45 protein-coding genes, 2 tRNA genes and 1 riboswitch are annotated in these 49,976 nt (G+C 36.9%); of the genes, 41 read left to right on the forward strand and 6 right to left on the reverse strand.

All coding sequences use genetic code 11. The features are described 5' to 3' along the window. The first annotated feature begins 285 nt into the window (after positions 1-285). From B5E95_RS04895 to guaB, 19 genes are all read left to right on the forward strand, one after another. Positions 286-978: a 2,3-diphosphoglycerate-dependent phosphoglycerate mutase gene (locus tag B5E95_RS04895; protein WP_003630668.1), complete on the forward strand. Its 693-nt coding sequence runs from the start codon at positions 286-288 to the stop codon at positions 976-978. 221 nt (positions 979-1,199) lie between these two features. After that, positions 1,200-1,802 carry a pyroglutamyl-peptidase I gene (gene pcp, locus B5E95_RS04900; protein ID WP_087235715.1) on the forward strand — a complete coding sequence of 201 codons (603 nt, stop codon included), beginning with the start codon at positions 1,200-1,202 and terminating at the stop codon, positions 1,800-1,802. Positions 1,803-1,865: 63 nt separating this feature from the next. After that, positions 1,866-2,426: an aldose epimerase family protein gene (locus B5E95_RS04905; RefSeq protein ID WP_087176742.1), complete on the forward strand. Its 561-nt coding sequence runs from the start codon at positions 1,866-1,868 to the stop codon at positions 2,424-2,426. Positions 2,427-2,527: 101 nt separating this feature from the next. Beyond that, entirely contained in the window at positions 2,528-3,634 is a 1,107-nt protein-coding gene (locus B5E95_RS04910) for an LCP family glycopolymer transferase (protein WP_087235716.1), read from the forward strand. Beyond that, positions 3,634-4,251, forward strand: a complete 618-nt coding sequence (locus tag B5E95_RS04915) for a glycerol-3-phosphate acyltransferase (protein ID WP_087235717.1) — start codon at positions 3,634-3,636, stop codon at positions 4,249-4,251. The genes B5E95_RS04910 and B5E95_RS04915 overlap by 1 nt, the downstream gene beginning before the upstream one ends. 37 nt (positions 4,252-4,288) lie before the next feature. Next, positions 4,289-7,279, forward strand: a complete 2,991-nt coding sequence (locus tag B5E95_RS04920) for an LTA synthase family protein (protein ID WP_087235718.1) — start codon at positions 4,289-4,291, stop codon at positions 7,277-7,279. Between the two features lie 85 nt (positions 7,280-7,364). After that, positions 7,365-8,759: a fibronectin type III domain-containing protein gene (locus B5E95_RS04925; protein ID WP_087235719.1), complete on the forward strand. Its 1,395-nt coding sequence runs from the start codon at positions 7,365-7,367 to the stop codon at positions 8,757-8,759. Positions 8,760-9,011: 252 nt separating this feature from the next. Further along, positions 9,012-10,274 carry a tyrosine--tRNA ligase gene (tyrS, locus tag B5E95_RS04930; RefSeq protein ID WP_025005704.1) on the forward strand — a complete coding sequence of 421 codons (1,263 nt, stop codon included), beginning with the start codon at positions 9,012-9,014 and terminating at the stop codon, positions 10,272-10,274. 421 nt (positions 10,275-10,695) lie between these two features. Further along, positions 10,696-11,052 carry a hypothetical protein gene (locus tag B5E95_RS04935; RefSeq protein ID WP_087235720.1) on the forward strand — a complete coding sequence of 119 codons (357 nt, stop codon included), beginning with the start codon at positions 10,696-10,698 and terminating at the stop codon, positions 11,050-11,052. 124 nt (positions 11,053-11,176) lie between these two features. After that, positions 11,177-11,249, forward strand: a tRNA-Thr gene (locus tag B5E95_RS04940). A gap of 69 nt (positions 11,250-11,318) precedes the next feature. Beyond that, positions 11,319-12,632 (forward strand): C1 family peptidase, encoded by a 1,314-nt coding sequence (locus B5E95_RS04945; RefSeq protein ID WP_025005706.1) that lies wholly within the window; start codon positions 11,319-11,321, stop codon positions 12,630-12,632. Then, complete coding sequence (locus B5E95_RS04950; RefSeq protein ID WP_087176745.1) at positions 12,632-13,285, forward strand: HD domain-containing protein; 654 nt, start codon at positions 12,632-12,634, stop codon at positions 13,283-13,285. The genes B5E95_RS04945 and B5E95_RS04950 overlap by 1 nt, the downstream gene beginning before the upstream one ends. 158 nt (positions 13,286-13,443) lie before the next feature. Then, positions 13,444-15,063 (forward strand): peptide ABC transporter substrate-binding protein, encoded by a 1,620-nt coding sequence (locus B5E95_RS04955; RefSeq protein ID WP_087235721.1) that lies wholly within the window; start codon positions 13,444-13,446, stop codon positions 15,061-15,063. Positions 15,064-15,248: 185 nt separating this feature from the next. Further along, a complete protein-coding gene (locus B5E95_RS04960) occupies positions 15,249-16,877 on the forward strand; it encodes a peptide ABC transporter substrate-binding protein (RefSeq protein ID WP_087176736.1) in 1,629 nt (542 codons plus the stop codon). 142 nt (positions 16,878-17,019) lie between these two features. After that, positions 17,020-17,949, forward strand: a complete 930-nt coding sequence (gene opp3b, locus B5E95_RS04965; protein ID WP_087176546.1) for an oligopeptide ABC transporter permease — start codon at positions 17,020-17,022, stop codon at positions 17,947-17,949. A 4-nt stretch (positions 17,950-17,953) separates the two neighbouring features. Next, positions 17,954-18,985, forward strand: coding sequence for an ABC transporter permease (locus B5E95_RS04970; protein ID WP_087235722.1), 1,032 nt, complete (start codon positions 17,954-17,956; stop codon positions 18,983-18,985). 13 nt (positions 18,986-18,998) lie between these two features. Beyond that, complete coding sequence (locus B5E95_RS04975; protein WP_087235723.1) at positions 18,999-20,048, forward strand: ABC transporter ATP-binding protein; 1,050 nt, start codon at positions 18,999-19,001, stop codon at positions 20,046-20,048. Positions 20,049-20,069: 21 nt separating this feature from the next. Then, entirely contained in the window at positions 20,070-21,011 is a 942-nt protein-coding gene (locus B5E95_RS04980; RefSeq protein ID WP_087176549.1) for an ABC transporter ATP-binding protein, read from the forward strand. A 107-nt stretch (positions 21,012-21,118) separates the two neighbouring features. After that, positions 21,119-22,261 carry an IMP dehydrogenase gene (guaB, locus tag B5E95_RS04985; RefSeq protein ID WP_087235724.1) on the forward strand — a complete coding sequence of 381 codons (1,143 nt, stop codon included), beginning with the start codon at positions 21,119-21,121 and terminating at the stop codon, positions 22,259-22,261. 74 nt (positions 22,262-22,335) lie between these two features. On the opposite strand, the gene B5E95_RS04990 is transcribed toward guaB, so the two are convergent. After that, positions 22,336-23,652, reverse strand: coding sequence for a C1 family peptidase (locus B5E95_RS04990; RefSeq protein ID WP_087176551.1), 1,317 nt, complete (start codon positions 23,650-23,652; stop codon positions 22,336-22,338). A 138-nt stretch (positions 23,653-23,790) separates the two neighbouring features. Continuing rightward, a complete protein-coding gene (locus B5E95_RS04995; RefSeq protein WP_025005709.1) occupies positions 23,791-24,216 on the reverse strand; it encodes an Hsp20/alpha crystallin family protein in 426 nt (141 codons plus the stop codon). A gap of 233 nt (positions 24,217-24,449) precedes the next feature. On the opposite strand from B5E95_RS04995, the gene greA reads away from it, so the two are divergent. Beyond that, positions 24,450-24,911 carry a transcription elongation factor GreA gene (greA, locus tag B5E95_RS05000; RefSeq protein ID WP_087235725.1) on the forward strand — a complete coding sequence of 154 codons (462 nt, stop codon included), beginning with the start codon at positions 24,450-24,452 and terminating at the stop codon, positions 24,909-24,911. An 88-nt stretch (positions 24,912-24,999) separates the two neighbouring features. Then, on the forward strand, positions 25,000-25,662 hold the full coding sequence (locus B5E95_RS05005) for a CPBP family intramembrane glutamic endopeptidase (RefSeq protein WP_087176553.1): 663 nt from the start codon (positions 25,000-25,002) through the stop codon (positions 25,660-25,662). 48 nt (positions 25,663-25,710) lie between these two features. Here the strand turns inward: B5E95_RS05005 and B5E95_RS05010 are convergent. Continuing rightward, a tRNA-Gly gene (locus B5E95_RS05010) sits at positions 25,711-25,781 on the reverse strand. 41 nt (positions 25,782-25,822) lie between these two features. Continuing rightward, positions 25,823-26,422, reverse strand: coding sequence for an SOS response-associated peptidase family protein (locus B5E95_RS05015; RefSeq protein ID WP_087176554.1), 600 nt, complete (start codon positions 26,420-26,422; stop codon positions 25,823-25,825). Positions 26,423-26,548: 126 nt separating this feature from the next. On the opposite strand from B5E95_RS05015, the gene trpS reads away from it, so the two are divergent. From trpS to B5E95_RS05090, 15 genes are all read left to right on the forward strand, one after another. Continuing rightward, positions 26,549-27,571: a tryptophan--tRNA ligase gene (gene trpS, locus B5E95_RS05020; RefSeq protein ID WP_003625567.1), complete on the forward strand. Its 1,023-nt coding sequence runs from the start codon at positions 26,549-26,551 to the stop codon at positions 27,569-27,571. A 20-nt stretch (positions 27,572-27,591) separates the two neighbouring features. Beyond that, positions 27,592-28,071: a deoxycytidylate deaminase gene (locus tag B5E95_RS05025; RefSeq protein WP_087176555.1), complete on the forward strand. Its 480-nt coding sequence runs from the start codon at positions 27,592-27,594 to the stop codon at positions 28,069-28,071. Then, a complete protein-coding gene (locus tag B5E95_RS05030) occupies positions 28,061-28,669 on the forward strand; it encodes a TPM domain-containing protein (RefSeq protein ID WP_191335461.1) in 609 nt (202 codons plus the stop codon). Before B5E95_RS05025 ends, B5E95_RS05030 begins: the two co-directional genes overlap by 11 nt. Positions 28,670-28,718: 49 nt before the next feature. Further along, positions 28,719-28,882: riboswitch (M-box (ykoK) riboswitch) on the forward strand. A gap of 85 nt (positions 28,883-28,967) precedes the next feature. Continuing rightward, positions 28,968-31,631: a magnesium-translocating P-type ATPase gene (gene mgtA / locus B5E95_RS05035; protein ID WP_087235726.1), complete on the forward strand. Its 2,664-nt coding sequence runs from the start codon at positions 28,968-28,970 to the stop codon at positions 31,629-31,631. A 91-nt stretch (positions 31,632-31,722) separates the two neighbouring features. Continuing rightward, entirely contained in the window at positions 31,723-33,699 is a 1,977-nt protein-coding gene (gene metG, locus B5E95_RS05040; protein WP_087235727.1) for a methionine--tRNA ligase, read from the forward strand. After that, positions 33,699-34,466: a TatD family hydrolase gene (locus tag B5E95_RS05045; RefSeq protein WP_087235728.1), complete on the forward strand. Its 768-nt coding sequence runs from the start codon at positions 33,699-33,701 to the stop codon at positions 34,464-34,466. The genes metG and B5E95_RS05045 overlap by 1 nt, the downstream gene beginning before the upstream one ends. After that, complete coding sequence (rnmV, locus tag B5E95_RS05050) at positions 34,453-35,019, forward strand: ribonuclease M5 (protein ID WP_025005717.1); 567 nt, start codon at positions 34,453-34,455, stop codon at positions 35,017-35,019. The genes B5E95_RS05045 and rnmV overlap by 14 nt, the downstream gene beginning before the upstream one ends. Beyond that, a complete protein-coding gene (gene rsmA / locus B5E95_RS05055) occupies positions 35,009-35,893 on the forward strand; it encodes a 16S rRNA (adenine(1518)-N(6)/adenine(1519)-N(6))-dimethyltransferase RsmA (protein ID WP_025005718.1) in 885 nt (294 codons plus the stop codon). Before rnmV ends, rsmA begins: the two co-directional genes overlap by 11 nt. A gap of 61 nt (positions 35,894-35,954) precedes the next feature. Next, positions 35,955-36,212, forward strand: coding sequence for a Veg family protein (locus B5E95_RS05060; protein ID WP_087235729.1), 258 nt, complete (start codon positions 35,955-35,957; stop codon positions 36,210-36,212). Between the two features lie 103 nt (positions 36,213-36,315). Then, complete coding sequence (gene purR, locus B5E95_RS05065) at positions 36,316-37,146, forward strand: pur operon repressor (RefSeq protein ID WP_087235730.1); 831 nt, start codon at positions 36,316-36,318, stop codon at positions 37,144-37,146. A gap of 46 nt (positions 37,147-37,192) precedes the next feature. Next, the gene (glmU, locus tag B5E95_RS05070) at positions 37,193-38,578 is read left to right on the forward strand and encodes a bifunctional UDP-N-acetylglucosamine diphosphorylase/glucosamine-1-phosphate N-acetyltransferase GlmU (RefSeq protein ID WP_025005720.1); all 1,386 of its coding nucleotides are present in this window, start codon (positions 37,193-37,195) and stop codon (positions 38,576-38,578) included. A gap of 148 nt (positions 38,579-38,726) precedes the next feature. Further along, a complete protein-coding gene (locus B5E95_RS05075) occupies positions 38,727-39,506 on the forward strand; it encodes an SLAP domain-containing protein (RefSeq protein WP_087235731.1) in 780 nt (259 codons plus the stop codon). A gap of 134 nt (positions 39,507-39,640) precedes the next feature. Beyond that, on the forward strand, positions 39,641-41,326 hold the full coding sequence (locus B5E95_RS05080) for an SLAP domain-containing protein (protein WP_087235732.1): 1,686 nt from the start codon (positions 39,641-39,643) through the stop codon (positions 41,324-41,326). A gap of 241 nt (positions 41,327-41,567) precedes the next feature. After that, positions 41,568-42,542: a ribose-phosphate diphosphokinase gene (locus B5E95_RS05085; protein WP_087235733.1), complete on the forward strand. Its 975-nt coding sequence runs from the start codon at positions 41,568-41,570 to the stop codon at positions 42,540-42,542. Positions 42,543-42,604: 62 nt separating this feature from the next. Then, on the forward strand, positions 42,605-43,537 hold the full coding sequence (locus tag B5E95_RS05090; protein ID WP_087235734.1) for an ROK family protein: 933 nt from the start codon (positions 42,605-42,607) through the stop codon (positions 43,535-43,537). A 30-nt stretch (positions 43,538-43,567) separates the two neighbouring features. Here the strand turns inward: B5E95_RS05090 and B5E95_RS05095 are convergent, their stop codons facing one another. Together B5E95_RS05095 and B5E95_RS05100 are read right to left on the reverse strand one after the other, a co-directional pair. Next, a complete protein-coding gene (locus B5E95_RS05095; protein ID WP_025005723.1) occupies positions 43,568-43,843 on the reverse strand; it encodes a hypothetical protein in 276 nt (91 codons plus the stop codon). 31 nt (positions 43,844-43,874) lie between these two features. Further along, on the reverse strand, positions 43,875-45,239 hold the full coding sequence (locus B5E95_RS05100; protein WP_087235735.1) for an HD domain-containing protein: 1,365 nt from the start codon (positions 45,237-45,239) through the stop codon (positions 43,875-43,877). 114 nt (positions 45,240-45,353) lie between these two features. Here B5E95_RS05100 and B5E95_RS05105 point away from each other — a divergent pair, with 114 nt between their 5' ends. The 5 genes from B5E95_RS05105 (at position 45,354) to B5E95_RS05125 (ending at position 49,887) form a co-directional block, all read left to right on the forward strand. After that, on the forward strand, positions 45,354-45,755 hold the full coding sequence (locus B5E95_RS05105) for a YwiB family protein (protein ID WP_087176565.1): 402 nt from the start codon (positions 45,354-45,356) through the stop codon (positions 45,753-45,755). 46 nt (positions 45,756-45,801) lie between these two features. After that, on the forward strand, positions 45,802-46,356 hold the full coding sequence (rpoE, locus tag B5E95_RS05110) for a DNA-directed RNA polymerase subunit delta (RefSeq protein WP_056945557.1): 555 nt from the start codon (positions 45,802-45,804) through the stop codon (positions 46,354-46,356). A 117-nt stretch (positions 46,357-46,473) separates the two neighbouring features. Then, complete coding sequence (locus B5E95_RS05115) at positions 46,474-48,093, forward strand: CTP synthase (protein WP_087235736.1); 1,620 nt, start codon at positions 46,474-46,476, stop codon at positions 48,091-48,093. Positions 48,094-48,227: 134 nt separating this feature from the next. Next, positions 48,228-49,523, forward strand: coding sequence for a UDP-N-acetylglucosamine 1-carboxyvinyltransferase (locus B5E95_RS05120; RefSeq protein WP_056945558.1), 1,296 nt, complete (start codon positions 48,228-48,230; stop codon positions 49,521-49,523). Between the two features lie 91 nt (positions 49,524-49,614). Beyond that, positions 49,615-49,887 (forward strand): HAD hydrolase-like protein, encoded by a 273-nt coding sequence (locus B5E95_RS05125; RefSeq protein ID WP_241146319.1) that lies wholly within the window; start codon positions 49,615-49,617, stop codon positions 49,885-49,887. Positions 49,888-49,976: the final 89 nt, after the last annotated feature.

A 49,976-nucleotide genomic window follows, 5' to 3' on the forward strand; every position in this document is an offset into this window, starting at 1 on the left:
TTACCAAGAAAGATATTGGCATATCATACACCAGATGAAATCTTTGAAAGAGAATTAGATCTAATCTATCAAGCAGCTTGATTAAAAGTGTTCAATTTATTATTGCAATTTACGAATTTCATTTTTTACACTTCTTTTTGAATATTTTACTTAAAAGTACCACAAAAAAGAAGATAATAGAAAGTGAACATCAAAAAAAGATGTTTTTTACTCATTTCTCTATGAAAAAAACTGTGAAATGTGTAAAATATGGATGAAACATTGAATTTTAAAAGGAGATATTTCATGTCAAAATTAGTTTTAATCCGTCACGGACAAAGTGAATGGAACCTTTCAAACCAATTTACTGGTTGGGTTGATGTTAACCTTTCAGAAAAAGGTGTTGAAGAAGCTAAGAAGGCTGGTCGTTTAATCAAGGAACACGGTCTTGAATTTGATCAAGCTTACACTTCATTATTAACTCGTGCCATCAAGACTTTGCACTTTGCATTGGAAGAAAGTGGCCAACTCTGGATTCCAGAAATGAAGACTTGGAGACTTAACGAACGTCACTACGGTGCTCTTCAAGGTTTGAACAAGAAGAAGACTGCTGAAAAGTACGGCGATGAACAAGTTCACATTTGGCGTCGTTCATACGATGTTTTGCCACCAGCTATTGATGATGACAATGAATTCAGTCAAGCACATGACCGTCGTTACGCAAACTTGGACCCACACATCGTTCCTAAGGCAGAAAACTTACACGTATGTCTTGACCGTGTAATGCCATTCTGGGAAGATCACATTGCTCCAGACTTACTTGACGGCAAGAACGTAATTATCGCAGCTCACGGTAACTCACTTCGTGCTTTAACTAAGTACATCGAAAACATTTCTGATGACGACATCATGAACCTTGAAATGAAGACTGGTGAACCAGTTGTTTACACATTCGACGAAAACTTGGATGTTGTTAACAAGGAAAAGTTGGACGACTAATTTAATTAATGGTTATTCACACAAAAAAGGAACTTTGCAAGAAGCTCCTTTTTATTTTGTACTTTTTTAGGAAAAAAAAGCACCCCAAGAGGGATGCTCTATTTTATCAACTTGCCCCAAAAACTATTTTTTAAACATTTAGTTTCATAATTTTTTGGAACAAGTATATTATATTATAAATAAAAAAATTTACCATTTTTTTCTAAGGAAAGAGGAACGATATGAAAATATTAGTAACCGGTTTTGATCCTTTTGGCGGAGAGAAAATTAATCCTGCAATTGAAGCTGTAAAAAGATTACCTAATGAAATAGCTGGTAACAAAATAATTAAGTTAGAAGTTCCTACTATTTTTTATCAAAGTGCTGATGTCGTAAAGAAAGCGATTGAAAAAGAAAATCCTGAGATGGTGATTAATGTAGGACAGGCAGGTGGTCGCGGTGCTATTACGCCCGAAAGAATAGCAATTAATTTTCAATCGGGTTCAACTCCTGACAATTCTGGTAAAGGTCCTAAAGAAGGCAAAATTCAAGTAGACGGATTAGATGGCTATTTTACACAATTGCCAATTAAAAAGATGGTAACTGACATTCGTCATGCCGGAATCCCTGCACAAATTTCAAATTCTGCGGGGACATATGTCTGCAATCATCTTTTTTATGAAATTCAATATTTAATTCATCACGATTATCCTGATTTAAAGGGCGGCTTTATTCATATTCCATATTTGCCAAGTCAGACTAAGAATGGACGTTATCCTTCAATGAGTTTAGAGAATATGGTAGTCGGGCTGACAGCGGCCATAAAAGCGGCTGTAATGTGTTAAAAATTGACAGTTACCCCTTTTAAGTGCTATTTTTGTCAATGGAATTAAAGTGGGGAGAAAAATATGCAAACAATTGATAATTCTCTCTTACAAGTCTCTGTCGATGAGAATGGGGCCAAAATGGTCCATCTTGTATCTATTAATGATAATTATGATTATCTCGGCGAAAATGGGACTGAAGAGGGTATGGCAATTGCTTTTCCAGTGCTTGATCAAGGCAATAACTGGGCTAGCAAACTGCCCTGGACTGTCGTAGATAAAGGTGATACTCGAGTCAGTTTGACTTTAATTGATACACCGGAAAGCTATAAAAGTTTTCCATATCATTTTGAAGTGATGATAACATATGCTTTGGAGGGCAATCAATTAAAGATATCATTTTATCTAAAGAATTCATCACATAAGGAATTACCATTTTCATTAGGTTTTGTATTGCCAAGTACTTGGCAAAGTCAGAGCAGCGTTAACAAAATTAGTTTAATTAATGAAGAACATGGAATAGATATTGCTTCAACTGATTTTAAGTTAGCCGCAGAAGATGGTAAAGTTACTGCTTTTACTGATAAAATTGAATTAGAGGCTGAAAGTAGCCGCAATTTTGAGATTACATTGACACTAAAGTAAAAATAAGTAACGATTTTAATAAGATGTAGGAAGCAAGTCAGCGATGATTTGCTTTTTTTGTTATAATACACTCAATGTGAATTTACATATAGGTATGATTTATGAAGAAAAGTAGAAAAGAGTATAGAAATCACCCGACAGAGACTCGAGTGCAAAATCATAAATATAAAAAGCGCCATGTTTGGGCGTGGGTCACGGGGATAATAGTCTTAGTAGCAGTAGTTGCGACCGCGGCTTATTTTGCTTCTGTATATTTCCGAACAAAGAACGCTGTTGATAAAACCTATGATCCGCAAACTGCAGTGAAAACTACAGGTGAATTTAATGGAAAAAAACGTTTTGCTGTTTTATTGATGGGAACCGATACTGGTGCTCTTCATAGAAAAGAAAAGCGTGGACGAACTGATACCATGATTTTAGCTGTAGTTAACCCTGCTAAGAAGCACTATACGTTGGTTTCTATTCCACGTGATACGATGGCGCAAATGGTTGGTACAGATGAGTTTGGGGTAGAAAAAATTAATGCTGCCTATGAGATAGGCGGAGCAAGAATGGCAATGGACACTGTCTCTGAATTAATTAATGTGCCTGTTAAATATTATGCTGTAGTTAATATGGGCGGGATCATGAAAATGATTCGTTATGTTGGCGGCATTAATATTCGACCAACGCTTAGCTTTGAATATGGCGGTTATGTCTTTAAGAAAGGTAAATTAACCCATATGGGTGGTGCCGGAGCACTTGCTTACTCGAGAATGCGTTACGATGATCCTAGAGGAGATTATGGTAGGCAGGAGAGACAGCGACAAGTCATCACGACACTAATTAGAAAGGCTGTTTCGATTAGTTCACTATCAAATTTAGATTCAATTCTAACCTCTGTTTCAAACAATGTACGAACCAACTTGCCATTTAGTGCTTTACAACAAATTGCAATGAATTATCGTGATTGTGCTAAAAGCTCATCAAGTGATTATCTTCATGGCTATAATGCTGAGGTTGAGGATGCCGCATATCAAATTCAACCAACTAGTGAATTGCAACGAATTTCTGATTTAGTGCGCACAGAGTTGGAATTAGAAAAGGAAGTTGTTCAGAATAACGAGACCTTCCAGAATGAACAAAATAAAGCTAATGGCTTTAGTTTTAAGAGTGGCAAGATTCAGCATTATCATATCTATGATTACACCGGAGAAGGGGATAATTAATGGAGCGAGTTTGGGCCACGCTGATTGGCTATATTTTTGGTAATTTTCTGACAGCGATGGTTGTTGGTAAAATCTTTTTGAAAATAAACCCTACAGAATATGGTTCACATAATCCAGGAACAGCTAACATGGGGGCTGTTTTTGGTAAAAAATGGGGTATTTTAACTTGTTTGGGCGATTTGCTAAAAAGTTTGATTGCTCTGTTTATTGTGTATTTTGTTTTCCCAGCACATATCAATATTGCATATACTGGTCTGGGATTGATTTTAGGACACTGTTTTCCAATTTGGGATCATTTTAAAGGCGGTAAAGGTGTTGCAGTTGCCGCTCAGGTAGCGGTCTTTTATGATTGGAAGGCAGGATTTGCAACTTTGCTAATTGCTCTGGTATTAACTGCAATTATGCAAAATTTGACGATTCCACCAATTGTGTTTATGCTTTTATTCAGTGTTTATGAATTTTGGCGCAATCAAGAAGCAGGAATTGTCTTTTTGGTGATTACTTTAATTATGATTTTCAAGTTCTGGCATGATATTATTGATTTCTTTACCGGTCATGGTAAAAAAGTTGATATTTTATATTCAATTAAAAAGAAGTTGGGAATTAAGAGTAAGTAATAACAAAAAAATTTTAGTAAGGACATAGACTAGGAAAATGAGTGAGATTAATAAAAAGAAATCACTGAATGTTGGTCAAATTGTTTGTATAATCTTGGCTGCATTTTTAATGCTAGTGCAGATGTTTTCATGGGGGAAGACCTTTGGTAGATTGCCATTGAGTACCTTAATGAGATTTATTCCAGGAATGCTAGGTAGTGCAACATTAGTGCTTGTACCGATGGCTTTTGGTGCTGTATACAGCAAAAAGAAAATCCGTCCAACTGAAGCATTCAGATTCTGGATTATTGCAGTTGTAACGCTGATACTTCTGTATTTGGCTAACTTCATTAAGCGACCAGGTAGTTTTGTCATGTGGAAGCTGTGGGGTGTGTTCTTCCCAGTTTTGACAAGTACTTCAGTTTTACTAGCTGGATTGATTTTCAGTATTTTGGCTCAACCATATCTGTATGAGTTGCAACGCCGAATTACAACTAAGCAAAATGTGTTGCTGCTTAGTGCATTGACATTAGTAGGCTTTGCTACTAGTGCAGGTACAATGTACTTTAACTACTCCATTTACGGTGTTTACCTCGTCTTATACTTTGCTTGGGGGATGTTCTTGGCCAATGTTAAGATCCCTAAGAAAGTCTTTGGCTGGTCAATTGCTGCAGGAGTATTTTCATTCTTTGTAATGTTTATTGGGGTTCCGGGATTTAACGGTGTCTACTGGTATCAGCGTTTATCCGGACGTAGTGGAGTTTATTCTTGGACTCCTAAGTTTTTAAGTAATCCTACCTCGCCATTTCTATTTTTAATGGTCTTGGCAGTATTCTTAATCTTTAGAAAAGTAATCGTTAGCTATAGCGCTAAGGATATGCGTTTCTTTATTTCAATAATTATTTTTATGGACGCACCAATTATTGGTGGGTTTGTAAGATCATTCCGCTTTACTAATAGTGCTGGTTTTAACAAGTTCTTGATGATCGTCATTATGATGATCGCAGCTCTTGCGCTGAACTATTTGTATAACCGCTTTTTATTTAGAATAAAGCCGATTAAGAAGACAGTTGAGTTCTTCAATAGTCATGATAATTTAGCTGAAGTTGTGGAATATGGTTGGAAGAACTTCACAGCATGGGTAGTTGAAAACCGAGTAAGACTTCTTACTTGGGGCTGGTTCTATATCTTGAGTTTTGCCTCATTCTTGATCGAATCAGACAATTTACGTATTCAAATTACGACTGCTACTGATATCAACGCAGTTATCTTCTTGCTCGGGACTAGATTCTTTGCAATCATTTTGACAGCCATTTTCTTGGATGCCATGTTTGCAATTTTCTACTTCATCACAACGCGTTACTGGACTTCAACCATTTTGGTTAGTGTAATTACCATTGGTTGGGCCATTGCCAACAAGATCAAGCTTAACCTTCGTGGTGAACCTATTTATCCAACTGAACTTGATGAAATTGTTAACTGGAAGACCTTGCTTCCAATGGTTGGTCAACAAAAGGTAATTATGATTGCCGTTGCTTTAGTGATTGTAATTGCTTTGACTGTTTTCCTTGAAATCAAGTTTCCAATTAAGAAAAAGGGTTCATGGAAGCGCCGTGGTATCTGGGCATTGCTCAGCTTGCTTTTGTTTATGACACCAGCTCGCTTCAACCACGATGGCGGAATCATTTATCACATCAACCGTGGTTTTGATAACAAGCAATCATTCAGAAACCCTGAACGTGATATTCAAATTAACGGTCCATTATTGAACTTCTTGAACTACTTCGATTTACAGATTATGAATAAGCCATCTAATTACTCCAAGGCTACGATTAATCACTTGAATGAAAAGTATGGCAAGATTGCTGATGAAATTAACAAGACTAGAAAGAATACTTTAAAGGATCAAACTATTGTCTACAACTTGAGTGAAAGTTTTGTTGATCCATATACTTTCCCAACAATTAAGATTGATCCAAAAACTCCAAACCCAGTTAAGTTTATTCAATCAATGAAGGACAGATCTACTTACGGTAGCATGCTTAGTGCAGGTTATGGTGGTGGTACTGCCAACATGGAATGGGAAACTTTGACAGGATTTAACATGGGTATGTTCAAGTCAACCTTGACTCCATATGTACAAATCGTACCAAACTACGACTTCTACCCAACCATTGGTATGGACTTCAACTACAAGTCAGCTGTTCACCCATTCATTGGTACTTACTACTCAAGAGTAGAAGACTACAAGAGATTTAAGTTTAACAAGTTCGTTTACCTTGGTTCTAAATACAAGATCATTGATCAAAAGAAACTTGGTAAGAGTACTTACAACTCCGACTTCACTACTTATGCAAATGGTTTGAAGCAAATCAACAGCATGAAGGGTGGTCAATTTATTAACTTGATCTCAATTCAAAACCACATGCCTTACAACAACTGGTATCCAAACAACGAATACATGGGTAAGGTATCTGGTGAACTCTTCAACACTGCTGCCGTTCGTGAACAAATGGCAACTTACATCAAGGGTACGCAATACACCGACAAGGCAGTTAAGAAGTTTATTGGTCAAATTGATAAGATCAAGAAGCCAATTACCATTGTCTTCTACGGTGACCACTACCCAAGTATCTTGTCACAAAACTACACTGCTAAGTATCCTGTTCAAATGCACGCTACTCGTTACTTCATTTACTCTAACAAGTACGCTAGAGAACATGGTGCTAAGGAGAAGTTGACTCACAACACTAATTACGTCAACACTAGCGACTTCACTGCAATGATGCTTGAACAAACTAATTCTAAGGTAACTCCTTACCAAGCATTACTTACTGAAGTTCACAAGAAGCTTCCTGCAATCACCATTAACTTTAACGGTGATAAAGGCTTCCAATTAGTTGATCAAAAGGGACACTTCGTTGATCCTAAGAAATTGACTTCAGAACAACAAGCAATTTTGAATGACTACGAAATGGTTCAATACGATATGACTGCTGGTCAAGCTTATGGCTTGAAGGCTAAGGGCTTCTACAAGTTGAATAACTAAACAAAAGACCGAACACGAAGTTCGGTCTTTTTTGTGTCTAATGGTAAAATAGTAGCTAAGAAAAAACGTGTTAAAGGTGATTAAAATGAAAAAGATAATGACAATGGCACTAACAAGTGCTGCACTTCTTGGACTTTCTGCTACAACTGTTCAAGCTGGTACATATAATCCAAAGAATACTACTAGTTTTAATATTAATAAACGTAACCATGTAACTAAAGGCAAAATTTACAAATTACATTTACCTGCAGCTGGTAGATTAGTTACAAATAGTAATGTTACCTTGAAAAATAGTATGGAATGGACATGTATTCCTTATGGCAAAAAGAAGAATACATATTATTTGCGTAAGGGTACATACTATTTAACCAGTTCAAAGAATGCCAACATAAAGACTGCATATACTCGTTTGACTAAGATTCGTAAGAATTTAGAAACTTACGTTGAAACTAAGAAGGATAATGATAACAGCAGCCTTAAGGCAAGAAAGATTAAAATTGGTCAAAAAATCAAAGCAATGGGTGAAATGTACAATTATGATAGTATCGACTACTACAGCTTTACTATTGATTCACCTCAAATGGTTACGATGAAGATGACTAATAATCCAATTTATCAACTTGGAAAAGGCAACATCTTCAGCAAGATGAACGTAATCATGTTTGATAAAGATAATTCTGTTGGCGGTAGCACTATGCTTTACCCAGAGGATTTCAAAGTTAATGGCAATAAGACTGCCAGCCAAAGTTGGTACTTGGCTAAAGGAACCTATGTGTTTAGTGTAAATACTCGCGGGCTTTATGATTTCCAATTAACAGCCGTTCCTGATACACGCATGGTGCCAACAGATACTGAAATTGAATCTTTGAAGGATACTAAGGATGGTGTGGTTGCTACATTGAGGGATGCACTTCATGCTAAGACTTACGAACTTGCATGGCGTGAGAAGGGCTCAAAGGCTGCCTCATTTACTTCTAGTAGCAACACTGCAGAAGTAAGTACTGCTCCAGCTACGCGCTATCTAGAAAGAAACGGTCATAAAATTCCAGTTCAAATTGGTAAAAAGTTAGTTAATGGTCAAACTTATGATTTTGTAGCTCGCGGAGTAAGCAACCCTGACTACATTCGTTACGGTAATCCAGAAACTGATAATTATTTTGGTGCTTGGAGTAAAGTTGTTGAGCATACCTACTATGCTCCTTCAGATGCCACACCAGGAGCTGTCGATTTAACCATTGCTAAAGCTGACAATACTTACCACAACATTCATGTAGCTTGGAAGAAAATTGATAGTGCACAAAGTTACCGCATTGCTTACCGCCAAAAAGGTACAAGCAAGTGGTATTACGAAGTAACCGATCAAGCTTCTAACGCTATTACAGGTATTACCAGAAATAGAAGTTATGAAGTGAAATTACAAGCTTTAAATGGCAGAGAAGAAGGTCCATGGTCCGCAATTAAAACGGTTTTCTTAAAATAGCGGTTGACTAAAACTATTTTTCTCGTTAATATCATAACTAACGAATGAGTAGCGAGTCGGCTCAGCGTTCAGAGAACTAGCGGTTGGTGTGAGCTAGACAGGCCGATTTTAGCGAAGTACTTAATAGGGTTGCTCCTTTACCGGCTTTAATAAGGCGCAGTAGCGCAAACGTGGGTGGTACCACGGCTAATAATGTAATTTAGTCGTCCCTTGATCGGAAGATCAGGGGACGTTTTTTATTGGAGGAAAATTATGGCAAAGTTTGATATCTTAGAAGACTTGAAGTGGCGTGGAGCCATTAATCAAGAAACTGATGAAGAAGGTTTACGTAAGTACTTAGCAGAACATGATGATCTTGCTCTTTACTGTGGTACTGACCCAACTGGTGACTCACTTCACATCGGTCACTTAATTCCATTCATGATCTTGAAGAGATTCCAAATGGCAGGTTACCACCCAGTAATTTTGATCGGTGGTGGTACTGGTGCAATCGGTGACCCATCAGGTCGTAAGACTGAACGTACTTTGCAAACTGCCGACCAAGTTAAGCACAATGAAGAATGCTTGACTAACCAAATGAAGAAGTTGTTTGGTACTGAAAACTTTGAAATTAGAAACAATGCTGAATGGCTTGGCAAGCTTAACTTAATCGATTTCTTGCGTGATTACGGTAAGTTCTTCCAAGTTAACAACATGATTAACAAGGACGTTGTTGCTAGTCGTCTTGAAAACGGTATTTCATTCACTGAATTTACTTACCAAATTTTGCAAGCCATCGACTTCTACCACTTGAACAAAGATGATGGTGTTCAACTTCAAATCGGTGGTAGTGATCAATGGGGTAACATCACTGCAGGTATCGACCTTATTCACAAGCTTGAAGGTGCAGATCGTCCTGCATTTGGTTTGACTATTCCATTGATGCTTAAGGCTGATGGTACTAAGTTTGGTAAGTCAGCTGGTGGTGCTGTGTGGCTTGATCCTGAAAAGACTAGTCCTTATGAATTTTACCAATTCTGGATTAACCAAGATGACCGTGACGTTGTTAAGTACCTTAAGTACTTTACTTTCCTTAGCCGTGAAGAAATCGAAGACTTGGCTGAAAAGACTGAAAAGGAACCTTGGAAGAGAGCTGCTCAAAAGCGTTTAGCTGAAGAAGTAACTAAGTTCGTTCATGGTGAAGCCGGTCTTAAAGAAGCTCAAATGATTACTGATGCATTGTTCTCAGGTGATATTAAGAACTTATCAGTAACTCAAATTGAACAAGGTTTGAAGAACGCTCCAAGTGCAGAAGCAGGCAGCGAAAAGAAGAACTTGGTTGACTTTTTAGTTGATACCAAGATTGAACCTTCAAAGCGTCAAGCACGTGAAGACATTAAGAATGGTGCGATCTATGTTAATGGTGATCGTGAACAAAGCGTTGACTTTGAAGTTGATCCATCAAGCGCCTTCGATGGTAAGTATGTAATTATCCGTAAGGGTAAGAGAAAGTACACTTTGGTTACAATTAAGTAATTAATCAGAGAAAATGGGATGATAATTCATCTCATTTTTTTGTTTTCAGAAATACTATATGAAATTTAACTAATATAGTAACTGATTTTATGCAGTTTTGAATACTGAAAAAGCGTGAATTAAATAAAATAATATTTTACTAGATAAACTGTTATTTTATTTTTGCCACAAAAAGCAAAATAATCAATATAAGTTATTTTACAAATTCACATGATGACTATACGATGTAGAATACTGCAACAATATATGCATATAATTATACCGATATACAATTTAAGAATGCTGACACAGAGCGCAATTGTAAAATATAGCCTTTTGAATATTTATTGTGAAATATTTAACCATCTTGTTTACTTTTGGCTAAATAGTGTTATAGTAAAAGCGTAAAGAGAAAGCAAGTAAATAGAAAGAGGTTATTAAAATGTTAGAATCAAGAAAAGTTTTAAAAGTTGTTTCAAGTTTAGTAATCGGCTTAAGTCTTGTCGGTATCGGTAGTAATGCCGCTCAAGCTACTTCATTTACTGCTCCAAAGTTAGGTGTTGCTGAAGACGTACCAACTAACCCATCAATTAAGAAGGGTGACAAGATCTTCGTCATTGTTAAAGACACCAAGAACCAAAGGGTTGCTGTTTACACTAAGAATGCTAAGAAGACTAAGAAGACAGTTAAAATGGGTTCAACTTTCACAGCAAAGGCTGTTAAGAAGGTTAACCACAAGAAGATTGTTAGAATTAACAAGAAGCAATGGCTGAACAGCAAGGATGTTGTTAAGAACTAGTCATTGATTAAAGTTTAATAACCTCATATATATTTGTAGGCTTTTTCTACTCTTGGATTAGGAATTTTTAAAGGGCAAAGATATTCAGAATGAATATCTTCGCCTTTTTTGATACAATAGAAACGCCGCTTTAGCTCAATAGGTAGAGCACCGCCGTGGTAAGGAGGAGGTCCCCAGTTCAAACCTGGGAAGCGGCTTTTTTTAGTAGGCAAAATAATGCTAAAATGATGACAACTAAATGATTTCTAACGAGAAAGGAAAGTTATATGAAACACGAACTTACAATGGCAGAAATTGCCAAGTTTCAAAAAGAATATAAAAAAGAACCACAAAACCGAGTAGCAGAACTAGCAGTCGTAAATAATGGTGTCCAAAAGGCAAGTTTCAATACCGAAGGAATTAGAAAGCTTAACCGTAATTTTTCAATTGAAATTCCTACTGATAATGTAACTGATCAAAAGCAATCTGGACGTTGCTGGTTATTTGCGGCATTAAATACTTTGCGTCATGGTTTTGCTAAAAAATACAATGCCAAGAATTTTACTTTTTCTCAAAATTATCTCTTCTTCTGGGATAGAGTAGAAAGAGCCAATATCTTTTTTGACAATATTTTAAATACAGCTGATAGACCACTTGATGATCGAACTGTTCACACTTATATGCAAGGTCCTGATACCGATGGTGGTCAATGGGCTATGGCTGTATCATTGATTCGCAAGTATGGTTTGGTGCCAACTTATGCTCAAGAAGAGAGCTTTACTGCAAACAATACCGCCGCTTTTAACCGTGCATTGAATATGAAGCTGCGCGAAGATGGTCTAGTTTTGCGTAAATTAGCTAAGGAAAACAAGACCGATGAAATCGAAGCAAAGCGTCAAGAATTCTTAAGTGAAGTTTACCGTATGGCTGTCATTGCATTTGGTGAACCTGTCCAACACTTTGATCTTGAATTCAAAGATGACGATGGCAAGTACCATTTTGATGGTGATTTAACTCCACTCGATTTCTTCCATAATTACTTTACTGATGATCTTGATGATTACATTGTTTTGTTCAATGCTCCAGATCATGAATTTGATAAACTTTATGCATTACCATTTGAAGACAATGTTGAAGGTGGTACGCCAGTTCAATTTTTAAATACTGAAATTAACAACTTAAAAGAAGCTGCTATTAAGCAACTTAAAGCTGGTGAAACTATCTGGTTTGGCTGTGATGTTGGTAAAGATAGTGATCGTCAAAAAGGTATCTTATCTAAGGGCCTTTACCAAACCGATACTATTTTTAATATTGAAACTAAATTATCTAAGAAGGAACGTTTGCAAACTGGTGCTTCCGGTTCAACTCATGCCATGACTTTAGTGGGTGTTGATGTGGTTGATGGTAAGCCACGTCAATGGAAGATTGAAAATTCTTGGGGCACAAAAGTCGGTGAAAAAGGCTACTTTGTCATGGATGATGATTGGTTCAACGAATACTTATTTAAGGTAGTCGTAAAGAAGCAATACGTCCCAGAAAAATTAGTTAAGATCTGGGAAGGCGAAGCAACTCCAGTAGAAGCATGGGATTCAATGGCATAATGAATATTGATGCAGTAATTGATTTTACTAAAAAGCATTTAGAGGGCGAAAAGACAGGACATGATTTTTATCATGGTGAGCGTGTGGCTAAATTAGCTAGCAAGATGTACCTTGCTGATCATGAACATGCGCATAGGGATAGCCGCGAAGTAGCAATTATTAAATCTGCAGGTTATCTTCATGATACGATTGATGAAAAGATTTGTGCTGATCCCGCAAAGGTGGTTAAAGAGATCGAAGAATTATTGCCTCAATTAGGTTTTAATGATCTAGAAGCTTGGGACATTCTTTATACTATTCAGCACATGTCTTTCTCCGCCAATATTGAGCATCATTATCATTTGCCGCTTTCTGGCCAATATGTTCAAGATGCAGATCGATTAGAAAGTTTGGGCGCAATTGGAATTGCACGTGCCTTTACATATGGTGGCAAGCACGGCAACAAGATTTATGATCCTAAAATTAAACCAGAGAAGTTAGTGAGTCATGATCAATATCGCAATCATGAGGAAACAACGATCAATCATTTTTATGAAAAATTATTTTCGTTAGCTGATTTGATGAATACACCGGCAGCTAAAAAAGAGGCTGAACGACGTACAGCTTACATGCGCAATTTTGTGCGTGAGTTCATGCAAGAGTGGAATATATAAGTTAAAAAGGTTACTAGAACTATATCTAGTAACCTTTTTGTGTGCTGTATAAAAATAAAATTAAAAAATAATATTGCATTTTAATAAAAACATGAGTATACTCTTAATCAAGTTAAAAAGAATTATTAAAAATCTCATAATTGAGAGGGGTTAATTGTATGAAATTTGCAAAATTATTTGCGGCAGGAGCTACAGTTTTAGTTTCAGCTGCAACTTTAGCAGCTTGTGGTTCAAAGAGTAACTCATCTTCTTCAGCTAAGAAGACTCTTAACTGGGAAGAAAGTGCAGAAATTCCTACCATGGACTTGTCAAAAGCAACTGATGTTACTAGTTTTAACCAATTGAACAATGTTTTGGAAGGTATTTATCGTTTAGGTGAAAACTCTAAGGTTGAAAATGGTTTGGCATCAAAGACTCAAGTAAGTAAAGATGGTAAGACTTGGACTTTCACTTTACGTAACTCTAAGTGGTCAGATGGTACTCCATTAACTGCTAAGGACTTCGTTTATTCATGGCGTAGAACTGTTAACCCTAAGACTGCTTCACAATATGCATACTTGTTCGAAGGTATTCACAATGCCGACAAGATTTCTAAAGGTAAGGCAGCAGTTAACACTTTAGGTATTAAGGCAGAAGGTAACAACAAGTTAGTTGTTAGCCTTGATAAGCGTATTCCATACTTCAAGCTTTTGATGGGATTCCCATTATTCTTCCCACAACAAGAAAAGGCTGTTGAAAAGTATGGTTCTAAGTACGGTACTGCTTCTAAGTACATGGTTTACAACGGTCCATTCAAGCAAACTGGCTGGACAGGTTCTAACCTTTCATGGAACTTGAAGAAGAACAACAACTACTGGGATAAGAATGCTGTTAAGTTAGACACAATTCACTACAGCGTGCAAAAGACACCATCAACTGCTTACAACTTATACCAATCAAATAAGATTGATGCAGTAAGTCTTGATGCGCAACAAACTAAGAATTTAAAGCATCAAAATGGCTTCACTCTTCGTCCAGGTTCAAGTACTTTCTACTTACAATACAATCAAAAGAATAAGTTCTTAAAGAATGCTAACTTGCGTCGTGCAATTTCACTTGCAATTAACCGTAAAGCTTTAACTAATGCTTTAGGTGGTGCTAACAAGCCTGCAAGTTCATTAACTGCAGCTGGTTTGACTAAGGTTGAAGGTCAAGACTTTGCTGATAAGACCAAGGATACTGATTACAGTCAATACAACCCAGCTAAAGCTAAGAAGTTATTTGCTCAAGCCCTTAAGGAATTAGGCACTAAGAGCGTTTCATTCACTATCTTGTCAGATGATACTGATGCTGCTCAAAAGACCACTGAAACTCTTCAAAGTCAAATTGAAGAAAATTTAAAGGGTGCCAAAGTTAGTGTTCAAAACTTACCATTCAAGACTCGTTTGAGTCGTTCAACTGCTGGTAACTTTGATATTGTTGTTACTGGTTGGGGCGCTGACTTCGCAGATCCAATTTCATTTGATGATTTGTTCACTTCAAAGAATGCACAAAACACTGGTAAGTGGGCTAACGGTGAATACGACAAGTTAATTGCCAGCTCTAAGACTGCAACTAACGATGAAAGCCGCTTCAGCGATTTAGTTAAGGCAGAAAAGATCTTGCTTAAGGATCAAGGTATCACGCCACTTTACTACCAAACTACTGCTTGGTTAGTACGTCCATCAGTTAAGGGCATTGTGTACAATGCAGCTGGTGCTAACTACAACTTTAAGGGAGCTTATGTTTCCGGTAATTAGTAATTAAATTAAGGAGAAAATTCATGTTATCAATTTCAATTGTTATTTTAACCTTACAACTCAATACTTAACTTCAGTTGCAGTGCTTGGAATAATTTTGTAGGCGATAAATGGATTTTAATTAAAAGGAGCAACTGCAAGTAGGCGGTTGCTCCTTTTGTGTATGAAAATAATGAGGAATAAAAATGAAAAAATGGAAAAAGTATTTAAGTGCAAGTATGTTAACAGTAGTATCTGCTGCAACTCTAGCAGCGTGTTCTAATAAGGACTCTTCAACTGGAACTAAACAAACTTTAAATTGGATGACTAAATCAGAACTACAAACTTTAGATTTATCAAAGGTAACCGATGCTACTAGCATGGATCAAATTAGCAATTCCATGGAAGGATTATACCGTTTAGGTAAAAATTCTAAGGTAGAAAACGCTTTAGCAACTAAGACTGAAGTTTCAAAAGACGGTAAGACCTGGCATTTTACTTTAAGAAAAAATACTAAATGGTCCAATGGAGATCCCGTGACTGCTAAAGATTTTGTTTATTCTTGGCGCAGGACCGTTGATCCAAAAACAGCATCACAATATGCATATCTTTTTTCAGGTGTAAAGAATGCAGATGCCGTAGTAGCGGGTAAGAAAAAGGCTGATACACTTGGTGTTAAAGCTGATGATGATCAACATTTAACTGTTACTTTAGATAGAAGAATCCCGTATTTTAAGCTGTTAATGGGATTTGGTGTTTTCTTCCCACAAAATAAGCATGCTGTTGAAAAGTATGGTAAGAACTATGGTACTTCCTCAAAAACTATGGTTTACAATGGTCCATTTGTTTCAAAGGGTTGGACAGGCTCTAATTTATCTTGGAAGTTAGTTAAGAATAATAATTATTGGGATAAGAATAAGGTTAAGCTAAGTACTATTAATTACAGCGTTCAAAAAACGCCATCAACTGACTATAACCTGTATCAATCAGGTAAGTTGGATGCCGCTTTGTTGGCACCACAGGCTACAAAGCAATTGAAACATCAATCAGGCTATACTATTAGACCAGCTTCATCTACTCAATATTTGCAATTAAATGAGAAAAATAGACTTTTTAAGAATGCAGATTTCCGTAGAGCACTTTCGTTATCAATCAATCGTAAAGCTTTAGCTTCCTCAGTAGGTGGGGCCAATAAGCCAGTAACTACTTTTTCACCAGCTAACATGACTGAATTTAATGGTAAAGATTATACGGCTTTAGTTAAAACAGCTGAAACAGATAAGGTAATGACATATAATCCTGCGTTAGCTAAAAATTATTGGAAGAAGGCACAAAAGGCTTTAGGTCAAAGTAAAGTTAACTTTACTTTGCTAACTTATGACGATGATGATGCTAAAAAGGCTGGGGAATATTTGCAAAGTACTATTGAATCTAATTTGAAGGGAGTCAGTGTTAAAGTTAACAGCTTACCTAAGAAGACTGCATTAGTACGTGGCCAAAGTGGTAATTTTGATGCTTTGCTCATGGGTTGGCAAGCGGACTTTACTGATCCAATTTCTTTCCTTGATTTGAATACTACAAATGCATCATATAATTGGAGTAAGTGGGCTAATAAAGATTACGATAAGTATGTTGCCGCTTCAAAGACTACTGGTAATATGGATGATCGTTTTGAAGATTTAGCTAAGGCTGAACGTGTATTGTTAACAGAACAGGGAGTAGTACCTTTGTATCAACCTGCCGAAGCTTGGATGGTTCGACCAACGGTTAAAAATGTTGTTTACAACGGTGCAGGTGCTAATTATAACTTTAAGTATGCATATGTTGAAAAATAAATATTAATTAAAAAAATAAGAGAAAATGCGATTTTCTCTTATTTTTTTAATTATGACTAGATATTTTTTTGTGTTTTGCTATAATAGAAACTAACATTAAAAAATAATGTGAAGATTAAATAAAAAGTAAGGAGCTGCAAATATGGCTAGATACTTAATAAAGCGTATTTTATATATGATCCTCACTTTGTTTATTGTAGCAACGGTAACCTTTTTCTTAATGAAATTGATGCCAGGATCACCGTATGCCAATGAAGCAAAGATGACGATGACGCAAAGACATATCATGGACCAACAATATGGTTTGAATAAACCAGTATGGCAACAATACTTGATTTATATTGTCGGTATGCTGCACGGTGATTTTGGAACAAGTTTCCAATACAGTAATCAACCTGTCTCATCATTAATTGGTGCTCGTCTCGGTGCTTCAGTTCAATTAGGTCTTCAAGCATTGATTCTTGGTGTTGTGCTCGGCGTTATCGTTGGTGCGATTGCAGCCATGAAACAAGGTACTTGGGCTGATTCTACTGCAACTGTTTTTTCAATTATTGGTAAATCTGTTCCTAACTTTGTTTTAGCAGTTCTTCTTCAATATTACATTGGTTTAAAACTGGGATGGTTCCCGATCGCTGGTTGGGGTCAATTTTCTCAAACCATCTTGCCAACTATTGCTTTAGCTGTAGGTCCGCTTGCTGAAACGGCTCGATTTATTAGAACTAGCATGGTTGATACTTTGAGTAGTGACTACATTGAATTAGGTAAGGCAAAAGGATTAAGTAGAATGGAAGTTATTAGAAAGCACGCAATGCGTAACTCAGTAATTCCATTAGTGACTTTGATTGGACCTTATGCTGTAGCGTTGATGACTGGTTCAATGGTTATTGAAAATATTTTCAATATCCCTGGAATTGGTGAACAATTCGTTAAGTCAATTTTGACTAATGACTATCCAACAATCATGGGTATTACAATGGTCTACTGTATTGGTCTAGTAATTGTTCTTTTAATCACTGATATTGTTTACGGATTAATCGATCCACGAATTAGATTAGCAGGAAGTGAGGCTTAGAGATATGGATGAAAAAGATTTAAAACTTAGTCCAGATGCTTTTGAACCTTTACCAAAAGGACAAGCTCAAGATAGTGAAAAAATTGCTGGGCCTGCACTTTCATTTAGTCAAAATGTTTGGATAAGATTCAAACAAAGAAAAGCAGCTGTAATCTCTGCAATCGTTATTATTTTTATGGTTATAGTTGCTTTTGGTTCAACGCCATTTATTAATAAATCTACATTGGTAAAATCACATCCGCAGTACGCTAATTTACCTGCTAAAGTTCCGGGATTGAGCGCTATTAATGGTCTTAACGGTAAAATTAAGCAAAATGGCCAATGGGTTGATGCCTATGCTCAAAATAATGTTCCTAAGGATAAGTATTTCATAGCAGGAACTGACTACTTAGGTCGTTCATTAGGTCAAAGAATTATTTATGGTACAAAAATTTCTTTAATTGTTGCTTTAGTAGCTGCTTTCTTTGATTTAACGATCGGGGTTATGTATGGAATAATTTCTGGTTGGAAAGGCGGAGGAGTCGATAACGTTATGCAACGGATTATCGAAATTATTTCTTCCGTTCCTAACTTAATTATTGTGGTTCTAATGTTGGTTGTTTTAAAACCAGGTATTACTTCAATTATTTTAGCAATTGCTATTTCAAGTTGGACGACAATGGCCCGGCAAATTCGTGCAGAAACATTGAGTTTGAAAAATGAAGAATATGTTTTGGCAGCACAGTCATTAGGTGAATCAGGTTGGAAAATTGCATGGAAGCATCTTGTTCCTAATTTATCAAGTTTAATCATTATTCAAACCATGTATACTATCCCAAGTGCAATCTTCTTTGAAGCATTCCTAAGTTTTATTGGTATTGGTATCACTGCACCGGAAACCTCACTTGGTGTGCTTCTGAATGAAGGCCAAAAGAACTTCCAATTCTTACCATATCAGATGTGGTATCCAGCAATTGTTTTATGTATCTTGATGATTGCATTTAACTTACTTGGTGATGGCTTGCGTGATGCATTTGACCCTAAAGGACAAAGATAGGAGGCAAAACTAAATGCCAAAGAAAATTTTGGATGTTAAAAATTTGAAAATTGATTTTCACACTTATGCAGGTGAAGTAAAGGCAATTCGTGATGTCTCCTTTCATTTGAATGAGGGAGAAACCTTGGCAATTGTTGGTGAATCAGGTTCAGGAAAATCTGTTACTACTCGTTCAATTATTGGACTTCTTGCTCGTAATGCTCAAATTATGGGTGGAGAAATAAATTTTCACGGTAAAAATTTATTGGATATTTCTGAAAAAGAATGGCAAAAAATTCGTGGTAATGAAATTGCCATGATTTTCCAAGATCCAATGACTTCACTGGATCCAACCATGAAGATTGGTCAACAAATTGCTGAACCTTTGATTAAGCATAAAGGCGTTTCAAAAAAAGAAGCTTGGGCTAAGGCTTTGGAAATGATGAAAGCTGTTGGTATTCCTAATGCCGAAGAGAGAATTAATGAATACCCTCATCAATTCTCTGGTGGTATGCGACAAAGAATTGTGATTGCAATTGCTTTAATTTGTGAGCCAGAAATTTTATTAGCAGATGAACCAACTACTGCGTTAGATGTAACAGTTCAAGCAGAAATTTTGGATTTAATGAAGAGTTTACAAAAAAGAGTTAAGACTTCAATTATCTTTATTACTCACGATTTGGGTGTTGTTGCTGGGATGGCCGATCGAGTGGCAGTAATGTATGCTGGTGAATTTATGGAATATGGTACAGTAGATGATATTTTCTATAATCCGCAACACCCATATACCTGGGGATTGATTAATTCAATGCCAACTTTAGAAAGTGATACTTTGGAATCAATTCCGGGTACACCCCCAGATTTACTTGATCCACCTAAGGGTGATCCGTTTGCACCAAGAAACAAGTATGCAATGAAAATTGATATTGAGCGTAAACCACCATTTTTCAAAGTATCAGATACACATTATGCGGCTACTTGGTTACTTGCACCAGGAGCACCTAAAGTAGAACCACCGGCTGAAATTCAAAGACGTTGGAAGAAATTTGAATTGATGCAAGAAGAAAATAAGGTACAAAACTAGCAACAGCGAGAGGAGATTTATATGTCAGAAAAAGAAAAGATTTTGCAAGTAAAGCATTTAAAGCAATACTTCAAAAATGGACGTACAATCACTAAAGCTGTAGATGATGTGAGTTTTGATATCCATAAAGGAGAAACCTTCGGTTTAGTAGGTGAATCAGGTTCAGGTAAAACTACGACTGGCCGTTCAATTTTACAGCTTTATCAACCAACTGCTGGTGAGGTTATCTTTGAGGGAAAAAACATTGAAAATCTGAAGAAACGTGAAGATAAATTGAAATTTCGGCGTGATGCACAGATGATTTTCCAAGATCCATATGCATCATTAAATCCTAGAATGACAGTAGAGGATATTATTGCGGAAGGTTTGGACATTCACCATTTAGTTAAATCAAAAGAAGAACGTCGTCAGAGAGTAGAAGAATTACTTGAAACGGTTGGCTTGAATAAGAATCATGCTAGTCGTTTCCCTCACGAATTTTCTGGTGGGCAGCGTCAAAGAATCGGAATTGCACGTGCATTGGCAGTAGAACCTAAATTTATCGTTGCAGATGAACCTATTTCGGCGTTAGATGTTTCGATTCAAGCGCAAGTTGTTAACTTGATGATAGAATTGCAGAAAAAGCATGGGCTAACTTACTTATTTATTGCGCATGACTTATCAATGGTTAAATTTATTTCTGACCGCATTGGTGTTATGCACTTTGGTAAGTTACTCGAAGTAGGACCAGCCGATGATGTTTATGATCGTCCGTTGCATGACTATACTAAGAGTTTGATTTCGGCAGTTCCAGTGCCTGATCCAGAAATTGAACGAAATCGTAAGCGTATAGACTATGATGTACAAAAAGAAGAGGGCGATGGTAAAGAACGTACCATGCATGAAATCCGTCCTGGACATTTTGTGCGTTGCAGTGATGATGAAGTTGCTCATTATCAAAATGTTGCTGCTAGCTATGAATAAGCAAATCCATCCTTGAAGGATGGATTTTTTGATATATTTCTTGAAATTTGGTAAGGGTGCTAGTAAAGTAAAGCTAATAATTTTTTGAATGAGAAAAGGAGAGTCATATGTCTAACTGGGATACCAAATTTGCCAAAAAAGGTTTAACTTTTGATGATGTTTTATTAATTCCGGCAGAAAGTCACGTTTTGCCAAATGAAGTTGATTTAAGCACTAAGCTTGCCGATAATATCAAATTAAATATTCCATTGATCAGTGCAGGAATGGATACTGTTACTGAAGGCGCAATGGCAATCGCTATGGCTCTTCAAGGTGGACTTGGTGTAGTACACAAGAACATGTCAATTCAAGCTCAAGCTGGCGAAGTAGCCAATGTGAAGAGCGTAGTCGTACCAAGCAATGCGACTAAGGCTGCAGTTGACGACCAAAACAGATTGCTTTGTGCCGCAGCTGTTGGTGTAACTAGTGATACTTTTGAAAGAGCAGAAGCACTTCTTGAAGCTGGTGCCGATGCAATCGTGATTGATACTGCTCACGGTCATTCAGCTGGTGTTTTACGTAAGATTAAAGAGATCCATGATCATTTTCCTAAGCAAACTCTGATTGCCGGTAACGTTGCAACTGGGGATGCAACTAGAGCATTATTTGATGCAGGTGTTGACGTAGTTAAAGTTGGGATTGGACCTGGTTCAATTTGTACTACTAGAATCGTTGCCGGTGTTGGTGTACCACAAATTACTGCTATTTATGATGCTGCTTCAGCTGCACGTGAGTACCACAAGCCAATCATTGCCGATGGTGGTATCAAATATTCTGGGGATGTAGTTAAGACTTTAGCAGCAGGTGGTAATGCCGTCATGCTCGGTAGTATGCTTTCAGGAACAACTGAAGCACCTGGTGATATTTTTGAAGAAAATGGCAAGAAGTTTAAGCGTTACCGTGGTATGGGCTCTGTTGGTGCGATGGCTCAAGCTCATGGTTCAAGTGACCGTTACTTCCAAGGCGGCGTTAACGAAGCTAATAAATTGGTGCCGGAAGGTGTTGAAGCTCGTGTAGAGTACAAGGGCGACGTGAGTGATGTAGTCTTCCAAATTGATGGGGGACTTCGCTCTGGTATGGGTTACTGTGGTGCCGCAAATATTCCTGAGTTGATTGAAAAGGCACAATTTGTTCAAATCACTAATGCAGGTTTGCGTGAATCACATCCACATGATGTTCAAATGACTAAGGCTGCTCCAAATTATAAGTAGAAGAAAAAGGATTAAAAAAGACTTAATCTAGACATTTGCTGCTAGATTAAGTCTTTTTCGTTTATCTTAAATAATTAAGCAAGTGAGTCCCATGCGGGAAGATCAGTGATTGGGCCTTCAGCAAGTTCCTTTTGTTTGTCGGTCAAATACTTCTTGTGAACAACAACTTCGTAAACGTAATCGTTGAACCATTCATTGTTCATTACATAGTAACCCTTAGCACCGGACTTGTCGCCCCATGAGTTTTCAACTTTCCATTGACGAACTTCACCATTGTCTTCATCAACACCAACTAAAGTCATGGCGTGAGAAACTTCGCCGACACCGGTCTTTAATCTGTCAGCCTTTGACATCTTAAGATCAACGCCGAATAAGTCGTCTAATTTGTAAAGGTTAGTGTCAAGGTAACCAGTCTTGCGGTCCATTTGACGAAGAACATCGTTACCAAACCAAACAGCTTCACCATCCTTTAATTGGGCAATTGAAGCAGCGGTCAAGTATTCCATTGGCACGTTCAAAAGCTTAATTCTGAGTGAACCAGAAACGTTGTCTTCTGCTGGTAAACCATAAAGCTTGCCATATTCGTGATCTGGAGCGTTAGTTAAAACAACGTAGTCATCAAAATCAACGTCGCCTAAGTACTTGTGTAAGAATTCAAGTGGAGTAAGGTCTTTTTCTAAGTGATACTTCTTATCGTCATCGCGATATTCAAGATCAAATTTCTTAGGTGGCTCACCAACAGCAATGGCAGTCATTTGGTAAACTTCACTTAAGAATTTTTCACGAGTCTTCTTGATTTCGTCATCTTTGCCTTCTTGCTTTAATTTTCTAAGAAATAAAGCATCCTTCTTAAGCTTGTCGCCTAATGCAGTCGCAAAGCCAGTAGTATCGTTAGTGTTGAAAGTTTCAGGCATAGCGTATGAAGGAACAACACCGTATTTTTCAACTAATGCAGCAGCCATTTGGAATTGGCCACCATCTGCACCAGCAAAGTCTAAATCACTTTTAACTTGGCGAGAATCAAGTGGCATGTCAGCACTGTCCAAAATACGGTTGTAGAACATGTTGGCACGTTCAATCTTGTCCCAGAAGAAGTTGTAAGCTTGTGAGAAAGTAAAATCCTTTGCCTTGTATTTCTTGCCGAATTCATGACGTAAAACGTTTAATGTGGCAAATAACCAGCAACGACCTGAGTGCTTTTGGTTAGTAACGTTGTCAGTGTCAAGTTCAGTAGAGAAGACACGGGTTAATTCGCTTTGTACGCGATCGTTGTATGATGCTTCAAGCACACCACTACGTTGTGCAGAACGAGCAATAACTTTGTTTTCTGGGTTCTTGTTAAAGTCTGCAGAAAACTTTTCCAGCTCTTGTACAGTTAATTCATGAGCCATAAAAAAATCTCCTTTTTCATTTTTAATTTTTTCTTAAATTAACACTATTTTAAGCCAAAACAAAAACGGGTTCAATCATGAACTCGCTTCAGAGAATTATATCCGTAACTTATTAGACATCTTGCTTAATCTAATAAATTAATCAATATGGATAGAATTGCTATCATCACCAGCATTTTGCTTTGGCAAGATGATAGTCAATACACCATTATCATACTTTGCATGGATCTCACTTGCAACTATATTTGGTAATCTATAGCTTCTTGAAATGCGACCTTCGCTTCTTTCTTTATGAATAATGTTCTTATCCTTGTCACTTGTATCCTTAAATGATTTTCTGCTGCCAGCAACTGTTAAAAGACCATCTTTGTAGTTAACGTTGATGTCCTCTTTGTTCATACCAGGCATATCGATCTTAACGGTATAGTCTTTGTCTGTTTCGGCAACATCTGATTGCATGATGTTTTCAATTTCAGTGTCATCAAAGAAGTTTCTTGGAAAACCAAACCAGTCGTTCATTGCATCCATCATATCATTGCGACGATTCATCATATCGTTTGCCATATTGAAAACTTCCTTTCAATTTTTATTTGCTCTTTAATTCGTAAGGACTCGTTCTTTTTCCTTACACTGATTATTGTAGTCAGTTTCAAAATAAATTAAACTATTTAGCACTTGAAAGTATATAGTGCTAATTTATGAATAAAAACTTTAGTAAATCAACGTTTAACACTTGTGGATAACTTTTGTATAATTAAAAAGAAAAATGAATGAACGAATTGATAAGGTGTTAAATCATGGTATATTTTCAAAAAATGACGCCAGAAGGCTATAAACAAATTGAAGATGAAATTGCACGTTTAAAGAAAGATCGTCCTCGCAGAATAAAGATTTTACAAGCTGCGCGAGCTCTAGGCGATTTATCAGAAAATACTGAATATACAGAGGCTAAAAGGGACCTTGGACACTTGCAGAGTCGTCTGCGTTATTTAGGTAAGCAATTAAAGTACGCAGAAATTGTCGAAACTAAGGATGATGGCAAAGTAGATTTGGGTAAGACCGTAGTTCTTAAATTTGATGATGATGATGAAACAGAAGAATATAAGATCGTCGGACGGATGGAGGCGGATTTGGCCGATGGCAAAATCTCCTTTGATTCACCTTTAGGTCAAGCAATTATGAAGCAAGAGGCAGGTACCGTTGCCACAGTCGAAGCCCCAGCTGGAGAATATAAGGTGACTATTGTAGAAGTGAAGTAAGCGGACGCCCTATCTGTATTTAATAAACTGTATTTTTTTGGTATAATATTGATTTTGTAGGATACAATCCAGAGTAGGAGTGAAAATTTTGAATACGCCAGAATCGAGAGAGGGAAACGTTATCCGCTATGCAGTGTACCTGGTAGGGTATGTTATCGTCTTTGCAGTCGTTAAGCTAGTGACTAGGAAGACGCCATTGCATGTTTGGGATTTGATTTTGTTTTGCCTTGTTGCAGCAATGATTTTATTATTTTATGTTTATCGCTTTAATCGTGAACAACGTTTTTTTGCTCGAGATTTTAAATTACCATGGCTAGGCAGTTTTTCTACGGTGATGTTGCTTACTTTGGCAATCACGGCTACTCGAATTCTTATATCGTATTTACAAGCATATGAAAAGATTCCACATTATGACTTTCAATTGATTTATTTAAAAAATGAATCAGTTGACATGTTTTGGTTTTTGATCTTAGTACAAGGAATTATCTTACCAATTCTGCAAGAATTCCTTGCAACAGGATTTTTGTTTAATTATGCTTTTCGCAGAAGTACTACTCAAGTTGCAGTAACAGGAATCATTGTTTCAGGAATTATTTTTAGTTTGTTAAACTTTCAAAGTTCACTTTTGTTGGTTGTGATTGAGATTATCTATGGCGGGCTATTTGCCTGGAGTTATCTTTATACACAAACGCTCTGGATGCCGATTTATTTGGCTATCATTAGTGGCGTTTTAACCGTTATCATGGCGTAAAAAATAAACGGATGAGAAAAAATCTCATCCGTTTTTTTGTACAAAAAAAGCGGATAGCGTGAATCGAACCCGCATCTACAGCTTGGGAAGCTGTCGTTCTACCATTTAACTATACCCGCAATACTTCTTTATTTTATCATGCTTTTAATTAATAAACCAATTATTTTTGATGTGGCTCTTTTTGTACTTTTAGGTCAATATTGCTGCGATCAACCAAACTGGTAAAGTTTTGAAAAAGCCATCTACGCAGTTCGCCAGGTTCAATGATTAGTGGCATGCGGTTATGAATGGGAGCTATGTCTTTATTAGGAGCGGTAGTAACCATAGAAAAATTATTTTGATCATAAATCCCTGCAATTAATGTGATGGGATTAGCCGTTTTAAAGCGGTAGCGTTCATGATATTTTTTGCCATTAGCTCCTTGGTATGTAGTTTTAGCATATTCAAAAAAATCGCTACTTAAAATTAAACAGCGTTGTCTAGCAAAAGAACGATCCCACATAGAAGGCTTATTTTCATAAAAACGCTCTATTCTGGCGTTAAACATCGGCTTTTTGGAATCTACTGGACTAGGATAGCCCCAGTTTTTATTGACGAGCTGCAATTTATTGTCTTGATAGAGCAAGACTGGCGCAGTTTGATTTGGAAAAATATCTTGTTGCTTTATTTCGATTTTTGGATCGGTTAATGGTAAAGCGAGGTCTTCAGTCAGATATTTTTTTATTTGCATTAAATCGGGTATCCGAAAGTGATTACACATGTCTTGTTTCCTTTCATTGGTGATAGTTTAATCATAGCTTAAATTTTGTTAAAATTAGGTCATTAACATAAGAAATAAAATAAAAAAGCAAAGAGTATAAAATAAAATTAGAAAAGAGTAGAAGTTATGGCAAAAGAAATTTTATTAACCGGTGATCGTCCAACTGGCAAACTTCACATTGGTCACTATATTGGTTCACTTAAAAATAGAGTAAAATTGCAAAATTCTGGCAAGTACGATCCTTATATCATGATTGCTGATACTCAAGCGTTGACAGATAATGCTCGTAACCCAGAAAAGATTCGTAACAGTTTAATTCAAGTAGCATTAGACTACTTAGCTGTAGGCATTGATCCAAGTAAATCAACAATTTATGTTCAATCACAAATTCCAGCTTTGTTTGAATTAACTTCTTACTACATGGACTTAGTAACTGTAGCACGTCTTGAAAGAAACCCAACTGTTAAGACTGAAATTAAGCAAAAGGATTTCAAAGATTCAATCCCAGTTGGCTTCTTAAATTACCCAGTTTCTCAAGCTGCAGATATTACTGCTTTTAAGGCTACTATCGTTCCTGTTGGGGATGACCAAGAACCAATGCTTGAACAAACTCGTGAGATTGTAAGAACCTTTAACCGTGTTTACAACACTGATATTTTGGTTGAACCAAAGGGCTACTTCCCACCAAAGGGTTCTGGTCGTCTTCCAGGTCTTGATGGTAATGCTAAGATGTCTAAATCACTTGGTAACTGCATTTATTTGTCAGATGATGCTAAGACCGTTCAAAAGAAAGTTATGTCAATGTACACCGATCCAAATCATATTCACGTTGAAGATCCAGGTAAGGTTGAAGGTAACACTGTCTTTACTTACCTTGATGTCTTTGATCCAGATAAGGATAAGGTAGCAGAACTTAAGGCAGAATACCAAAAAGGCGGGTTAGGCGATGTTAAAATTAAACGTTACTTAAACAAAGTACTTGAAGCAGAACTTGCACCTATTCGTGAACGCCGTGAAAAGTACGCTCAAGATGAGGATGCAATTTATGAAATGCTTTTAGAAGGTTCAAAGAAGGCAAATACAGTAGCTAATGAAACCTTAGAACAAGTTCGTGATGCTATTGGTTTGAACTACTTTAAGAATAGATAAGAATAAGCAGAGGTAAGTTCATGCACGATCGAATTCCTTGGAAACAATATTTCATGATGCAGGCACTAGTGATAGCTCAGCGCTCCACCTGCAACAGAGCTCTAGTTGGTAGTGTTTTGGTTAAAGATAATCGTATTATTGGCACGGGGTATAATGGATCGGTATCCGGACAACCACATTGTGATGAGGTAGGTCATCAAATGGTAGATGGGCACTGTGTTCGAACTATTCATTCCGAAATGAACGCGATCATCCAATGTGCTAAATTTGGCGTATCAACTGATGATACGGAAATATATGTGACTCATTTCCCTTGTTATAATTGCTGCAAGTCTTTGCTTCAAGCCGGTGTAAAGAAAATCAATTATTACTTTGATTATCGTGATAATCCGTTAGCAATGCAGTTGCTTCATGATTGCGGGGTACTATATGAGCAAATTAAAATCGATCGGAAATATGTGGAAAGCTTGGCTCATAAACTTGAAGAAGATGAAAACTAGATTTATTTGGTTATTTGGCCTGTTAGCCGTCTTTATGACGATGACAGGATTTGTGCAACCTAATATTGAAGATCATGTCCATATTTTAGACAAAGAGACTAAGACTTTAATTAAAGAAAAGAATAATCGTTATTTGCAGACTAAAGAGCAACCGCAAATAGCAGTAATTACAGTAAAGAAACTCAAGAATTTAACACCAAAGGCGTTAAATCATTCTAAACGTACTGTTTTTATTGTGGTAGGTCAAAAAGAAAAGAAGCGCAATGTGCAAATCTTTTCAAGCAAAGACTTACATGGAGCTTTTACTGCTGATACGAGATCGAATATTCTTCGCGCTGAAGTAGATCGACTTCGCAGCCATAATAATGCTACTTTTAACAAAGGTTTGCGGTTCGTTTTTCGGGCCTGTGCAACTAAAGTAGATCAACAATATCAGTATGCTCTTGATAAATATGATTTATCGCAAAGTGAACAGGATAAAATTTCCCATCCCCATCGAGTAGTACTGCCAATTGCATTAGCTTTAGCATTCTTAATTATGGGAATAATATATATGCTTAGAAGATTCGGACATCATAGCTCCAATTTGCACAAATAGGCAACTTGACTTATTTGAATTAAGTCCTTAAACTTTTTGTAGACATAGTAAGTGAAACTGTTAGGTGAGACTCCTACGTGAACACACGCTATCGCCCAGAAACATCCAGAGATGCCAACGGGTTAAATAGGTGTCGTCGACTTAAGGCGAGATCCAGATAGCTAGCATGTGCTTACGTCACGTAGTGTTAAAACTGAACGACGAGTATGACAAAAGCCTTGTTTGGCGTGCAAGTCACCTGCAGAAATAGCAGGTGACTTTTTTGTTTGCTTGTCTATTGAATGAGAGGAACTGAAGAATGTTAAAACCAGCGAGCAAAAAACATTCAAATGTTGATATTCAACGAATTCAACGGATTGCACGTGAATCACGCAGCGAAACGCTAGCAAGATTGCAAGCGAGTGCCGAAGGCCTTTCAACTAAAAAAGCTGATGAAAATAGAAAAGAATATGGCAAAAATGAAATAAGAACTAACACTAACGCTTCTAAATGGAGATTGTTGGGTGAATCCTTGGCGACACCGTTTACTGTAGTGTTGATTATATTGACTTTACTTACTACATTTACTAGTTACATTGTTCCTCACGGAAATAGCGATATTGAAACTGTAATCGTGATGCTACTGATGCTTCTTATTTCGGTAGTGGCGAATTTTATTCAAAAAATACGGATCGCTAAGGTAACTGAAAAATTGCTGAATATGGTGTCAGTTACTACCAATATTCGTCGTGATGGTAAAAATATGGAGCTACCAACTGAGGATGTGGTAGTTGGGGACGTGATCAATCTATCGGCAGGTGATATGATTCCAGCTGATATGAAGCTGCTGACTAGCAAAGATTTATTCTGTTCTTCTAGTTATCTTGATGGTGATTCTGAACCAACTGAAAAAGTAGCTAATGTGACTCTAAAGCCGAGTATGTTAGCTGATTATCTCAATTATCCTAATATTTTATATGAGGGAACTACTATTGTTTCTGGTTCTGGCAGTGGCATTGTGTTCGCGGTAGGAAATAACACTGTTTTTGGTAAAGAGGTCCAGAAGATTTCACGCAAAAAAGTTAAGACGACTCTTTTTGATCGGGAAATGAAGCAACTTGCTAGAATCTTGATAATCGCTACAGCTATCTTATTGCCGCTATTATTCATAATTAATGGCGTAACCAAAGGCGATTGGGGAGAAAGCTTAATATTTGCTCTAGCTGCAGCAGTTAGCCTTACTCCTGAAGTTTTACCAATTATTGTTAATAGCAATCTGACTAAAGGCGCTCTTGAAATGTCTAAGCAAGGCGTAGTAGTTAAGCAGATGAATGCTATTCAAAATTTGGGTTCAACCGATGTTTTTTGTATCGATAAAACAGGTACTCTTACTCAAAATCAAGTGGTGCTAGAGCGACACTATGATTTAGAAATGGAAGAAACGCCGCGCATCTTGAAATTCTCATACTTAAATGCTTATTATCAAACCGGGATGAAGGATTTGATTGATAAAGCAGTAATCGATGCGGCTGGTGATGAATTAGATGTAAACGAGATCCAACGTGATTACAATAAAATAGATGAAATTCCTTTTGACTATAGCAGAAAAAGAATGAGCGTTGTGGTGGTTGATAACGATGAACACCATGGACAACACTTATTAGTAACTAAAGGCGCTGCGGAAGGGATGCTAGATATTTCTAACCAAGTTGAAGTAAATGGCAAAACCGAGAAATTGACTTACGCTTGGCGTGAAAGAATCTTAAACCAAATTAATGAATTAAATGATGACGGTTTGCGTGTTCTATTAGTTGGTTATAAATTGAATCCAGCTCCAGTAGGAGAATTTTCGGCTAAAGATGAAAATGATTTAACCATTATTGGCTATCTAGCATATCTTGATCCACCTAAGGAAAGTACTAAAGAGGCTTTGCAAGATCTAAAGAATGATAATGTAAATGTTAAGATCTTTACCGGCGATAATGAGGCAGTTACAAGAGCGATTGCTCTGCAAGTTGGTTTGAACGTGGATACGGTTTACGATGGTGAACAAATTGAAACAGCAACCACGGAAGAACTAGCAGAAATTGTTGAAAAGTGTAATATCTTTGTTCATTTAACTCCTGAATTGCGCGTTAAGATTATTCAAGCGTTAAAGAAAAATGGACATACAGTAGGCTACATGGGCGATGGCAATAAGGATGCTTTGGCAATGAAAGTTTCCGACGTCACTGTTACTTCTAATAATTCTGTCGATATTATTAAGGAGTCTGCTGATATTGTATTTGAACAAAAGGATCTCCAGTTGCTTGAGCAAATGATTATTACAGGGCGTAAAGTCTTTTCAAATACAATGAAATACATTAAGACGTTTTTGGTAACCAACTTTGGCAGTATTATTGCAATGGTCATTGCTTCACTTACTTTGCCATTTTTACCGTTATTGCCTTTGCAGCTACTTATTTTGAACTTGATTTATAGTCTTAGCTGTTTAGTGATTCCATTTGATAGTGTATCTAGAAACTATGTGAAGAAACCGCAGAAATGGTCAATTAATAAATGGCCTAAGTTCGTACTTAACTTTGGACCGATTCCCGCAATAATCGATTTGATTACTATGGCATTAATGCTTTATGTGATCTGTCCGTACTTGGTAGGAACTGATTTTCATCATTGGGTATTTCAATCGCTGTTTTATTCAGGCTTATTTGTGGAATCATTGTGGACAAGAGAAATGGTTATCCATGTTTTGCGCGATGAACGTTTCCCATTCATTAAGCAACGTGCCACTCCAGTTGTGATCTTGGTAACTTTTGGCTTGGCTCTTTGGGGCAGCGTCTTGCCATCTTCTAATGTGGCAGCTAGTTTGGGATTAACGCAATTGCCAATCAGCTTTATTTTGGTAGTTGTTGCATTAGAAATAATATATGTTTTATTAACTACGGCAATTAAGCAATTATATTTAAAAAAAGAAAAATTTTAGAGAAAAGGAATTGGTGTTTTAGCCCAATTCCTTTTTTTGCATGTTATTATAGAATAGATATTTTAGACGAATAAAGGAGTATGACTAATTAATGGCTGATAAAGATACTTTTTACATTACAACCCCAATTTACTATCCATCTGGTAGATTAACTATTGGTAATGCTTATACTACAATTGCCGCAGATACTATGGCTCGCTACAAGCGTAGCCAAGGCTATGACACTTTCTTTTTAACTGGTACTGATGAACATGGCTTGAAGATTGAACAAAAGGCCGAAGCTCAAGGAATTAAGCCTCAAGAATTCGTTGATAAGATGGCTGCTTCATATAAGAAGTTATGGAAGAGTCTTGATATTTCTTACGATAAATTCATCAGAACTACTGACGAAGAACACGTTAAGGCTGTCCAAAAGATTTTTGAAAAACTTTTAAAGAAGGGCGACATTTACTTAGGCGAATACACTGGTTGGTACTCAGTTGAAGACGAAGAATACTTCACTGAATCACAACTTGCCGAAGTTTATAAGGATGACAACGGTAATGTGATTGGTGGTAAGGCTCCAAGTGGTCACGAAGTACGTTTGGTTAAGGAACCTTCATACTTCTTCAAGATGAGCAAGTACGCTGACAGATTGGTTGAATACTACAAGGAACATCCTGAATTTATTTTGCCTCATTCTCGTGAAAAGGAAATGCTTAATAACTTCATTAAGCCAGGCCTTGAAGATCTTTCAGTTACTCGTACCACTGTTAACTGGGGAATTCCTGTCCCAAGCGATCCCAAGCACGTAGTTTATGTTTGGATTGACGCACTTTCTAACTATATTACTGCTTTAGGTTATGGCTCAGACAATGACGAATTGTTTAAGAAATATTGGCCAGCAGATGTTCACTTGGTAGGTAAGGAAATTGTACGTTTCCACACTATCTATTGGCCAATTATGTTGATGGCACTTGATTTGCCACTTCCAAAGCACATTATTGGTCACGGCTGGGTATTGATGAAGAACGGTAAGATGTCTAAGTCTAAAGGTAATGCAGTTTACCCAGAATCACTTACTAGTCGTTATGGTGTTGATCCACTTCGTTACTACTTGATGCGTGCACTTCCATTTGGTGCAGATGGTATTTTCACTCCTGAAGACTTTATCGAAAGAATTAACTATGATTTAGCTAATGACCTTGGTAACTTGCTTAACCGTACAGTTTCAATGATTAATCAATACCAAGATGGTCAAGTTGCACCCGTTCCTGTTGCTCAAGACAAGTTTGGTAAGGATTTACAAGATACAGCTGCTAGTGTGATTGCAGACTACCGTCAACAAATGGATTCACTTCATTTCTCACAAGCTTTAGACAGCATCTGGAAGTTAGTAGCACGCGCTAACAAGTACATCGATGAAACTACTCCTTGGGTATTGAACAAGGAGGGCAAGAAAGATGAATTGTCTCATGTAATGAGTAATTTAGCTGAAAGCTTGCGTTTGATTGCCATTATGATTTATCCAGTAATGACTGAAACTGCACCAAAGATGTTTGAACAACTTGGCTTGAACTGGGATGATGAAGATCAAGAGAATTTAGCCTTTAATGATTTTGGTTGGAATACCAAGGTAATTGAAAAGCCAAAGCCAATCTTCCCAAGACTTAAAGCTGAAGAAGAAGTTAAGTACATCAAGGACGAAATGGCAAAGGCTAAGCCAAAGAAGACTACTAGAAGTGAACAAAAGAAGGGTAATGAAATTACCATTGATGATTTTGACAAGGTAAAGATCCAAGTTGGTCAAATCTTGTCAGTAGAACCAGTTAAGGGCTCAAATAAATTACTCATGTTCAAGCTTGACTTTGGCGATGGTAAAGAACGTCAAATTTTGAGTGGTATTCGCAAGTTTTACCCAGATGCAAGTGAACTTCTTGATAAGAAGGTTTTAGCTGTTACTAACTTGAAGCCACGTAAGATGTTGGGTCACCTTAGCGAAGGTATGCTTTTATCTAGTGAAAAAGATGGTCAAGTTAAATTAGCACTTGTTGGTGATGAACATCTAGTTGGAGCTGAATTAGGCTAATGGAAATTATTGATAACCATACGCACTTAAATGATGAGCCCTTTAGAGGAAAGGAACAGTACTATCTTGAACGTGCCAAAAGTTTGGGTGTAACCAAAGTTATTTGTGCGGGACAAGATCCTGACTTTAATGAACGAGCTGTTGATTTGGCAGAAAAGTTTGATAATGTCTATGCGATGGTGGGATATTGTCCTGATGTGGCCAAAGATTATGATCAAAAAGCCGAAGATAAGCTGATTGAACAATTGAAAATGCCTAAAGTTGTCGCAATGGGTGAGATCGGTCTTGATTACTATTGGGATGAATCGCCTAGGGATGTACAACGTGAGGTTTTTGCTCGTCAAATCGAAGTGGCACATGATTTAAAAATGCCGGTCGATATTCATACTAGGGATGCATTTCCTGATTGCTACGATATTTTGAAAAATAGCAATTTAGAATATGGTGCCATTTTGCATAGCTTTAATGGTGGGATTGACTGGTTAAACAGGTTTTTAGATTTAAACGTTTACTTCTCATATTCAGGTGTAGTTTCTTTCACCAAGGCTACTAAAGTTCATGAAAGTGCTAAAGCAGCTCCGCTTGATCGAATCCTAGTTGAAACCGATGCACCATATTTAACACCTAAGCCATATCGTGGTCGTCAAAATGAGACTGGCTATGTGCGTTATGTTGCAGAGGCAATTGCCAAGTTAAAAGATATTCCACTTGAAAAAGTTGCAGAAGCTACTTATAAAAATACAGTGAGAGTTTATGGTCTTAAATAAAAAGAATTTTGATGCGGTAGTTGTCGTTGAGGGAAAAGACGATACTATTCGTTTAAAACAATTTTTCCCAGGAATTGAGACGGTAGAAACTAATGGTTCTGCTGTTTCAGATAGTGTTTTAGCTCAGTTGAAACAGCTCAGTAAAAATAGACAGATTATTGTTTTTACAGATCCTGACTTTAACGGTGAGCGAATTCGCCGAATTGTAACTAATGCTGTGCCTAATGCTAAGCAGGCTTTTATTACACGTAAAGAAGGCGAACCCCATAAAAAGGGGAGTCTTGGAGTAGAGCATGCTTCAAAAGAAGCACTTGAAAAGGCATTAAGCGATTTACATGAAGTTAGTCCACAAGCAAGTGATTTAACTGAAAGCGAATATCGTAAATTAGGTTTAGCAGGCGGCGCAGGCTCTCGTAAGTTGCGGGAACAAGTTGGCATTAAGCTTAGAGTTGGATATGGTAATTCTAAGCAATTCTATAATCGTTTGCATACCTTTGGTGTTTCACTTGATGAGTTAAAAAATGCGGTAGAAGAGGCGAAAAATGACAAATAATATTCCAATTGGTTCTCCCGTTAGAACACAAGCAATTATTAACCGCTATTTTGTAAAAGCTAAGAAAAACTTGGGTCAAAACTTCTTAATCGACCAAAATGCAATTTTGGGTATTGTTGAAGCTGCAGATATTCATGCGGGTGATCAAGTAATTGAAATTGGTCCTGGTATTGGTTCTTTAACCGAGCAACTTCTACTGGCAGGTGCAAAAGTTTTTGCCTATGAAGTAGACGATAGTTTGCCAGATATTTTGCAAAATGAGCTGCCTAAAAAAATTGGTGATGCTCCTTTAGAAGATCGCTTTAAGTTAATGCTTAAAGATGTGCTTAAGGCTGATTTTAAAGAAGATCTTGCTGGCTTTTTTGACATGAACAAGCCAATCAAGGTAGTTGCTAATTTGCCATATTACATTACTACTCCAATTATTTTTGCTTTAGCTGAGTCAGATTTGCATTTTGCTAGTTTAACTTTAATGATGCAAAAAGAAGTGGCCGAAAGGCTAGAGGCTAAGCCGGGCAGTAAAGAATACGGTCCGTTAACTATTTCTGTTCAAACTGAAATGGATGTCAAAGTGGCATTAGAAGTTAACCATGAATCATTCATGCCGCGTCCTAAGGTCGATTCGAGTGTAGTTGTTTTAACTCCATTGAAGAATAAACCCGAAATTGAGAATCGCAAGCACTTTGTTTGGGTAGTTAAAATGTGCTTTTCACAACGTAGAAAGACACTGAATAACAATTTGAAAACGTTGATTCCAGACACTGAAAAGCGTGAAGCCTTAATTAAAAAGCTTGGTGTAGATCCACGAGTTAGACCTGAAAATTTAACAATTGAACAATTTATTGAAATAGCTAGAAATATTCCCACTAAGTAGTGTATAATATTGATTTTACTGTTAAAATGTGATAAAATGTCACTAAAGGAGTTGTTGTTTAGTGCCAACATCGATTATCACAATAAAGCATAAGTTGGATTCTCACTTAGGTGATACCTTAACAGTAGTAGCTCAAGCGGGTCGTAAGAAAGTTACTAAGAGACGGGGAATTCTCAGAGAAACATTCCCTGCAGTGTTTGTGGTCGATTTAGACCAACATCAAAATAATTTTAAACGTGTTTCTTACAGTTACACTGATTTATTAACTAAGAATATTGCATTAAAGTTTGATGATGAGGCTGAGGAAGCTGAAGCTTAAACACAATTCAAAATTGTCACTAGCATTAAAAATGTTAGTGCTTTTTTTTGCTCTTTAGAGTATATTTATTAAGTATAAAGCCAAACATTAGAAAGGAAATATCATGAAACGTTCAGAAAGATTGGTTGATATGACCAAGTATTTAATGGGGCGTCCCCATACTCTAATTGCGTTACCATTCTTTGCTAAGCGATACGGTGCAGCTAAATCCTCAATTTCAGAAGATTTAGCCATTTTGAAACACACACTAGCCAATAATCAAGATGGTATTTTGGAAACTGTAGCAGGAGCAGCTGGTGGGGTACGCTATATTCCATTTTTAGGTAAAAATCATGCGGAAGATTATTTATCTGATTTAGCATCAAGAATTGAAGACCCAAGTCGAATTTTAGCCGGCGGTTTTGTTTATTTATCAGATATATTGGGTGATACGCAAGATTTGCGTAGAATTGGTGAATTGGTTGCCACTCGCTACGCTTATGATGAGATAGATGCCGTAATGACGGTCGAAACTAAAGGAATAGCTTTAGCACAAGCTGTAGCTCGTTACTTGGATGTGCCATTTGTAACAGCTAGAAAACGTTCTAAGGTTACTGAAGGAGCAACGGTTTCTGTTAACTATATCTCATCTTCATTAGCCCGCGTTTCTAAAATGGAATTGCCAACTCGTGCTCTTAAAAAAGGTGCAAAAGTATTAATCGTGGACGACTTTATGAAAGGCGGCGGTACCTTAACTGGGATGGAAGAACTAGTTAAGGAATTTGAAGGCACGATTGCTGGTATTTGTGTTCTTTGTGAAGCTGATTTTGATAAAGAAAAATTAGTCAAAAACTACCTTTCATTAGTAAAAATTAGTAAAATCGATACGGCAAAAAAGCTCATCTTGGCAGAACCAGGAAACTTCTTAAATGAAACTGATTTTGATCGCTTTTAAATGCTATACTAGATCTAAGTTTTAATTATTAAGAGGTTAATTACTAATGGAAAAATATGTAGTTGTTCTTGCCGCAGGCAAGGGTACACGAATGAAGTCAAAGCTGTACAAGGTTTTACACAAAGTTTGTGGTAAAACCATGGTAGAGCACGTAGTTGATGCTGCTAGTGGAATTAATCCTACTGAGATCGTAACTGTAGTAGGTACTGGTGCAGGTGAAGTCGAGAAGGTATTAGCAGACAAATCTAAGTTTGCTTTCCAAGAAAAGCAATTGGGTACCGGTGATGCAGTAATGACTGCTAAAGAAGCCTTAGGTGATAAGGAAGGCGCTACTTTAGTAGTTACAGGTGATACCCCATTATTTACTACTGATACTTTTAATGAATTATTCAAGTATCACGCAGAAAAGGGCAATGCCGCTACTGTTTTAACTGCAGAAGCTCCAAATCCATTTGGCTACGGCAGAATTATTCGTGATAATCAAGGCAATGTTTTACGAATTGTTGAACAAAAAGATGGTAATCCTGAAGAATTAAAAGTTAAGGAAATTAACACCGGTGTATTTTGCTTTGACAATCAAAAATTGTTTGAAGCTTTAAAGCATGTTGATAACGATAATGCTCAAGGTGAATACTACTTAACTGATGTGCTTGAAATCTTGCGCAACAATGGTGAACGCGTTGGTGCTTACAAGATGCCTGACTTTAGTGAAAGTCTTGGTGTAAATGATCGTGTTGCTTTAGCTCAAGCTACTAAGACCATGCAAAGAAGAATAAATGAAGCTCATATGCGTAACGGGGTTTCATTTGTTGATCCTGATACTGCTTATATTGATGCAGATGTAAAAATTGGTAACGATACTGTGATTGAAGGCAATGTAGTTATCAAGGGTAACACTGAAATTGGTAGCGATTGTTACATTACTAATGGATCAAGAATTATCGATTCTAAGATTGGTAATGGTGTAACTATTACTTCTTCAACTATCGAAGAAGCTGAAATGGATGACAACACTGATATCGGTCCAAACTCTCACCTTCGTCCTAAGGCAATTATTCGCAAGGGTGCTCATATTGGTAACTTTGTTGAAATTAAGAAGGCAGAAATTGGTGAAAACACTAAGGTGGGTCACTTAACTTATGTTGGGGATGCAACCTTGGGTAAAGATATTAACATTGGTTGTGGTACAATCTTCTCTAACTACGATGGTGTCAAGAAGCTCCATACTAATGTTGGTGATCATTCATTTATTGGTGCTGGCTCAACACTTATTGCTCCAATCAATGTTGCTGATCATGCCTTTATTGCTGCCGACTCAACTATTACTAAGGACGTAAACAAGTACGACATGGCGATTGCACGTGGACGTCAAGTTAACAAGCCAGACTACTGGCACAAGCTTCCTCTTTCCAAAGATAAAGATTGGGAATAATTAATAAATAAAGAAGTAACCCTGGTCATTTGAACTAGGGCGCTTTTTTGCTAAGAAAGTATTAAGGCTATAGTATTTATTTGCAAAATTATATAAGAGCCCTACAATAGATTTACAAAGATGTTTTTAATGAGGTAGGTATATATTTATGAAGTTAAGTCATAAGTTAATGATGGTATCAGCAGCTGTTTTGATGGGCGTTAGCCCAGTTGTAGGTATGGCAAATAGTGCTTCTGTTCAAGCTGCACCAATTGCACATGCTAAGGGTGTTCATAATACTTATGGTAAGAATAGTCGCGTTAAGATGACTAAGACCATGAAGTTTGTAGACCGCTATGGTAAGAAGACATCAAAGACTGCAACTAAGGGTGGTCACTACACTATTTGGAATGTAAAGAACATTAACGGTGAAGTTTACTACAGTATCCAAACTGACTTGAAGTACTGGATCCCAGCTGCTGCAACTGAAGGTACAGTAACTTACAAGTCTGGTAAGACTACTTATACTCTTAAGTCTAACGGCAAAAAAGTTGTAACTTCTACTTCAACTGCAAAATCAACTAAGAAAGCAGCTAAAAAGACTACTAAAAAGGTAGTTAAGAAAGCAACAAAGAAGACTGTTAAAAAGTCAGAATCTAAGAAAGACAGCAAGAAGACTACAACCAAAAAGTCCTCAGCTAAGAAAACAACTAAAAAGACTACTTCAAAGAAGTCTAGCAAAATTAAGGTAGTTAAGATTTCAATGAAGAAGAAAGCTTATGTTTATGACAACAATGGCAAGCGTGTTAAGAACTATTTAGGCACTAGTTACATTGGTAAAGATGTAACTGTAAAGGGCTTGGGTACTAAGACTATTAAGGGCACTAAATACTACGCTTTAAAGCCAAATCATTATTACGTTAAGGCTTCAGATGTTACTGTTAAGTAACAATGTGGAGTAAAAGATATCTTTTCCTTAAGAAAGGGTATCTTTTTTGTTTCTAAAATTGGCAAAATTTAGATTTGGATTTACAATATATAAATGAATTAGAATTTTAGTTTTAGATATGAGGTAAATTATCGATGAAATTAAGTCATAAGTTAATTATGGTATCAGCAGCTGCATTAATGAGTGTTAGTCCACTTTTAAATACTACACAAAACGTAAATGCTGCGACAGCTTCAACTAAGAAGACTACTACAAAGAAGACTTCAAGCAAGAAAACAACTACAAAGAAGTCTGCTTCTACTAAAAAGACCACTTCAACAAAGAAGTCAACTTCAAAGAAGACTACTAAAAAAGCTGCTTCATCAAAGACAACTACTTCAAAAAAGACTACGTCTAATACTATTAAGTTAACTCACAACGCTTATGTATATGACAAGAACGGTAAGCGTCTTAAGACTTACATGGGTAGCGCTAAATACACTACTATTGCTAAAGGTGTAACTGTAAATTCAAATGGTACTAAGACTATTAAGGGTGTTCTTTACTACAGTCTTGGTGGTGGGGCATACATTAAGGCTGCTAACGTAGATGGTAAAGTTGCAACTAGTTCATCAACTAAAAAGACATCATCAAAGAATACTTCTTCAAATAAGCCTTCTACTGATGAATCAGAAGATAGTACCAGCACTAAGTTAATTCATAATGCTTATGTATACGACGTAAATGGTAAGCGTATCAAGAAGTATGAAGGTAAGTCAAAGCTTACTAAGGGTACAGAAATTGATACTTACGGTACTGTGAATATTAAGGGTAAGAAGTATTACCAACTTGATGAAGAAGGTACTGCTTTCGTTAAGGCTGGTAATGTTGATAGACCAACTACTATTACTTTAAAGAAGAACGCCTACATTTATAACGGTGAAGGTAAGACCAAGAAGAAGCTTGTTAAGAAGGGCAAGACCGTTAAGACCACAGAAGCTAGATACATTGGTACCAAGCTTTACTACAAGATTGGCGATGATCAATTTGTTAAGGCTGCTAATGTAGGCAAGGTTAAGGGCGAAGAACTTGATCCAATTAATGAACCAGATGGTGCAGCAACTGTTGAAGTTCCAGATACTGAAGATGTAAATTCAACTAAGGTAATTACTAAGGGCGTTGTTTCACTTTACGACATTAAAGGTCAAAAATACGCTAATAGAATATTCGATGCTGGTGTAAGTCAACAAGTTTCTGAATTAAGATACATTGCAACTTCAGTGAACTCAACTCCACAATTGTTCTACAAGTTAGCTAGTGGTAGAGGTTACTTAAAGGCTGATGAAGTAACTGTTGATGGTAAGATTTTGAATGCTGTTAACACTCCAGAACAAGCTAAGGCTGATGTTACTGTAGCTACTACTGCTGATAAGGCTAAGTTGACTCAAAGCATCAATGAAGCTGCTAGTGTTAAGGCTTCAGAGATTTACAAGCTTTCAAGCTCAACTGCTAAGGCTGCATACGACAAGGCTATTACAGATGGTGCTATAGTAAATAACAATGCTAGTGCAACTATCGGTCAAGTTAACGAAGCAGAAAGTGCTATTACTAGTGCTAAGGCTAAGCTTAACGGTGCTAAGATTGCTGTAGCTAACCTTAACAGCTTGACTCCAGATGAAGTAACTGCAATTGTTAAAGCAGTTGCAAATGCTAATAACGTTCCAGAAAGCGCAATTCAATTCTCAAATAACAACACTACTTTATCAATCGTAACTAACGGTTATACACAATCATTAAACATTAATGACTACGCTGTTCAAAACTCAGCTATTAATCGTTAATTAAGAGAAAAATAAAATAAGACGTAGCGTCAAAAGACGCTATGTCTTATTTTTTTAGGATATTTTCGTTGTACTAGAAAGTACAAGTATATTCTAACTTTTTTAGTGAGGAATAGTTAGTGCTTTTACCGCTTTTTTACTGTTAAAACGAAAAATCTTGTTATAATTAAGGAGTACATGGTTCTTTTTGGAACAACTTTTGCTAAAATAGAGCTGGTTAATTATTTTTACGGAGGAAATTATGTCCTATAAAGACGATATGATGATTTTTGCCCTCAACTCAAACGTGCCATTAGCACAAAAGATTGCTGATCGTGTGGGCGTACCACTTTCAAAGTCAAGTGTTGAACGTTTTAGTGATGGCGAGATTCAAATTAATATTGATGAAACTGTACGTGGTAAAGACGTATACCTCATTCAATCCACCAGTGATCCAGTAAATGACAATTTAATGGAACTTTTGATTATGATTGATGCTGTACGTCGTGCCAGTGCTCGTACAATTAACATTGTGATGCCTTACTATGGTTACGCTCGTCAAGACCGTAAGACTCGTGCACGTGAACCAATTACTGCTAAGCTTGTTGCTGATATGCTTCAAACTGCAGGTGCAAATCGTATTTTGTCACTTGATTTACATGCTCCACAAATTCAAGGTTTCTTTGATATTCCAGTTGATAACTTAATGGGTGCTCCACTTCTTGCTGATTACTTCTTACGTAACAACCTAGAAGAAGGCGCAGTTGTTGTTTCACCTGATCACGGTGGTGTTAACCGTGCTAGAAAGCTTGCTGAATTCTTAGGTTGTCCTATCGCAATCGTTGATAAGCGTCGTCCCAAGGCTAATGTCGCCGAAGTTATGAATATTATTGGTGATGTTAAGGGTAAGCGTGCAATTATCATTGATGACATGATTGATACTGCTGGTACTATTACTTTAGCAGCTCAAGCATTAATTGATGCAGGTGCTACTGAAGTTTATGCTAGTGCAACTCATGCTGTTCTTTCTGGTCCAGCTATCAAGAGATTAAATGATTCACCAATTAAGAACTTAGTTCTTACTGATTCAATTAATCAACCAGCTGAAAAGAAGCTCGACAAGATGCTTTTAGTATCAGTGGGTCCACTTATGGGGGATGCTATCAAGTGCATTCAAGAACATAAGGCACTTAGCCCATTGTTTAATACTAGATATGAAGCAGACAAGAATGAATAATTAAAGATTTAAAAAGGACGACTAGTCGATTGACTAGCCGTTTTTTGTATTAGGTGAAAAACATGGCAAAATACTTATCTTTTGATATTGGCGGCACAAATTTGAAATATGCCTTGATTGATGAAGAAGGAAAAATTTTTGAAAAAGACAGAATAGAGACGAATACAGAAAGTCTTGCTGCGTTTATGCAGTCAATTTATCAAGTAGCAGATAAATATCGAGGACAGTTTAAGGGAATTGCTGTTTGCGCACCAGGTAAGATTGATACTAAGCACAAAGTTATTTATTTTGGTGGTGCTCTGCCATTTCTTGATGGGCTGAATTTACAAGAAACTTTAGGCAAAAAATATCAGGTACCGGTTAGCGTAGAAAATGATGGTAAAGCTGCGGCTTTAGCAGAGCAATGGCATGGTGAATTACATGATGTAGCTGATGGCGTCGCTATTACTCTAGGAACTGGCGTTGGTGGTGGGATAGTAGTTAATCATCGAGTCGTTCATGGTTGGACATTTCAAGCAGGAGAGCTTAGCTGGATGATTACTAACGCTGGAATAGGCGCCAAAAATATGGCAGCATATACTGGTTATACCTGTTCAGCGGTTAATATGATTAAAAAAATCAATTTAGCGTTAGGTAATGTTTCGAATCTAGATGATGGTGTAGCAGCTTTTAAAGCGATTAATGAAGAAAATTTACGTGCATTGGCAATCTTTCAACGTTATTGTCGCAATGTGGCTATCATGATCATTAATATCCAAACTATCATTAATGCTTCCAAATTTGTAATTGGCGGTGGAATTAGTGCACAACCAGTCTTAATTGAAGCGATTAATAATCAATTGCATAAAATTTTAGAAAATAATCCAATGATTGGTAAGCAAATGATTGCTCCACCCGTAGTAGCCGCAAAGTATGGTAATGATGCCAACTTATATGGGGCTTTATATGCGTTGCTACTTGAATTGAAAGAAAAAAAGCAAACAAAAATGGACTAGTTTTTGGCTAGCCCATTTTATTAATTAAATTTATTCATTTTTAGATAAAGCTTTAGCAATACTTACGCTTGCTGCGGCGATGCTGACGACCATACCAGTCTTGCATCCTGTCTTCACAATATCCTTAATTAAGTCCTTGTTGTCATGAATGAAATCAAATGATAGCTTAGTATAATCCATGCAATAACCATGAATAGTATTCATTAAATCTTTGACTTGTCTGTAGCCACTTTTTTCGACATGTTCAATCTCGTCTTCGGGATTAATTTGAGTTCTTACGTTTGTATTTAAATCGTCATTATTCATAACAGATACCTCTTTTCTATATAAATCTATTTTACCTCTTACGAGGCTTTCTTAAGTATCTTAATGCTCCATTTTTGACGTATTTTTGGAATTGTTCATAAAGGGGATCAAAAATTTGCGGTTGATCTTCGTCATGTGAAAGCATGGTCTTAGGGAAGAAGAAGCGCTCATCACCTTGGAAAGTACCATTTAATGCTCGAACTAAAGGACTAAGCTGGGATAATTCGATTAAACTGCCATCATCTTGCATGATTTCAATTTGACTATTAGCATTTTTACCTGATGGCTTATAAGCGTCATAAGGCTCGTCAAAAGCAGAATTAGTGGCAGTGTAGTAATCTGGATTGAATCCTGTTTGCTTAATAATATTTCTCAGTTTAGGCAATAGGTTTTTAGTTTCTTCGTCAATTCTTACACTAGCAAAAGGTTTTCTGTATAAGTATCTTTTAGCTAAATCTGATAAAATAGGATCCTGCGCTTCAGTCCACATTAAAAAGTTTGTTTCCATGACGCCATCATCTAAATTAAGATAATCATCAAGAGTCCAATTTCCTTCTAAAAAGCTAGCTAGACTAGAAGTAACTTTTAAATTGCCCTTTTCGTAAATATCTTTTGCACGTTCAAGTAAATGCTGTAAAATAACCTCCATGGAACGGCCTACGCGGTGGAAGTAAACCTGTTGGTACATCTGATAGCGAGAGACTATATAATCTTCAACGGCATGCATACCGTTGTTAGTGAAACAAATTCCGTTTTGATAAGGTCTGATAACGCGTAAAATGCGGGATAAATCAAATCGACCATAGTTAACGCCTGTAAAGTATGCATCTCGTTGCAAGTAATCCATTCTGTCCGCATCAGCTTGACTAGAGATCATCTTAACTACTTGTGGATTAGGATAAGTTTTAGCAATTATGCTAGCTACCAATTCAGGAAAATTAGGTGCAACCTGTTTTAAAGCTTGGTTGATTTCAGTATTAGGATCTGTAATGATCTTTTGTCCAATTTTTTCATGATTAGTATTAAATAAATGTTCAAAAGTATGAGAATATGGACCATGGCCAATGTCGTGAAGTAAGCCTGCACATTCAACTAATAAGCGATTATCATCATTCCATAGACCATCACCTGGTGTGATAGAAGGATATTTTTTTGCAAAAATATCACAAATTCTTCTAGTAAGTTCATATACACCTAGATTATGTTCAAACCGGGTATGAGTAGCACCTGGAAAGATGTAGTTAACAGGTCCCAACTGCTTAATTCTGCGCATGCGTTGAAATTCCTTGGACTTAACAACGTCTAGAACAACTTTATCTTCGATATGGATATAACCGTGAACAGGGTCACGGAGCACAACTTCTTGTTTTAATTTTTCACTTTGAAATCTTGCCATAAAAACCACCAAGCTTGATAATTTAATTTTTGGAATTATATACTAAAATAGATTGTAACCACATAAAATTATAGCAAATATCAACCAAGAGTGTTTAATGAAAGGGATGAGGATATGGCAGCAATTACGGTTAATTTGACTAGTAAAATTACACAAGATGATGAAACAGAAACTTTTACTAAAGTAGCCTCAGGTCAACTAGAAGAAAATAATGGTGTAATTCGTGTATCTTATAAAGAAGAGGGCACCATTCCTGTTAAAATGTTGTTGAAAGAGGATGAACTCATAATTAAGCGCGGGGTAGATAATAACAACTATTCTTTGATGAAATTTGTTCCTGGTGAGAAAGTTAATTGCCGCTATGTTGTTGAAGGACGACAAATGGATATGACTAGTGTGACAAATTTGCTTGAATATAAAGAGCAAGCAAGTTCACATCAACTTCGGCTTGAATATGACCTCTTTAATGGACTATACTTAATAGGTAACTATGCAGTCACGTTGATTTTTACTTAAACGCCTAGTAGAATAGTAAAGATTGTAAAAGAGAGGACGTACAGCTGTGGGATTAGACAAATTTAAAGACAAAAACCGCGATGAATTATCAATGATCGAAGTTGCACGAGCAATTTTGGAAGATAATGGTAAGAGAATGGCATTTGCCGATATCGTTAATGCCGTACAAAAATACTTGAATAAGAGTGACGAAGAAATTCGTGAACGTTTGCCACAATTTTATACTAATATGAATACTGATGGTGAATTTATCTCTATGGGTGAAAATGTATGGGCACTTCGTACTTGGTTCCCATATGAATCAGTTGATGAAGAAGTTAACCACCCAGAAGATGAAGAAGAAGACGATGCACGTAAGCACCATAAGAAGGTTAACGCATTCTTAGCAAGCGCTACTGGTGATGATGATATTATCGATTATGATAATGATGATCCAGAAGACGATGATTTAGACGCTACTGCTGACGATAGCGATGACGATTATGGTGATGATGATTCTGAATACGATGAAGATAATGACGATACAGATGACGTATTGCCAGACGGAATTGAAGGTCAATTATCACAATTAAACGATGATGATGACGACGAAGATAATTAATTTGCTTGACTTAAGAGGAAAAAGCAGATAGTATTTTTGTTGGGCACCCTATGTGCGTTTAGCTCCCTAACAAGGGAGCTTTTTTGTTTAAAGGATAAGTTAAAAAGGAGCAAATAAATGACAAAATATGTTTTCGTAACTGGCGGTGTCGTATCTTCACTTGGTAAGGGTATTACTGCATCAAGTTTAGGTCGACTTCTTAAAAATCGTGGTTTAAAAGTAACCATGCAAAAGTTTGACCCATACATTAACATTGACCCAGGAACAATGAGTCCTTACCAACACGGTGAAGTTTATGTTACCGATGACGGTACAGAGGCTGACCTTGACTTAGGTCACTATGAAAGAATTGTTGATGTTAGAACAAGTAAATATTCTAATGTAACTACTGGTAAGATTTACCAAGAAGTTCTTGAAAAAGAACGTCGCGGTGACTACAACGGTGCTACTGTACAAGTAATTCCACATATTACTGATATGATCAAGAAGAAGATCATGCGTGCAGCTCTTACTACTGATTCAGACGTTATTATTTCTGAAATTGGTGGTACTGTTGGTGATATGGAATCAACTCCATTCATGGAAGCTATTCGTCAAATGCGTCGTGAAGTTGGTGAAGAAAATGTAATGTACATTCACTGTACTTTAGTTCCACTTCTTCACGCAGCTCATGAAATGAAGACTAAGCCAACTCAACACTCAGTTGCTGAACTTCGTAGCATCGGTATTCAACCTAACATGCTTGTTCTTCGTGCTGAACAACCAATTGATCAAGAACACAAAAACAAGATTTCAACTTTTACTGATGTTCCTGTTGATCGAATTATCGAATCCATTGATGCTCCTTCATTATTCGATGTGCCTTTGGCATTTCAAAAGCAAGGTATGGACCAAAAAGTTTGTGATTTCTTACATATTGAAAGTCCAAAACCAGAAGCAGATATGAAAGCTTGGAAGAAGCTTGATGAACGTGCTAAGAACTTGAAGCACCACACTAAGATTACTTTGGTTGGTAAGTATGTAGAACTTGAAGATGCTTACATCTCAGTAACTGATGCTTTGCAACATGCTGGTTACCTTTACAACACCAAGATTGATGTAGATAAGGTTCAAGCAGAGGATATTACTGACGATAACATTGCTAAGATCATGGAAGGCTCTGATGGCTTAATCGTACCTGGTGGTTTTGGTACTCGTGGTCTTGAAGGTATGATCACTGCTATTAAGTATGCTCGTGAAAATGATATTCCATTCTTGGGTATTTGCTTAGGTATGCAAATGGCTAGTGTAGAATTTGCACGTGACATCTTGAATCTTGAAGATGCTAATACTACTGAAGCAGAACCACATTGTAAGAACAATATTATCGATATCATGGCTGATAAGCGTGATGAAGAAAATATTGGTGGTACCTTGCGTTTAGGTCTTTACCCAGCTGCTCTTAAGAAGGGTACTAAGACTCGTGAAGCTTACGATGATCAAGATGTAATTCAAGAACGTCACCGTCACCGCTTTGAATTTAACAACAAATATCGTGAAGCATTTGAAAAAGCTGGTATGGTATTCTCAGGTGTATCACCAGATAATCATTTGGTTGAAATCATTGAATTGCCAAAGAAGAAGTTCTTTATTGCAGCTCAATACCACCCAGAATTTTTGAGTCGTCCACAACGTCCAGAAGGATTATTTAAATCATTTATCGGTGCAGCTAGTGGACTTCCAGCACAAGAATTTTAATGAATAATCACTTGAATTATACAAAATCTTAAGAAAACAAGAGTTGAGGGACCTCGGCTCTTGTTTTTTTCTCAAATTTCCTTTAACATTATTATGATTAATTGAAAGTAAAAGAAAAGGATTTGTTTTCGCCAATGAAGCAGATGATTATTCATGGTGGAAAGCCTCTACAAGGTGACGTTTGGATTGGTGGCGCAAAGAACTCTACAGTTGCGCTCATTCCAGCATCGATTTTGTCAAGAACACCAGTAACTTTGGAAGGCGTCCCAAGGATTGCTGATGTTGTCAACTTAATGGATTTATTAAGCGAGATGGATGTACATTGTGATTTTGGAGAAACCACATTACGTATTGATCCAGAGAATATTAAGATGAGTCCATTACCAGCTGGTAAGATTAAGAGTTTGCGTGCATCGTATTACTTCATGGGTGCGCTTCTCGGTCGTTTTGGCAAGGCAGTAGTAGGCTTCCCTGGTGGTGACGATATTGGACCACGTCCTATTGACCAACATATTAAGGGCTTTGAAGCTCTAGGCGCCAGCGTAAAAAATGAAAATGATCAAATTGTAATTACAGCACCAGAAGATGGATTGCATGGGGCAAAAATCCATTTGAAAATGCCGTCTGTTGGTGCAACTATGAATATTATTATGGCCAGTGTAACTGCACAAGGCCAAACTATTATTGAAAATGCAGCCAAAGAACCAGAAATTATTGATTTAGCGACCTTTTTGAACAATATGGGCGCAGTAATTCGTGGTGCCGGAACTGATTCTATCAGAATAGAAGGTGTGGATATGCTTAAAGCACAAATTCCACATACAATTATTCCTGATCGAATTGAAGCAGGTACTTATGTTTCCTTGGCTGCTTGCATTGGTAATGGTATTCGCATTCATAATATTATTGAGGAGCACCTGGATTCTTACTTAGCCAAGGTAGAAGAAATGGGTGTAGTAATTGACGCAGATGAAGATTCACTTTATGTTTACCCAGCAGGGGACTTAAAGATGGTACAAGTAAAGACAGACGTGTATCCTGGCTTTGCGACTGATCTTCAACAACCAATTACACCGCTTCTTTTAACTGCTAAATCAGGTGAAGGCGTAGTAATCGATAATATTTATCCAAAACGTAATGGTCATATTCCACAATTACAGAAGATGGGTGCCGATATTAAAGTTGAAGATAATATTATTTTGGCTCATCCAACTAAGCAACTTCATGGAGCTGAAGTAACAGCTGGTGAAATTAGAGCTGGTGCTTGCTTAATGATTGCCGGATTAATGGCAAATGGTACTACTGTAATTGATAAGGCTGGCAATATTTTGCGCGGATATGATCGTGTACAAGAGAAGCTTCGTCAACTTGGAGCTGATGTCACAATTAAAGATGATCCGAGTGAACCTGGTATATTAGACAATATCTAGTTAAAAAGCATATTCGAGTAAGAATATGCTTTTTTAATTTGTTACAATGAAAGAGGTTACATAAAAAGCAAAAGGATATAAGGAAAGTAAAATGGATTTAAAAAATAAAAAAGTGGCTTTTTTTGATATGGATGGAACGCTAGTTGATAGTGAGACATTATATTTCCAGACACGTAAAGAAGTGTTGGCAAAATATGGTTTTGACTATCAAAAATCTGAGAATAATAAACTATTGGCAACCGGTTTTGAGCCTACATTGAGATATTTACAACAAAAAACTGGTGATAAAGTATTAGGACAAAAGATTTTTGATGAAGCCTTGGCTTTATTTAACGAAAAACGCCCGAAAATCCCCGTATTTTAATGCGGGGATGGATAGGGCCAAGCTGACCTAGCAGTCAGCTTTTTTTATTCTAAAAATAGAGACATACGTTCGACTTCCCTGTAAAATAT

Source organism: Lactobacillus gallinarum, from assembly GCF_002160635.1.
GTDB classification, from domain to species: domain Bacteria; phylum Bacillota; class Bacilli; order Lactobacillales; family Lactobacillaceae; genus Lactobacillus; species Lactobacillus gallinarum.

Coding starts and splice junctions, on each gene's coding strand:
- B5E95_RS04995 (WP_025005709.1), bottom strand. CDS start 24,216: ATGGCAAACGATATGATGAATCGTCGCAATGATATGATGGATGCAATG.
- tyrS (WP_025005704.1), top strand. CDS start 9,012: ATGGCAAAGTTTGATATCTTAGAAGACTTGAAGTGGCGTGGAGCCATT.
- B5E95_RS04935 (WP_087235720.1), top strand. CDS start 10,696: ATGTTAGAATCAAGAAAAGTTTTAAAAGTTGTTTCAAGTTTAGTAATC.
- rnmV (WP_025005717.1), top strand. CDS start 34,453: ATGGTCTTAAATAAAAAGAATTTTGATGCGGTAGTTGTCGTTGAGGGA.
- B5E95_RS05105 (WP_087176565.1), top strand. CDS start 45,354: ATGGCAGCAATTACGGTTAATTTGACTAGTAAAATTACACAAGATGAT.
- trpS (WP_003625567.1), top strand. CDS start 26,549: ATGGCAAAAGAAATTTTATTAACCGGTGATCGTCCAACTGGCAAACTT.
- glmU (WP_025005720.1), top strand. CDS start 37,193: ATGGAAAAATATGTAGTTGTTCTTGCCGCAGGCAAGGGTACACGAATG.
- greA (WP_087235725.1), top strand. CDS start 24,450: ATGGTATATTTTCAAAAAATGACGCCAGAAGGCTATAAACAAATTGAA.
- B5E95_RS05115 (WP_087235736.1), top strand. CDS start 46,474: ATGACAAAATATGTTTTCGTAACTGGCGGTGTCGTATCTTCACTTGGT.
- B5E95_RS05095 (WP_025005723.1), bottom strand. CDS start 43,843: ATGAATAATGACGATTTAAATACAAACGTAAGAACTCAAATTAATCCC.
- mgtA (WP_087235726.1), top strand. CDS start 28,968: ATGTTAAAACCAGCGAGCAAAAAACATTCAAATGTTGATATTCAACGA.
- B5E95_RS04955 (WP_087235721.1), top strand. CDS start 13,444: ATGAAATTTGCAAAATTATTTGCGGCAGGAGCTACAGTTTTAGTTTCA.
- purR (WP_087235730.1), top strand. CDS start 36,316: ATGAAACGTTCAGAAAGATTGGTTGATATGACCAAGTATTTAATGGGG.
- B5E95_RS04970 (WP_087235722.1), top strand. CDS start 17,954: ATGGATGAAAAAGATTTAAAACTTAGTCCAGATGCTTTTGAACCTTTA.
- B5E95_RS04975 (WP_087235723.1), top strand. CDS start 18,999: ATGCCAAAGAAAATTTTGGATGTTAAAAATTTGAAAATTGATTTTCAC.
- B5E95_RS04960 (WP_087176736.1), top strand. CDS start 15,249: ATGAAAAAATGGAAAAAGTATTTAAGTGCAAGTATGTTAACAGTAGTA.
- B5E95_RS04905 (WP_087176742.1), top strand. CDS start 1,866: ATGCAAACAATTGATAATTCTCTCTTACAAGTCTCTGTCGATGAGAAT.
- B5E95_RS05125 (WP_241146319.1), top strand. CDS start 49,615: ATGGATTTAAAAAATAAAAAAGTGGCTTTTTTTGATATGGATGGAACG.
- B5E95_RS05120 (WP_056945558.1), top strand. CDS start 48,228: ATGAAGCAGATGATTATTCATGGTGGAAAGCCTCTACAAGGTGACGTT.
- B5E95_RS05030 (WP_191335461.1), top strand. CDS start 28,061: ATGAAAACTAGATTTATTTGGTTATTTGGCCTGTTAGCCGTCTTTATG.
- rsmA (WP_025005718.1), top strand. CDS start 35,009: ATGACAAATAATATTCCAATTGGTTCTCCCGTTAGAACACAAGCAATT.
- B5E95_RS04895 (WP_003630668.1), top strand. CDS start 286: ATGTCAAAATTAGTTTTAATCCGTCACGGACAAAGTGAATGGAACCTT.
- opp3b (WP_087176546.1), top strand. CDS start 17,020: ATGGCTAGATACTTAATAAAGCGTATTTTATATATGATCCTCACTTTG.
- pcp (WP_087235715.1), top strand. CDS start 1,200: ATGAAAATATTAGTAACCGGTTTTGATCCTTTTGGCGGAGAGAAAATT.
- B5E95_RS04945 (WP_025005706.1), top strand. CDS start 11,319: ATGAAACACGAACTTACAATGGCAGAAATTGCCAAGTTTCAAAAAGAA.
- B5E95_RS04990 (WP_087176551.1), bottom strand. CDS start 23,652: ATGGCTCATGAATTAACTGTACAAGAGCTGGAAAAGTTTTCTGCAGAC.
- B5E95_RS05100 (WP_087235735.1), bottom strand. CDS start 45,239: ATGGCAAGATTTCAAAGTGAAAAATTAAAACAAGAAGTTGTGCTCCGT.
- B5E95_RS04910 (WP_087235716.1), top strand. CDS start 2,528: ATGAAGAAAAGTAGAAAAGAGTATAGAAATCACCCGACAGAGACTCGA.
- B5E95_RS05045 (WP_087235728.1), top strand. CDS start 33,699: ATGGAAATTATTGATAACCATACGCACTTAAATGATGAGCCCTTTAGA.
- B5E95_RS04920 (WP_087235718.1), top strand. CDS start 4,289: ATGAGTGAGATTAATAAAAAGAAATCACTGAATGTTGGTCAAATTGTT.
- metG (WP_087235727.1), top strand. CDS start 31,723: ATGGCTGATAAAGATACTTTTTACATTACAACCCCAATTTACTATCCA.
- B5E95_RS05015 (WP_087176554.1), bottom strand. CDS start 26,422: ATGTGTAATCACTTTCGGATACCCGATTTAATGCAAATAAAAAAATAT.
- B5E95_RS05075 (WP_087235731.1), top strand. CDS start 38,727: ATGAAGTTAAGTCATAAGTTAATGATGGTATCAGCAGCTGTTTTGATG.
- B5E95_RS05090 (WP_087235734.1), top strand. CDS start 42,605: ATGGCAAAATACTTATCTTTTGATATTGGCGGCACAAATTTGAAATAT.
- guaB (WP_087235724.1), top strand. CDS start 21,119: ATGTCTAACTGGGATACCAAATTTGCCAAAAAAGGTTTAACTTTTGAT.
- B5E95_RS04925 (WP_087235719.1), top strand. CDS start 7,365: ATGAAAAAGATAATGACAATGGCACTAACAAGTGCTGCACTTCTTGGA.
- B5E95_RS04950 (WP_087176745.1), top strand. CDS start 12,632: ATGAATATTGATGCAGTAATTGATTTTACTAAAAAGCATTTAGAGGGC.
- B5E95_RS05025 (WP_087176555.1), top strand. CDS start 27,592: ATGCACGATCGAATTCCTTGGAAACAATATTTCATGATGCAGGCACTA.
- B5E95_RS04915 (WP_087235717.1), top strand. CDS start 3,634: ATGGAGCGAGTTTGGGCCACGCTGATTGGCTATATTTTTGGTAATTTT.
- B5E95_RS05085 (WP_087235733.1), top strand. CDS start 41,568: ATGTCCTATAAAGACGATATGATGATTTTTGCCCTCAACTCAAACGTG.
- B5E95_RS05080 (WP_087235732.1), top strand. CDS start 39,641: ATGAAATTAAGTCATAAGTTAATTATGGTATCAGCAGCTGCATTAATG.
- B5E95_RS04980 (WP_087176549.1), top strand. CDS start 20,070: ATGTCAGAAAAAGAAAAGATTTTGCAAGTAAAGCATTTAAAGCAATAC.